Source organism: Pseudomonas weihenstephanensis (assembly GCF_016812185.1).
GTDB classification, from domain to species: domain Bacteria; phylum Pseudomonadota; class Gammaproteobacteria; order Pseudomonadales; family Pseudomonadaceae; genus Aquipseudomonas; species Aquipseudomonas weihenstephanensis.
In genome coordinates this window covers 1-57,671 of the sequence record NZ_JAAEBV010000005.1, presented here as the reverse complement: position 1 = coordinate 57,671, position 57,671 = coordinate 1, and the positions used below count along the sequence as shown (strand labels likewise).

Here is a 57,671-nt window from a genome sequence, read left to right as displayed (position 1 = left end):
GGCGGCAAACACGGCGACCTCCTTGACCCCGGCGGCTACGGCGTCTTCAAAACCGCGCATGTTGGGCGCCAGTGCGCCATACACCACGCCGGGTTTGCGCTGGATATGGGCAAAGACCTCGGCCGAACCCGCCATTTGCGGCACCCATTTGGGCGAGACAAAACTGCCGACCTCGATGTAATCGAGCCCTGCATCAGTCAGCGCGTCAACCAACTGCACCTTGTCGGCCACGCTGATGGGCTGGGCTTCGTTTTGTAGGCCGTCACGCGGACCGACTTCTATCAGGCGCACATGGGTAGGAAGTGTCATGGGGTCACCGGTTTGTGTAGGAGCGAGCGTGCTCGCGAAGGGCAGATGTCAGGCCGTCTGACTTTTGATGGTGTGCTCCAGCGCCTGCGTGCAACGTTCTTCCGCCGTGTCCAGCTCCAACTGCATCTGCTGAATATCCAGCAATTGTTGCTCCAGTTGTTCACGGCGCTCGGCGATTTTGGCCAACATGCTGGTCAGCTGCTTTTGATTGCCGCTGGTCGGGTCGTACAGCTCAATCAACTCGCGGCATTCGGCCAACGAAAAGCCAATGCGCTTGCCGCGCAGAATCAATTTAAGGCTGACTTTGTCACGCGCTGAATACACCCGCTCCTGGCCCCGGCGCTCAGGCGCGAGCAGCCCTTGTTCTTCATAAAAACGAATGGCACGGGTGGTGATGTCCAGTTCGCGGGCAAGGTCGGAAATACTGTATGTCTGGCTGCTCATGGGCGCGCTCTGGAGAAATCGTGTGATTAAGCTAATGGTTGGTTGACGTTTACGTCAAGCAAGCTCGCCGCCAGCACTTTCTTTTCCTGAGCCACTTGCTGCTGACACACCTCAATCAACAATTCGCGCATCCAGCGGTTGGCCGGGTCTTGCTCGGTGCTTTCGTGCCAATACAAATGGGTTTCCACGTTGGGCATCTCGTTGAGTGGCAACGCCACAAAATGCAACGCATTGCGCCGTGCGAACCGCTCGGGCACGGTCATGACCATGTCGGTGTGATGCAACACATTGGAGGCCATCAAGTAATGCTGCGAGCGCAGGGTGATTTTGCGTTGCAGGCCCATTTTGCCCAGCGCCAGATCGACCTGGCCCAACCCGTTACGGCGCGTAGAAATATGAATGTGGGTCAGCGCCAAATACGCGTCCAGGCTGAGGCTGGCTTGACTGGCCAACGGATGCCCGGCGCGCATGGCGCACACATAGCGGTCCTCCATCAACTTGACGTGACGCACTTGCGGGTCAGTGTTGAGCGGCGCGTCGATGGCAAAGTCCAGACGTCCTGCCGCCAGGTCGCTGGTGGTCTCACGTCGATGAGCTAAAAAGCTTTCAATGACCACCGACGGAGCCTGCTTGCGCAAGCGCTGGAACAGCGGTGGCAAAACCACGGCTTCTGTCAGGTCGGTCATGCTGATGCGAAAGGTTTTGTTGGCTTGTAAGGGGTTGAAGGTGCGGCTTTCCTGCACTGATACGCGCAATAACGCCAACGCGCTGCGCACAGGGCTGATGATGTTTTGTGCCATGGGCGTGGGCACCATCCCTTGGGCGGTGCGCACAAACAGCGGGTCGTTGAAGCTCTCGCGCAGACGGGCCAATGCATTGGACACCGCAGGCTGAGTGATGCCGATTATCTGCCCGGCGCGGGTCAGGTTGGCCTCGGTGTAGATCGCATCGAAGACGACAAACAGATTGAGATCGACCTTGTTCAAGTTCATGCGGGGCAACTCTTGTTATTGAGGGGGCTGGCAGCACTGAATCATATATTGCTTATGAATGGTAATACACGCTGTCAATAGGCCGGGTAAATGATGGGGCGCTGAATTAGCATCGGGTGATACTTCCCATATTCCCGGTAAAGGCAGCCAGTCATGGATTTCGCTTATTCCCCTAAAGTTCAGGCTCTTCGTGAGCGTGTTACGGCGTTTATGGACGCTTATGTGTACCCGGCAGAGGCGATTTTCGATCAACAGGTGGCTGAAGGTGATCGGTGGCAGCCAACCGCCATCATGGAAACCTTGAAGCTCAAAGCCAAAGCCGAGGGGCTGTGGAACCTGTTTTTGCCGGATTCAGAACAGGGCGCGGGGCTGACCAACCTTGAGTACGCGCCGCTGGCCGAAATCATGGGGCGTTCCATGCTCGGCTCCGAGCCGTTCAATTGCTCGGCGCCCGACACCGGCAACATGGAGGTGCTGGTGCGCTATGCCAATGCGCAACAGAAACAACAGTGGCTGGAGCCTTTACTGCGCGGTGAGATTCGTTCGGCGTTCGCCATGACCGAGCCGGAGGTGGCGTCGTCGGATGCCACCAATATGCAGGCGAGTGCCGTGCGTGAGGGCGACGAGTGGGTGATTAACGGGCGCAAGTGGTGGACCTCCGGCGTCTGCGACCCGCGTTGCAAAATCATGATTTTCATGGGGCTGAGTAACCCGCACAACCCGCGCCATCAGCAGCACTCCATGATCCTGGTGCCGGTCGACACACCGGGGGTAAAAATCGTACGTCCCTTGCCAGTGTTCGGCTACGACGATGCGCCTCACGGTCATGGCGAAGTGCTGTTCGACAACGTGCGGGTGCCTTACGAAAACGTGCTGCTGGGTGAAGGCCGCGGGTTTGAAATTGCCCAAGGGCGGCTTGGACCTGGGCGGATTCACCACTGCATGCGTTCAATCGGCATGGCCGAGCGAGCGCTCGAGTTAATGTGCCAGCGTTCGCTGGCGCGTAGCGCCTTTGGCAAACCCCTGGCCCGCTTGGGCGGCAATATCGACAAGATCGCCAATTCGCGCATGGAGATCGACATGGCGCGCCTGCTGACCTTGAAAGCGGCGTACATGATGGACACCGTGGGCAACAAAGTGGCCAAAAGCGAGATTGCGCAAATCAAGGTCGTGGCACCGAACGTGGCGTTGAAAGTGATTGACCGGGCGATCCAGTTGCATGGCGGGGCGGGGGTCAGTGCGGATTTCCCGCTGGCGTATATGTATGCCATGCAGCGCACGCTGCGCCTGGCCGACGGCCCGGATGAAGTACACCGCGCGGCCGTGGGCAAGTGTGAGCTGGACAAGTACGCCCCGTTATCGAAGTAACGGCTAGGAGGCTGGTGCTAATACACCCACACCTCAACGCGACGATTCTTCAGGCGGCCTTCATCTTCGGTGTTGGTCGCGACGGGCATTTGTGCGCCATAACCGCGTATTTCGCGCAGGATCACGCCGTTTTTCACCAGCTCACGGCGCACCGCCATTGCCCGCAGTTTTGACAGCAATTGCGCACGCTCGGGGTTGTCCTTGGCATCGCCAAAGCCTACCAGCGTCACCTGCTTGGTGAGTTTTGCGTGACGTTGCAGATAGTCCACAACACGCAGTAAGTCTTGACGCGCCTTGTTGTCCAGCGACGCACTGCCTTCCTCAAAACGGAAGTTGACTGACAAACGCTGTGCCTGTTGGGTCAGCGCCTGATAGTCCTGCGGCATGTGTGGGCCGGGCAGCACGCTGTCGGCCACCACGCTTTGCGCCACAAAACCGTTTTGCGCGACGATGGCTTGGCCCTGAGCACTTTGGGTGAAGGTAATCAGCGCTTTAGCCCAAGGATTATTCGCGGCAGGTGGCAGGTAAAAGTACAAGCGTCGCGACAGCGGGTAATCTTCGCTGGCGATCAGGCTGTTAAGCGGCAGCATCGGCTGCGAAGCCCCATCGACAATGGCGACAGCCCTGGCTTCGCGGATGTAGGGCAAACCGATGAAACCAATGGCTTGCGGGTCCTGGCTGACAGCATCGGACAACTGCTCGCTGGACTCGAAGCGCTTGGCGGCTGCGCTCAACCGTAGCCCCGCGCGGCTGAGCACCAATTCCTTGAAGGTCTCCCACGTGCCTGACTGATCGTCCCGCGCATATAAATGAATGCTCCCGCCGACGCCGCCTAACGCTTCCCACGTCTGTATGTTGCCGCTGAAGACCTGCGCCAGTTGTTCGGTGTTCAAGGTCGTGAGCGGGTTGCGCGGGTGCACGATGATGGCCAAACCGTCGATGGCAATCACCTGTTCAGCCTCTGGGCTTTTCAGGTCGCCGAGGCGTTCGAGTTCCACCAGTTCGTGGTCCTTGATCGGGCGCGAAGAGGCCACCACATCGGCGTGCTCGTCGTTTAACGCGGTAAATCCGGTGCCTGAGCCGTGGGCGGCAACGTCCACCCGCACGGGTTGGCCTTGGGCATCAGTGCCCATCAGCGTGTGCTCGTTGGGAGTGGGGGCTGGCACGCTATGAATGTCGCGCACGCCGTGCGCAGCGAGCATGGCAGCCACCAGCGCCGGGCCCAGATTGGCACCTATGGTGTTGGAGCCTTGAATCCTCAAGTCAGCCACTGGTGCGGCGAGGGCCAGGCCCGTCACGGCGCACAGCATGATCCATGACATAAAACGCAGCATCAGCGGCGACCTTCCTGGGGCCATAAACGTGCCAGCAATTTAAGTCAGAAAGATTGCAGTGCGATGACAGCCCGCCTGAACCCGGCGCGTCGTATCTGACGCTGTGGGTTGAAGGGGTTTACGACGACTTTGCCGCCGATCACAGCCTCGCCTTACTCGTCAGTTCCTACGGGTTATGCGCCAACGTTTTGTAGGCACTGACGAGGCACGAGGCTGCGAGCGGTTCAGCTCAGTTCCAGCCAGATCGGTGCGTGGTCCGAGGGTTTTTCCATGGCGCGCAGGTCGTAGTCGACGCCCGCGTCTTTGATGCGTGGCACCAGGCCCTTAGAGGCCAGAATCACGTCGATGCGCAAACCGCGTTTGGGTTCGTCTTCAAAGCCGCGGCTGCGGTAGTCAAACCAGCTGAAACGGTCTGTCACGTCCGGGTTGAGGTAGCGAAAGCTGTCGACCAGCCCCCAGCCCTTGAGGCGTTCCATCCACTCGCGCTCCTCAGGCAAGAAGCTGCACTTGCCGGTTTTCAGCCAGCGCTTGGCGTTAACCTCGCCGATGCCGATGTCGCAATCTTGCGGTGAGATGTTGATGTCGCCCATCACCACCAGCGGCTGTTCGTTGCTGAATTGGCTTTCGAGCAACTGCTGCAAGTCACGGTAGAACCGCTGCTTGGCAGGGAACTTGGTCGGGTGATCGCGGCTTTCACCTTGTGGGAAATAACCATTCATGACAGTCACTGCCTGGCCATTTTCATCCGCGAATTCGCCCCAGATAAAACGCCGCTGAGCGTCGTCTTCATCGCTCGCAAAGCCTTTATGGATGCTCAGGGGCGCCTGACGCGACAGCAGGGCAACGCCGTAATGGCCTTTCTGGCCGTGGAAATGCACGTGATAACCCAGGGCTTCAATGTCGGCGAAGGGGAACTGCTCATCGCTGACTTTGGTTTCTTGCAGGCCGATCACGTCGGGCTGGTGTTTTTCAATCAGCGCTGCCAGCTGATGGGGCCGAGCGCGCAGGCCGTTGATGTTGAATGACACAATTTTCATGGGCGGGCAGTCCAGAGCAAAACTGCGATGCTAGCGGACTGGCGCGCAAGCGGCCAGCGTGCAGTAGGGCAAATGCGCTGCTAACGTAGGTTGCATGTAGCCATGATTGAACTGTTGTGGCTCTCGGGGGCTCGTACTCACTAGAAGCGCCGCCATCCAAGCGCCGCCAGGGAGATTGAACGTCATGACGCAAACGTCGAATGCCATAGGCGAGATTCAACTGCTCGATGGGGGGTATTCACGCGAAGCGCGTTCGTTGCTGTATCAGGCTTATCGGCATGAGCCGACGTTTCGCTATCTGTTCGATGCTGATCGCAGGGGCTATGAGCAGCGGGTGCGGGCAACCGTTCGCGAGTTGGTCAAACAGCATTTTTTGCAGGATCGGCCAGGGCTTGGGCTGCTGGTCAATGATCGGCTGGTCGGCATTGCCCTGATCGCACCGCCGCTGCGGCGTCTGGACATCACCGAAAGCTGGGCCTGGCAATTGCGCATGGTGCTGAGCACAGGGCTGCGCTGTACCCGGCGTTATCTGGAATACCATCAGGCGGTGTTGGCGTGCGTGCCGGGTGATGCGGTGCATATGCTGCCGTTGTTGGGGATTCACCCGGAGTTTCAAGGCCAGCATTATGGCGAGCAGTTGCTTGAGGCGGTGCACAACTGGTGTGCCGAGGATGAGCACTCCGAAGGCGTGGTGCTCGACACCGGCAATCCGCGTTACCTGGCGTTTTACAAAAAACAGGGTTACGTCGAGATTGGCGAAGTGGCCGTCGGGCCGGTGCGCGAGCACGTGTTTTTTCACGCCAACCCGCAGGTGTTACATACAGCAACGGCTTAAGGGCGAACTTCTCACCTTAGGCAGGCTCTATGACGTTCCTTGCCCGTGTTAGCATCCGCGCCTATGACGTTTCCAGGAAGATTTACCAGTGGTGTGGTCCTGCTGCTCAGCAGCTTTGCAGCCTTTGCGCAAAGCGAGCTGGTGGTTAAGGTCAAACCCGCCAATAGCGCCCTCAAGGCCAACGTGGAAGGCTATATAGGCAGCCTCGGCGATCGTGACGAGGCGGCCTTGTTGCGCTTCAAACGCGGTGCGCAAGAGCAAGCCCTCAAAGCCTCCCAAGCCTTGGGTTATTACAACCCCACCATTGACAGCGAAGTTAAACCCGGTGATCCGCCGCGTTTGGTGTTGAGCATTGATCCCGGCGAGCCGGTGCATCTGCGTAACGTCAACGTGCGCGTCGAAGGTGAGGCCGCTTCGCTCAAGGCCTTTCAGATCCCCGCCAGTGACGACCTCAAACCGGGGGCGGTGCTCAATCAGGGCGATTACGAAAGCGCCAAGCAAATGATCCAGAACCGGGCGCTGCGTTACGGTTTTTTCAATGGCCAATTTATCAAGCACGAACTGCTGGTCGACCCCAAGGGCGGCTACGCCGATATCAATCTGGTTTACCGCAGCGGGCCGCGTTTTTTGCTCGGCAAGGTCAGTTTTGGTGGCGACACGCCGTTTGATGAGGTGCTGTTGCAACGCATGGTGCCTTTCAAGCCGGATACGCCCTATGACTCGCAGCTGGTGAACGAGCTTAATCAAAACCTGCAATCGAGCGGTTATTTTGAAGTGGTGCGCGTTGATGCCGCGCCCAGCACGGCAGTGGGGCAAGTGATTCCAGTCGACGTTGAGCTGCACACTCGCAAGCCACGCACCATGACGCTGGGCCTGGGTTACTCGACCGATACCGGGCCGCGCGGCAAGGCCAGCTGGATGCGCCACTGGGACAACGCCCGTGGCGACAGTTACGGTTTTGAGTCCGAAATTTCCCAGCCCAAGCAAAACGTCGGCGCCTGGTATGACATCCCGCTTGATCCGCCGCTCACCGACAAACTGCGTTTTGCAGCCGGTTATCAGTACGAAGAAATCGCCAATACCGACACCTTGAGCAAGTTGCTGACAGTCGGCCCGGAGTGGCACAGCAAACTGGACAACGGCTGGACGCGCATTGTCTCGCTCAAGTGGCAGCACGAAGAATACCGTTTGGGCGATGACTCGGGCCTGAGCACCTTATTAATGCCCGGTGTCAGCTATTCGGTACTGCGCAGCGATAACCGCATTGATCCTACCCACGGCTACAGCGTGTCGCTGGATGCGCAAGTGGCCAAGGAAGGGCTGATGTCGGACACCAACTTGTTGCACGGCAATGCGCAATTTAAAGCGCTGACTACGTTGTGGGACAAACACCGCTTTTTGGGCCGGGTTCAGTTTGGCGGCAGCGCCACCAACGGTTACAAGTCGATCCCGCCGTCCCTGCGTTTCTTTGCCGGTGGCGACCAAAGCGTGCGCGGCTATGACTATCAGAGCCTGTCGCCGAAGAACTCTGATGGCGACCGTATCGGTGGCCGCTACATGGTGGCGGGCAGCGTCGAGTATCAATATCAGTTCGCCGAAAAATGGCGCTGGGCGACCTTTGTCGACAAAGGCAACGCGTTCAACAGTCTCGACTTCCCCAGTTTAAAAACCGGGGTGGGCATGGGTATTCGCTGGATTTCGCCGGTTGGCCCGATCCGTCTCGATCTGGCTCATGCGCTGGATGACGATGGCGGCGTTCGTTTGCACTTTTCCATGGGGCCAGAACTGTGATTCGTGGTGTGAAAATAGCGGGTCTGGTGTTGCTGGCCTTGTTGCTGACAGTGCTGCTGGCGCTGGGCCTCGTGCTGGGTACACAAGCGGGCAGCCGCTGGGTGCTGGGCCAGGTGCCGGGTTTACAGATCGACAACTTTGCCGGTCGTTTGGGTGGCCAGTGGAGTGCCGATCATCTGTTGTGGGAGCAAGGCAGCAGCCGTGTGGAAGTGGAGCGGCCGATTTTTGCCTGGTCGCCCGCGTGCCTGACGCGCCTGACCTTGTGTGTCGATCAATTGCAGGCAGAGCGCGTGAGCCTGCAATTTCCGCCCGGCGAAGACAGCAGCAGCGGGCCGGTCAGCCTGCCGGAGCTGAAACTGCCGCTGTCCATCGAGGTCGGCGTGATCAAGGTCGGCAACGTGTTGTTCAACGGTATCGAGCAGCTCAAGGGCTTGCAGATGGCGGCGCAGTGGACGCCCAAGGGCTTGCAGATCGACTCGGTGCACGTAGACCGCGAGGATTTGAGCGTCGAGTTGTCTGGCCTGTTGCAACCCAATGGCGATTGGCCTTTGACCTTGCAGGGCGCTATCAACCTGCCATCTCCCGATAAAGACAAACCCTGGGCGCTGGCGCTGAAGGTCGACGGTGATGTGCGTACTTCACTGAACCTGACCGCCGATAGCACGGGGTATCTCAACGCACAGTTAAAGGGCCAATTGCAGCCACTGGCCGAGAACTTGCCCGCGCAGATCAGCCTCACGTCTGAGGCGTTCAAAGCCAGCCCGCAGTTGCCCGATACCCTGCAAGTCAACCAGCTCGTATTGAGCGCCAAAGGTGATCTCAAGGCCGGTTATGTGCTGAACGGCAGCGCCAGCCTGCCTGCTGAAAAAGCCCCGGTCAGTCTGGTGCTCAAAGGCCGGGTGGATGCCAAGGGGGCGCAAATCTCGGCGCTGGATTTAACCGTTAGCCCCGAGCAACGTTTGAAACTGTCCGGGCAAGTGGATTGGCAAGAAGGCTTGAAGGCCGACGCCACTATCGACTGGCTTAAGTTTCCGTGGCACACCCTGTACCCGCTGATTGCCAAGCCCGATGTAGACCTGCGCACTTTCAAGGGCGAAGTGTCTTACACCGATGGCAACTATTTGGGCCATTTCAAAGCCGATCTGGATGGCCCGGCCGGGGCGTTCAGTCTGGCCAGCCCGTTCAGTGGTGATCTGGGCAAAATATTTTTGCCGCAACTGCAACTGGTCGCCGGGCAAGGCAAGGCGCAGGGCCACGTCAACGTGCAGTTCGCCGAGGGCGTGGCGTGGGACACCGCACTGGACTTGAGCGCCATCAACCCGGCGTATTGGGTCGCCGAGCTGCCGGGTAACCTGGGTGGCCCGTTGCGCAGCACCGGCTCGTTCAAAAATGAGCGCCTTGAACTCAATGCCGATCTTGATTTAAAAGGCCGTTTGCGCGGCTTGCCCGCCGTCTTGCAAGCCAAGGCTCAAGGCGCTGGCGAAGATTTCACCCTGAGCGCTCTGGACATTCGCCTGGGCGATAACCGCATCAACGGCAGTGCCAGTGTGCAGCAGCAACTCAAGGCGCAACTGGATCTGAACTTGCCGCGTTTGGGTCAGCTGTGGCCGGATCTGCGCGGTCAGCTCAAAGGTCGGGTTGATGTAGGCGGTACGCTCAAGGCACCGCAAGGCAAGGTGGCACTTACAGGTCAGCAATTGGCCTTTGCCGACAATCACCTGCAAAACCTGACGCTAGATGCCTCGCTGGATCGCAATCAAAACGGGCGAATTGACCTCAAAGGCAGTGGGATTCAGACCGGCGACACACAACTGGGCGTACTGACAGCCAATGGCAGCGGTGACCTCAAGCGCCAACAACTGAAACTGGCGTTGCAAGGGCCGATGCTGCAACTGGGGCTGGCGCTGGAGGGGGGGCTGGACAAAGACAACTGGCGCGGGCGTTTGCTCAGCGGGGGCGTCAAGGCGGGCGGCCAGAGCTGGGTGCTGCAAAACCCGGCGCGTCTGGAGCGGCTGGCCGATGGCCGTATCACCTTGGGCGCGCAGTGCTGGATGTCCGGGCCTGCCAGTTTGTGCGCGGAAGATCAGCGCTTGATGCCCGACCCAAAATTGCGTTTGCACCTGAAGCAATTCCCCCTCGACAGCCTGGCGCAGTGGTTGCCCAACGACTTTCAGTGGCAAGGCCAACTCAACGCCGACGTGCTGATGGACGTGCCGGCCAGCGGTCCTAAAGGTCAGGTGGTGGTGGACGCCAGCGGCGGCACCTTGCGTATCAAAGACAAAGGTCAGTGGCTGGCCTTCCCGTACCAGACCTTCAAGTTGACCAGTCACCTGACGCCCAGCCGGGTCGACACACAGTTTGAATTCAATGGCGGCAAGCTCGGGCAATTGATGCTCAACGCACGCATCAATCCGTTGCCCACAAGCAAACCGGTGAGCGGCGAGTTCCGCCTCTCGGGGCTGGATGTGTCGGTGATCCGTCCGTTTGTGCCGATGGTGGAAAAGCTCACCGGGCAGTTGAATGGTGCGGGGAGCATTTCGGGCGGTTTGCTCGCGCCCTCGATCAACGGCAAGGTGGCGCTGACTGGCGGTGAAATCTCCGGCCCGCAGTTACCGACCAACTTTGAAAACCTGCAACTGACGGCCAACATCGTCGGCGAAACCGCGCAACTCAACGGCGGCTGGACCAGCGGCCCGCAAGGGCAGGGCAGCATCAGTGGTGACGTGGCATGGGGCAAGACGGTGGCCGTCAACGTGCTGGTCAAGGGCAATCATTTGCCGGTGACGGTGGAGCCGTACGCCAAGCTGGACGTGGCGCCCGATCTGAACATCACGCTGAACGCAAACAACACTCTGTTGATTGCCGGTACGGTCAACGTGCCAAAAGGTGAAATCACTGTTCGCGAACTGCCGCCGTCCACGGTCAAGGTTTCGGATGACACCGTGATCGTCGGTCAGCAGGTGGCTGAGGGCGAAGTGCCGATGGTGGTCGACATGGACATCAACGTGGTGGTGGGGCAAGAACGGCTGACGTTCTCCGGGTTTGGTCTGAACGCCGATTTGGCGGGCCAGGTGCATATTGGCAATAACCTCGATACACGCGGCGAACTGCGCCTGAACAATGGCCGTTACCGTGCGTATGGCCAGCGCCTGACCATTCGCCGTGCGCGGCTATTGTTTGCCGGGCCGATTGCCCAGCCGTATCTGGACATTGAAGCGATTCGCCAGACAGATGATGTGATCGCGGGCATCCGCCTGAGCGGTAGCGCTGAACAGCCGACCACGCAAATCTTCTCGGAACCGGCGATGAGCCAAGAGCAAGCGTTGTCTTACTTGATCCTGGGGCGTCCGTTGTCGGGCACCGGGGAAGACAACAACATGCTGGCCCAGGCAGCCTTGGGGCTGGGGTTGATGGGCAGTGCAGGCATTACCTCTGGCCTCGCTAACCATTTGGGTATCAAGGACTTTGAACTGGACACGGAGGGCAGCGGCGACAACACCGCCGTGGTTGCCAGCGGCAAGATCAACGAACGTTTGAGTGTGCGGTATGGCGTGGGCGTGTTTGAACCAGCGAGCACCATTGCGTTGCGCTACAAACTGAGCAAGCGGGTGTACGTGGAAGTGGCCAGCGGCTTTGCCAGCTCGCTGGATATCTTCTATAAACGCGATTTTTAAAACGCCAGACTCAGCGACGCCGCCGATCACAGCCTCGCTTGACGCGTCAGTTCCTGCAGGTTGGTAGGAACTGGCCCAGCCAGCGCGAATGTGAAGCCCGCAAGAATGATGCGTCACTGTCTGGATGACCCCACTCATCCATGCCAGCCAAGCGAGGGGATATGGACCGATTCAACGCGATGCGCGTCTTTACCCGTATCGTCGAGCTGGGCGGTTTTGCCAAAGCCGCCGACAGCCTGCAAATGCCCCGTGCTTCAGTGACGGTGCTGATCAAACAACTGGAAGCGCACTTGGGCGTGCAACTGTTGCATCGCACCACGCGTCAGGTCAGCCCGACGCTGGACGGCGCCGCGTATTACCAGCGTTGCGTCAGCGTGTTGTCAGACCTTGAAGAGGCCGAAGGGGTGTTCAGCGCAAGCCAACCCAACGGCACGCTGCGGGTCGAGATGCCCGCAGCGGTGGGGCGTCTGGTGGTGCTGCCTGCGCTGCCTGAGTTCACCCAGCGTTATCCGCAGATAGCGCTGGAAATCGGGCTTAACGACCGCCCGGTGGATTTGATTCGTGAAGGTGTGGACTGCGCGATTCGCGCCGGTTTGACCGTGGATGATTCGCTGGTGGCCCGGCCCTTGGTGCTGATGGACCAAGTGACTGTCGCCAGTCCCGACTATTTGCGTGCTCGCGGTATACCGCACACGGTGGCCGATTTGAGTGGGCATCTGATGGTGGAGTATTTCTCTGGCGTGTCGGGAAAACGTTACGGGCTGGAGTTTCAGCAAGGGCCAGACGTGCAGTTGATCAACTTGGCCAAACAGGTGTCGGTTAACAGTGCTGAAGGGTATTTGGCAGCGTGTGTGGCCGGTTATGGTTTGGTGCAGGCGCCGCATTATCATGTGGCCCAATGGGTGCGTGAGGGGCGCTTGCAAGAAGTGCTCAGTGAATGCTTGCCGCCGCCTTTGGCGCTGACCGCGTTATACCCGCCACATCGCCAGTTATCCCCACGGGTGCGCGTCTTTGTTGACTGGTTGGTGGCTGTGTGTGCTCGACCGGGTAGCGGATTTTGTCGCCAGATGACGAGCTAAAACCCATGTGCGGTTGTAACATGGCCCACCGTTGAGGGTGGGCTTACCCGTAGACCCTACGCATGTGCACCTTTTGGCTTTGATTCAAGTCCCATTTTTTCAGGAACAGGCAATGACTCCTTCGCAGCGCTTGAAATACTCGATTTTGATCTCCCTGGTTGTACTGGGGATCATGTTTGGTCTTTCGTACATGCAGAACGCCGGCATGATCTCCGAGAAGATGTTTCAGTACGTCGCCATCGGCGTGGCAGTGATTGTGGTAGTCATCAACGGCGTCATGCGCCGCAAAACCAAAATCTAAGCGTCGATCTGCCCCGTCAAAACAGCTTCGGCCTGCGGATGCAGGCTGTAGCTCTTGTCGCTGTTGAGCACCACCACCCCCTCGCTGCACAGGCGCTTGAGCACTTCGCGCACACTGAGAAAAGACAGCGGGATATCCAGCGCTTGTAAATGGCTGTGCATGCCGCGCACCCCGAGTCGACGATCATTGCCGGCGGCGGTTAACAGCGCGTCGATGACCTTGAGCCGCACCAGGCTGGTGCGCAGCCCAAAACATTTAAGTAAATGACGAATACGTTCATTGCCGTGTAACTGCACCTGTGCCTCCAGCAACCCGTTGTCGGGCTGAAAAGCTGATTTGCGTTGTTGATGACCGTCCGCTGGCATTTGCGAGTTGTGCATGCAAATAACTCCTTATCAGAGCCTGATCAGGAAAATAAAAACGGCTCTTAAGGTACTAGACGAATGAGCCGCCGAAATCATGAACATTTGGATGTAGAAAATTTGTCGTCAAATACGTTTGATTGGACCCAAGCCGCTTTGTAGTCAGGTTTTTAACGGCGATTAATTTTTTTTAATGTGCTTCGTCTTTAGTGCAGGCACATGCCCGGTGGCGGCGCCCCCATGGTGCGCAACGGGCATTTATATTGAACGAGCAGGAGTGCGCGTGATTATTTTCAGGTCATTGAGCAAAGCGTGTGTTGCAGGGCTGTGTCTTGGGCTGAGTGTTTCTGCTCTGGCTCAGACCCCGGCCAAAGACGTGAGTGCCGACATTCGCCGCACCACCTTTGGTGTACCGCATATTCAGGCCGCCGATGAGCGTGGCCTGGGATATGGCATTGGTTATGCCTATGCCCAGGACAACCTGTGTTTACTGGCCAATGAGGTGGTCACGGTGAACGGTGAGCGCTCTAAATACTTCGGGCCTGACGCGTTGACCCTGGAGGAGCGCGACAACCTGTCCAGCGACATTTTTTTCAAGTGGCTCAATACCCCGCAGGCGGTCGATGCCTTTTGGCTGGCGCAAACGCCGCAGGTGCGAGATTTGATTGAGGGGTATGTGGCCGGTTACAACCGCCAGCTCAGCGAGCGCAACGGTCTGCCTGCGCAATGTGACAATCCCTCGGTGCGGCCCCTCACGACTCGGGATCTGGTCAAGTTGACCCGTCGCCTGTTGGTCGAGGGGGGCGTGGGTCAGTTTGCGCAAGCGCTGGTGGGCGCAACGCCGCCACGCGCCACGGCGCAATGGGCTCAGCACAGCAAGAGCTTTGCAGTGGCTGAGCAACGCATGCAGCGTTTTGCGCTGGAGCGTGGCAGCAACGCAGTGGCTATCGGCAGTGAGCGTTCCAAGACCGGGCGGGCGATGTTGCTGGCCAATCCGCATTTTCCGTGGGTAGGCGGCATGCGCTTTTATGAGATGCAATTGACCATCCCCGGCAAGCTTGACGTGATGGGCGCCGCGCTGCCCGGTCTGCCGTTGATCAACATCGGTTTCAACCAGCACGTGGCCTGGACCCACACGGTCGACACTTCAAAGCACTTCACCCTGTACCGGCTAGCCCTCGACCCGCATGACCCGACCCGTTATCTGCTGGACGGCAATTCTTACCCGCTGCAAGAGCACACCGTCAGCGTTGAGGTCAAGCAGGCCGATGGCAGCCTCAAGCCTCAGTCGCGGGTTATTTACAGTTCAGTGTTCGGGCCGATTGTGCAATGGCCGGGCAAGCTGGACTGGGACGATAACGTGGCCTTTAGCCTGCGTGATGCGAACCTCGGCAACGATCGCGTATTGCAGCAGTGGTACGCGATGAATCAGGCGGACAGCGTCGCTGCCTTGCAAGCGTCGGTGAACAAGATTCAAGGCATCCCGTGGGTCAACACCCTGGCCGTGGATGACAAAGGGCAGGCGCTGTACATGAACCTGTCCGTGGTGCCGTATGTCGACCAGGCCAAATTGGCCGCGTGCAGCGACCCACGGGTGGGGCTGGAGATGATCGTGCTCGATGGTAGTCGCAGTGCCTGTGCGTGGACGGTTGACGCCAGCGCGGCACAACAAGGCATTTATCCGGCGAGCCAGTTACCGCAACTGCGTCGCAAAGACTACGTGCAGCATTCCAACGACTCCGCCTGGATGGCCAACCCTCTGGCACCGTTGAGCGGTTTTTCGCCGCTGATCAGTCAAGAGGGCCAGCCACTGGGGCCGCGAGCACGCTTTGCTCTTCAGCGGTTAAGCCAGCCCGGTGCCCTCGGTGTATCGGACTTGCAAGGCATGGTGATGGACAACCGGGTGTACCTGGCCGGGCAAGTCATGCCGGACATCCTTGAGGTGTGTGAAGGTGAGCGTGAGGCCACGCCGGCAGCGGTGTGCGCCAGCCTCAAGGCATGGGATCAGCAGGCGAATCTGGACAGCGGCATGGGGCTGGTGCATTTCCAGCACCTTATGGCGCAGTTGTTTGAAGTGCCTGACGTGTGGCGCGTGTCGTTCAACCCCGCAGACCCGCAACATACACCGCGAGGTTTGAACATCGATCATCCGGCGGTACGTCAGGCGGTGCATGACGCGCTCAAAGCGTCGGCGGCGCAGGTGGCGCAAGCAGGGTTGAGTGCCGACACGACGTGGGGTGAGATTCAGGGCGTCAACAGTGGCGGCCAGCGTACGCCGATTCACGGTGGCCCTGCGGTACTGGGTGTCTACAACGCCATGCAAAGCGTGCCGGGTGAAGGCGGACAGCAAGAGGTCGTCAGCGGCACCAGCTACCTGCAAACGGTCACGTTTGACGAGCAGGGGCCACAGGCGCAAGGGATGCTGGCGTTTTCGATTTCCAGCGACCCGGCGTCAAAACATGTGCGGGATCAAACCCGGGCGTTCTCGAAGAAACAATGGCAAACGCTGCCCTTCACTGAGGCGCAGATCAAGGCCGACCCTAACTATGAGCTGACGCACATTCGTCAATAAATACTCTGCACACGCCCGACGCAGGCTGCCGCAGCCTGTGTCAACGGCGCGGGGGAACGGTGTTCAATCAGCCCCGCGGCAGGGCGTTGAGCACGGGGTTACCGTCCTGATTCACGCTCAGGTACACCGGCAACACTTTGGGCAGGGAGGTCACGAGGTTGTTGATTTCTTGGGTGTTGAATACGCCACCGATGCGCAATTGGCGGGTGGCAGAATCTGCCAGTACCAACGGCGTGCCCAGGTAACGGTTGATCATGGGCAAGGCGTCAGCCAGTGTCAGGTTATCGAGCACCAATTTGCCATTGCGCCACGCCAGATCCGGTGCGTTGGCATAGGTCTGGCTGATTTGCGGGGTATAGTCGCCAGCCTTGTATCGCGCTTGCATGCCCGGTTCCAGGCGCAAGCCGTCACCGCTAAGTTGTTTGTTGCTGGTGACCAGCACTGAGCCTTCCAGCAGCGTGACTTTGACCTGATCTTCGTACATCCACACATTGAACTGGGTGCCGGTCACGCGCACCCGGCCTTCAGCAGCCTGCACCATGAACGGGTGTGAGACATCGTGACTCACCTTGAAAAAGGCTTCGCCTTTGCTCAGGGTGACGCGACGTTGGTCTTTGTAGTTGGCATACGTGAGTTGTGTGCCCAGGTTCAGCTCCACCTGGCTGCCGTCTGGCAGGGTCACGGTTTGCAATTGGGCATCGGCCTGATGGCGCTCATAGGCATTGGGCACCCAGCCCAGTTCCCAGCCGCTGTACGCTGCCACAGGCACCGCGAGCAGGGTGATGGCCGCTGCCGTGGCGTATTTTTGCCAGGTGCTGCGCCGCGCCACGTGGGGCAGTTGCACCACGTGTGCCCCTATAGGCTCGGGGCGTGGCAGGTGCTCGCTGACATCCCAGATGTCGAGCATGGCCTCATATTCAAACGCATGCAGTGGGTCAGCGTTCAGCCACACAGCGAAAGCTTCACGTTCCCGGTCAGTGCAATCAGGCTCATGCAAACGCATACACCACTGGGCAGCCGCTTCAGTGATGGCATCGTATTGGGCTTCGGTGAGGCGTGTTTCGCTCATTGGCTCTTCCTGGTTTTGTGCATTCTAACCCTGTGCTAGAGCGAACGAGAACATGAGGTATGTCAAAAGCATGTCATTTACCCATCATGGAGGTTTTTTTCTCTGCTACGTTTACTGCGGCAACCTACGTAACAGACGCAACATCAATTAATGGAGTTAAGACAATGTTGAAGAAAACCTTTGCTGCTGCAATCACTGCTGCTGTTGTGTTGAGCGCTGGCGCTGCGATGGCTGCTACACCCGATGCGAACTGGGCGTTCTCCAAAGAAGCGGTTGAAGTCCTCAAAACCAAGAATGGCTACGTCACCATTAAAAAAATTGAACTGGAGAATCCGGCTACCGGTATCTGGAAAGCGGAAGGCGTGAAGAAAATCAATGGAGTGGAAGTCGAAGTCGAAACCACGTTTGATCACACGGGCAAAGTGATTTCCGAGAAGAAAGACTGATTCTCGCTACCTGAATCGCTTGCGAGCGCTTTTCGCCCGGTCTTGCCATTGCAGGGCCGGGCATCACTTGGTCACCACGGCTGCATAAAAAAGCCCGCGTTCAACGCAGGCTTGGTGTGCAGCATTATCGTTGTTGACTAGCTCAGCCGTTGGAACAGCCGTTACCCATGACCCGGTACTCAAGAATGTGACGCTGACCCTGGTGGTCTTCATAGATCATGTGCGCCGGCACCACTTCACATACATCGGCAGTCGGGGTCACGCTGATCACGTGGGCCACGTCCAGGTCAGTGGCGTAAGTGTACTGTTCAACCACCGGTTGGGCCTGTGCAACTTGAACGTCGTCAGCGGCGGCCACTGTCGCAATACCCATCAAAGCAAGTGCGATAAAACCTTTCATTTTTTTCAGACCTTAAAACAATCACGTATCACTGACTTCCATTGCCATGCTGGCGGGAGAAGTTGTTGCGCCTTTTAAGACGTGTGGCGCAACACGAAGTACCGTGCCCTGTTTCAATGTTTCAGCGAGGGATGAACATAGGATACCGAATCAATACATTGATTAAAGTCAAAAGAATGCCAAGAAGTATTGTTGGAATGGTAACAATGCTGTTTTTATTTTGTGCAAAAGAAAGCCCCCTCGTAAGAGGGGGCTTGGGGTCGCATCCGTGCGTGCAACCTTGGGCACGGCCTGTGTTTAGTGAGTGCTGCAACCGTCACCCATGACCTGGTATTCGACGGTGTGGCGTTGGCCTTGATGGTCTTCATAGGTCATTTGCGCCGGTACCACTTCGCACACTTTCGGGATGCTGGACATACTGATGACATTGGCAATGTCCAGCGTTGTTCCGTAGGAATAGTGTTCAACTGTCGGTTGCGAAGTGGGGGTTGTTTCACCGGCCAGGGCGGTGGTCGCTATGCCGGCCAGTAATAAAGCGATCAGATGTTTCATGTGAGTGGCCTCTAAAGTAATCAAATAGGAACAGTGACTGACTTCATGTGCCGTGCAGGCGGGTAGAAGTTACGCGCCCGAATAAGTAGTCAATGAGTGCGTACGAAGTTCCGTGTTTAAGTTTCAAGTGCGGTTCAGTGCATGTCGCCAAGTTTACGCCGTTTGAATGATTGAAAAAGACTTGATGGCAAAACGCTCTGTTACCGCTTGAGTAACAATGTAGTGACGTCGATCAGCGTTTCAAGGGCCTCGGCCTGATGCCGTGCTGGCATACTGGCCCGTCAGATTCAGGAGCCGGTCATCGTATGAATGTTGAATCCCCCATCACTGCCTGGGAACGGGCCATTGCACAGCACGGATTTGTCCAGGACCCTGCTCAGTGGCGTGCGGTGCAAGCGTTGCAGCATTGTCACGAACAACTAAGCCAAGGCATTGAGCCGGTCAGGGGCGTGTATTTATGGGGACCGGTGGGGCGCGGTAAAACCTGGCTGATGGATCAGTTCTACCAGAGTGTGTCGGTGCCAGCGCGACGCCAGCACTTTCACCATTTCATGCAATGGGTGCATCAGCGACTGTTTCAGCTCATTGGCACTCAGGACCCGCTCAAGGCACTGGCGCAAGGTTTGGCCCAAGAGGTGCGAGTGCTGTGTTTTGACGAGTTGTTTGTCAATGACATTGGTGACGCGATCATCCTGGGGCGCCTGTTTCAGGTGATGTTTGAGGAAGGTGTGGTGTTGGTGTGCACCTCCAATCAGCCACCGGAGCAGCTGTATGGCGAGGGTTTCAATCGCGACCGGTTTGCGCCGGCGATTACCGCGATTGTCAAACATATGGCCGTGGTGTCGGTAGACGGTGCTCAGGATCACCGATTGCATCCGGGGATTGCCGAGCAGCGTTATTGGCTGACGGCAGCGGGGCAACCGAGCGTGATGGGGCCGCTGTTCCAGCGTCTGACCCAAGGGCAGGTGGTGTCTGAGCAACCGATTGCTGTGGGGCATCGGGTATTGAAAACCCTGTCTGCCAGCGACACCGTGCTGTGGTGTACGTTTCACGAACTGTGCGAGCAGCCCCTGGCCGCCACTGAATTTATGCAGATGTGTGACCGGTACAGCGTCATCTTGCTCAGCGAGGTGCCATGCCTGAGTGCCGAACAGCGTGAAGGTAAAATCGCGCGGGGTACGGAAGATGGGGCGGTAAAAGTTGAGGCGGGCGACCGTGAACTGCCGCAACTGTCCAAATATGACGACAGCGTGCGGCGTTTCATTGCGCTGATCGATGAGTGTTACGACCGCAAGGTGGCGGTGTGCATTGAGGCGCAGGTGCCCATGGACCAGTTGTACACGCAGGGCTATCTGGCCTTTGCGTTCCGCCGTACCTTGAGTCGCTTGCAAGAGATGCAGTTGCAGAGGTTTGGCGTGCAGTAGGTGTTCTGTGTAGGTGCTGGCGAGGCACGAGGCTGCGACCGGGCGCTAAGCGGTCGTGAAGGTGATCATGGCGGCGTATCTGAAACACCGTGATCGTATGGCCTTACGACGGCGCTGGCGCCGATCACAGCCTCGCATTACTCGTCAGTGACTACCGGTCTGTTTAATCCCATGCAGGCGCAACGCTTTGCGGATCGGTCAGGCGATGCCCGCGGTCCAGGGCTGCAATCTGCTGCATGTCTTGCTCAGTCAAGCGCAGTTCGCACGCCTTGAGGTTGCTTTCAAGGTTTGCCCGCTGGGTAGAGGACGGAATCACCGAGTAGCCCAGTTGCATGGCCCACGCCAGTGTGACCTGTGCTGGCGTTGCGTTGTGACGCTTGGCAATGGCATTGATGACCGGATCTTTGAGCACTTCGCCGTAGGCCAAAGTCATGTACGAGGTGATATGAATGCCCTGGCTTTTGGCAAACTCGGCCACCTTGCGGTTTTGCAGGTACGGGTGCAACTCAATCTGGTTGGTGGCAATGTTTTCGGCACCCACCGCGCCAATGGCTTCTTTCATCAGCGCGATGGTGAAGTTGGACACACCGATTGCTTGGGTCAGGCCCTGTTGCTTGGCTTCCAGCAACGCCCCCATAAACTCGGCAACGGGCACTGCGTTGTTGGGCGATGGCCAGTGAATCAAGGTCAGGTCCAAATGGTCCGTGCGCAGTTTTTTCAGGCTTTCCTTGAGGCTGAGGATCAACGCGTCCTTGCTGAAGTGGCTGACCCAAATCTTGCTGGTGATGTACAGCTGATCACGGGCCACGCCGCTCTCGGCAATGGCCTGGCCCACGTCGGCTTCGTTCTCATAAATCTGTGCGGTATCCACGGCGCGGTAACCCAGTTCAAGGGCGTTTTTTACCGAGTCGATCACCACTTGGCCTTTTAGTCGAAATGTACCGAGGCCGAATGCTGGAACTGTCATGGATAACTCCTTGGGTGTCGTAAGAATGAGGCTGAGTATCCTCGGCCTGATACGTGGGAAAAACCCGGCATCAGACAAAGCACTCTTGACCACAGGTCATGAATCACTGAGTTCAGCGGGAGGGGAGAGTTCCTGAAATCTGGCTGTGGCTGCGGGGCTAAATTTGAGCGCGCAACAAACGTTCTAGCTTGGATACGCCTGCATTCAGGCTGGGACAGGTAGGACAATGACGATTTCTCGACGAGGGTTCATCGCGGGTTTAGCGATCACCGGCGCAGTGGCGCCAGCAGCGTTCTATGGGCATCGCGAGTTGACGCGGGTGGATGACCCGATCACGCCCGGCGAGGCGACGGTCGACCTGGCGGACACCGCCGGGCAGCAACTGGCGGATCAACTGCGGGGTGTGTGGACAATCCGTTTCGATGGCCGCGACGCAGGGCTTGAAGGCTTGCCTGCGGATGACCTGCAAGTGTGGCTGGATATTGCACCGCGTGGCCGTGGGGTGCGTGGCTTTCTGGACACCGCGCAGGTCTTGCACAGCGCGCAGACGCCGCGTTACCGCATCTTGGGTGATCTGGTCGAACCCGACGCCAAGCGGATGCATTGGCGTCTTACGCGCAGTGACGCGCCTCAGGGCCAGCCGGATTACGAATTCAGTTTCAGTCTTGATGAAGTGTGGGGCCTGTATGGCAACGCGGGCAGTGGCACGTTGAGTGGTCGGGTGCAGCGCCTGGATCGTGCGCTGGCATGGCCCGAGCTGGATAACCGTTTTGTCGCCGTCAAGCATACGTTTCCCGAAGCGCGTGAGCGCAATGGCCTGAATCCTGCGTTGTTGGCCTGGCTGGTGTCGCCCGAGCACCGCCTGTTTCACCAGCTCTGGCATGCTTCGCGCGATACCTGGCATGAACTGACGGAGGACAAGCGCAATGCCCTGCGCGGTATCGGCTGGCAACCCGGTCAGCGTGACAAGGAGCGGGACGCCCGGGGGCCGCGTAAAGACCGCAACGGTTCGGGGGTGGACTTCTTTTTTATGCACCGGCACATGCTGCGCACGGCGCGTTCCATGCAAGACCTGCCTTCGTGGCTGGCCTTTCCGTTGCCGCAACCAGAGCTTGTACGCGACCGGGCGGGTTTCGCCCGTTATTTTGATAACCATGACGGCAGTGCCTTGCCGCCGACCTGGCTGGCGGAAGGTGACGCGGTCTATACCCAATGGCTGAGTGATATCAAACAGCCCGAAACCTTTCACAGCAACTTCGAGGTGTGGGAATCGCGCTATCGCGACCCGCGTTACCTGTCGACATTGACCCTGGGCCAGTTTGGGTCAGAGGTGGAGTTGGGTTTGCACGACTGGCTGCACATGCGCTGGGCCTCGGTGCCACGCGATCCATCCAATGGCGCCCCGGTGCCTTTTGCGCGAGATCCGGCCGATTTTTCGGCGCGTTGGTATGTGCCTGAAAACGACTTTCTTGGCGACCCGTTTTCGTCGCATGTGAACCCGGTGTTCTGGAGTTTCCACGGCTGGATCGATGACCGCCTTGAAGACTGGTTTGCTGCTCACCAGCGCTTTCATCCCGGCGAGTTGACGCGTCAGGAGGTCAACGGCGTGCCCTGGTTTGCACCGGGGCGCTGGGTGGAAGTGGAGGATCCCTGGCTTGGGCCAATAACACATGGGTGCAGCACGACACCGGGGCTGGCGATGGGCAAAACGGTTGAAATGGACCCCGAAACCATGAAGCTGGCATTGCGTATTACCTTTGGCGATGAAAAGACCCTTGGCAATTTGTTGCGCAAAGTCCCGCGACGTCCTTGGTATGCGCGGCATTTGTCGGTCAAGGCGTAAGCGGTCTGACGGGGCCTATGTGTTGTTGTCGCGGCCTACCTGAGTGCGTGTCGATGTGGGCGGCGTGCGCTGAACGTCAGCAGAGAAAAACTACAGGCACTCAGGGTTAAACAAAGAGACCCCTATGTCGTTACATGGACGTTGGCCGATCAAATAAAAGTCGCCCTTGTAAACGCTCAGGCAGGGTGGCGAGAGATAAGCACCTATTGTCTTGCTGTAATACGGCGAAGTGCCTGCACTGTGTACCGCTTCAGTGACATAGCGCTTACTGACGTGCTTTTGCAAACCGTAAATAAGCAAACCGTTCCACACATTAAGCGCAGGAGAGCCAAAGGTGCCGGGTAACGAAGATTTGTAAGTTCTTTGCCACGTATTGTCACTGAATTCAAATATGTGCAATAAACCGTCCAGTCCTTCGATCGCGGCAGTGGGCTTGTCATTAAAGAGGCACAGAGCAGGACTTCCTGTTATTCGGAGGGTGGGACTCTGGATATTCTTTCCCCATGTGAAGTTTTCAAAGACTTTGTGAAAAAACTGCCCCTCTACTGTCCCTTGCAGTGCCAAATACAATGCTTGTTCATGGCTGACAACCGCGGGGGCATCGGCGGTTAAAAGATGGGGCACCAAAATAGTGGGTGACCATTGCAGGCCGGAATAGGCGAGGTAACGTATGCGCTGATCAGTGCCGGTGTAAAAACAGAACAAGTGATTGTCATAGACCGTCACTGCGGGTCGAAAGCGGCCAACCGCAGCGACGGTCAACTCATGCCTACTCTCTACCACGAGTTTGCTGTGCGCATTCTTGATCATCACCAAGTAACCCAGGCTTAAGACGTCGGGTTGTTTCTCTTTGATAAAGAAGACGTACAGTTTGTCGTGGAACTCAACCGTTGCAACGCCACTGGCAATCTGGGTGCCTTCAATTGGAAGAATCAGTTCCCAGGGCTCGCAGGGTATGTCCTCAACGGAAGTGCCTGTCTGCTTGTCATGAGGGACCGTTTGACCGGTGTGATGCGTTTGAGTGCTCATTTAAATCTCCATGCTGCATATTTTTAGGCGGGCGGTGTGTTGAGATGGAGTAAAAATACAACGCTGCATACGCAATGAAGATGTACATATTTATAAGGGTTCTGAAAGTAAGCATCGTCGGTCTGTATTCAATCGCGCCAACGGAAACGGGGGTGTTAAATCACATCGCTTGCCAACCGCCGCCTAGCGCTTTGTACAGTGCGATGCTGGCCTGCAACCGGGCCATGCGCAGTTGCACCTGTTGGTCCTGGGCCTGATACAGCGTGTTTTGTGTTTGCAGAACGGTCAGCAGCATTTCAGCCCCTGCCTTGTAGCGATTTTCGGCAATGTCGAAGGCTTGCTGTGCCTGTTTCAGCTCTTCGTCTTGCCACTGACGCTGCTGGTCCAGACCGTTGGCGCTGTTGAGGGCTTTTTCAACGTCGGCGAAGGCGTTGATGATGCTTGCCCGGTAGGTTTGCAGCAGCTCCTGTTGGCGAGCACTGGCTTTGTCGCGCTCGGCACTCAGGCGCCCGTTGTTGAAGAGGGGGGCGGTCAGCCCTGCCGTCAGGTTGTAAAACGGGCTGCGCAGCACATCGCTCAAACGGTCGGCACCCGAGCCGAGGCTGGCTCCCAGTGTCAAGCCCGGCAACATGGCGGCGCGGGCCACAATGACATCCGCGTGGGCGGCCGCCAGTTTGGCTTCGGCGCTGGCGATATCCGGGCGCCGGGTTAGCAGTTCACTGGGTAACCCGCTGCCGATGCTCGGCCAGTGCAGTTGGGCGAACGCGGTGTCGCCGAGAGTGAGTTGTTGCACAGGCTTACCCATTAGCACCGCGAGGGTGATGCGGGCCTCTTGCGCCTGTTGCTCAATGAGCGGCAGTTGGCGTTGCTGGCGGGCGACCAAGCTTTTTTGCTGGGCCAGCTCCAGCGCTGTCGCGGAGCCAGCGTCATAGCGCGTTTGCACCACGCCAAGCACACGTTGTGCATTGCTCAGGTTAAATCGGGCAATGCGCGACTGCTCGTCGAGCGCCAGGGTTTGCACGTAACTGTTGGCAACGCCGCTGAGCAAGGTCAGCTCAACCGTCGCGCGATCAAATTCGGAGGCTTGGAGTGCCTGTAGCGCGCTGTCACGCGCAGCCGCTTTGCCTCCCCAAAAATCGACTTCATAGCTGGCAGTCAAGCGGGCGTCAAAGTAATCGACGGCCTTTTTGTTGTCCGTGGCGTCCAGTTGGCTGTAGCCCTTGCCCCGTAACAGTTTTTCGCGATTGCCGCTGCCGCCCAGTTTTATTTCGGGCAGCAAGGGGGCCCCGGCGATCACGGCGCTGGCTTGAGCTTGTCGTACCCGTGCGACGGCGCCCGCCAGGTCATAACTGCCCACCTGAGCCTGGGCAATCAGGCGATCCAGTTCGGGGCTGCCAAATTGTTGCCACCATTGTTGCTGGGTCAGCGGGTTGGCGAGCGTGTGGGCTGACTGCCAGGTGGCGGGTAAAAGGACGTCGTGATCGTCGTGGGGGGGATTTTGGCTGCAAGCACCCAGCAACAGGCAGGCGGACAACAGGCTCAAAGACGGCTTCATCAATCGTTTATTCACTGGTAAGGGCCGTGACCGGGTCGAGCCGGGCAGCTTTGCGGGCCGGCATAAAGCCGAAAATGACGCCAGTCACCAGTGCGCAACCGAAGGCGCCCAGGACGGCTACCAACGAAAACGCCACGGCAACGTCGCACAGGTAAAGTACGGCGCCCACGATGAATGCCAGGCCGATGCCCGCTGCACCGCCCACGACCGATAGCATCAGGGCTTCAGTGAGGAATTGACGCAGAATGTCGCGCTGGCGCGCGCCAGTGGCCATGCGAATACCGATTTCACGGGTACGTTCGCGTACCGTCATGAGCATGATGTTCATCACCCCGATACCGCCCACCAACAATGAGATGGCGGCAATTGAGCCGAGCATCAGCGAGAGGGTGTTGCGGGTTTTGGCTTCGGCCTGGATCATCGCGGCGTTGTTGGTGATTTCGAAATCGCGTGTGCCGTGGTGCAGTTTGAGCATCAGTTGCTCAATGGCTTTTTCGGTTTGATTCACCTTGCTGGCATCGGCCGCGGCAATCACCACGTATTCCGGGTTATGGGTGCCAAACAGGCGCACGCTCGCCGAGGAGTAGGGCACCACGATGCGCGTGTCACTGTCGGAGTCGCCGGAGCTGGCGCCTTTCTCGGCCAGCACGCCGACTACGCGAAAGGGCACGTTCTCCAGCAGGATGTACTGGCCAATCGGGTTGGGTACGTTTTTGAGCACTTTCTCGCGCACTTTTTTACCGATCACCGCGACAGCGGCGGCAGCGTCTTCATCGGCCTGGGAGAAGAAACTGCCTTGCACCACGGGCCAGTTGAAGATCGCCGAGAAGTCGATGCCGTTACCGCCGGTGTACAGGGTGTGGTCTTCGTTGCCGAAGCGCACGCCGATCTCGGCGCCATTGATCGGCATGATCATTTTCACTTGCGGCAGGGTCGACAGCGCCGCCACGTCGCTGAGGGTGACAATGCCCAGCGGCGCTCTGGGGCGGGGCGACATGCCGCTGAGGTAAATGATGTTGGAGCCAAAGGCGCCCATTTCGGCCATCACCTGGCGTTTGCTGCCTTCGCCCACGGCCAGCATCACCACTACCGAGGCCACGCCAATGACAATACCGAGCAAGGTCAGGGCGGTGCGAAAGCGATTGATCCACATCACCCGCCAGGCCGCGTGTACGGCGTCTACCAGCTCGCCTTTCCAGGCGCCCCTGGCCTCGCTGCCTTCGCTCAGGCGTTGGCGAAAATCGATGGCCTGTAACGCTTTGGGGTTGTCGCTGGATGCTGGTGCGTCGTTGGCAGTGTCACTGATGACCTCGCCGTCGCGCACTTCGATGATGCGCTTGGCCCGTGCCGCCACCTCGCGGTCGTGGGTAATCAGGATCACCACATGGCCCTGGCTGGCCAGTTCATCGAGCAACGTCATGACTTCGGCGCCGCTGTGGCTGTCCAGGGCGCCGGTGGGTTCGTCGGCCAGGATGATGTGCCCGCCGTTCATCAAGGCGCGCGCAATGGACACGCGTTGTTGTTGGCCGCCAGACAGTTGGTGTGGGCGATTGGCCGTGCGCTCGGCCAGGCCCAGTCGGTCGAGCAGGGCGGCCGCGCGCGCGTGCCGCTCGGCGGCGGGCATACCGGCATAAATGGCCGGCATTTCGACGTTTTCCTGGGCTGAGGCCGACGGGATCAGGTGGTAGCCCTGAAACACAAAACCAAAGGCTTCGCGGCGCAGCCAGGCCAGTTCGTCGCAGTCCAGCCGGGCCACGTCTTCACCGGCAAACAGATAGCGTCCGGACGTGGGTCGGTCGAGGCAGCCGAGGATGTTCATCAGCGTCGATTTGCCCGAACCCGAGGCGCCGACGATGGCCACGAACTCGCCCGCGTGAATCGACAGGCTGACACCTTTGAGTACGTGGACTTCGGGGGTGTCGATGCCGCCGTAGACCTTGCGGATGTCGTGCAGGTCAATCAGGGGAGTGGCCATTTAGCCTCCCTTGCCGGTGGCTGGGCCGATCAGCAGGTGATCACCTTCGTTCAGCCCTTCGAGGATTTGCACGCGCAGGCGATCACTGATACCGGTGCGAATGTCGCGGGGTTCGACTTTGCCGTTTTTGGCGACAATGTGCGCCGTCTGACGATCGCTGTCGGTACTGCCTTGCAGGGCCACAATAGGTGCCAGCAGTACGTCTTTGGCCTGATCGGCCACGAAGAAGACCTGGGTGGTCATCTCGGGCATCAGCGCCTGATCGGTGTTGTCGACGTCTAGCAATACGGTGTACAGCACCACGCGCGCGCTGCCGCTCTTGCCTGAGCTGGCGGGGCTGCCGCCGCCCTGGCTGGCCTCGTTTAGCGGCTTGGGGGGCACCGGCAGAATTTGTCGCACGGTGCTGTTCCAGCGCCGGTTGCCACCACTCAAGGTGGTGAAGTAAGCCTGCATGCCGGGTTTGACGTGGCCGATGTCGGCTTCCGAGACCTCGGCCCAGACTGTCATCGGAGACAGTTTGGCAATGCGCAAAATCAACGGTGTTTGTTGTTGCGCGTTGAGGGTTTGGCCTTCGCGAGCGTCAATCGCCACCACGGTGCCGGCCATCGGCGCAAAAATGCGCGTGTAACCCAGCTCCGCTTCATCGCTGCGCAAGCTGGCCTGTGCCTGGCGAATCTGGGCCTGGAACATCTGGGTGCGGGCCTGAGTGGTGCGGACCTCGGCCTGTGCGCTTTGCACGTCTTCCTCGCGGGTGGCGCCGCCTTGGACCAGGTGTTGCTGGCGCCGGTATTTCTGTTCGGCCAGGTCGTGCAGGGCGCGCTGTTCTTGCAGTTGGGCCTTGAGGTTTTCAATGGCGAACCGGCTGGCATCGAGCTTGGCCGTCTGCGTGGAGGGGTCTATCTCGACCAGCAATTGGCCTTCTTTGACCTCGTTACCGACCTCGACATGGATCTTGTGAATTTGCCCCGAAGCCTGTGCCCCCACATCGACATATTGGCGCGGTTGTAATGTGCCGAGGGCCGTGACGCTGTTTTCGATGTCGCCACGGGTGACGGGGACGGTGTCATACGCGTCCCGACTGGGCGTGAGAAAAGGCCACGCAACGAGCGCGGCAACCAGCAGTAACGAGAGAGTAATCAGCAGTGCGCGGAGGGTCTGTCGGGGGCGTTTCATGCAGGGTTCCGGCCAATGAGATTCGGCCCGTCGTCATGTCATTGAGCCGAAATGCCCAACAGCTAACGCTGTCGGCGAGGCGACAGACACGGGGAGCTGTTGAGTAAACGAACGCTCAGGCGCGCAATTTAAGGCTGTGCAGGGCGGGCTGTTACTGAATATTTCCTGAGAGTTTGAACGGTCGGGCTTTAAATCTATATGAGAATTACTATAAATTACGTCTGCAAAAGTGCCATCATCATGCCGCTATGTCATACGGCCATGTTCTGCGCTCATGGAAAGTTACCGCGCCCCGCTGCGGTCAGGAGTCATGTTGGAAAACTACTATCGTGAATTGGTGAGCTTTTTGAGTGCCCGCATGGGCAATGCTCAGGCCGCTGAAGATGTGGTGCATGACGCGTATGTGCGGGTGCTGGAACGTTCCAGTGATGAGCCGATTGAGCAGCCGCGGGCGTTCTTGTACCGCACGGCGCTCAATCTGGTGATCGACGGTCATCGGCGCAATACCTTGCGTCAGGTTGAACCGTTGGAGGTGCTGGACACCGATGAGCGGTTTTTCTGCCCCTCTCCTCAAGCCACCATGGACCACGGTCAGCGCCTGGAGATGGTGCAGCGTGCGTTGAGCGAGTTACCTGAAGCCTGCCGTGACAGTTTTTTGTTGCGCAAGCTTGAGGGCCTGTCTCACCCCGAGATTGCCGAACGCCTCGGTGTGTCACGCAGTGTGGTGGAGAAGCACATCGTGAATGCCATGAAGCATTGCCGGTTTCGTATTCGGCAGTGGGATAACGCCTAAATTTTATTTCTGTAGCCTCGTTCCTACTCAACAGACGACCTGCTGTTCTGCCACAGAGCAATCAGGTCATGGGCTTTTTCTTCCCTCTGTTGAGGGGTAATCCAGAGGACACTGGAAATGACACAGGCAATCGCTTCGGCCGTCGTTCATGATCTGATCGGCATCGGTTTCGGGCCTTCCAATCTGGCCTTGGCCATCGCCCTGGAAGAGCGCGGACAGGTGCAAGGCCCGCTGGACGTGCTGTTTCTGGACAAACAGGCCGACTACCGTTGGCACGGCAACACGCTGGTGACCCAGAGCGAACTGCAAATCTCGTTCCTCAAAGACCTGGTGACGTTGCGCAATCCGACCAGCCCGTATTCTTTCGTCAATTACCTCAAGGCGCACGGGCGTCTGGTGGACTTCATCAACCTGGGTACTTTTTACCCGTGCCGCATGGAGTTCAACGATTACCTGCGCTGGGTGGCGTCGCACTTCGAAGCGCAAAGCCGTTACGGCGAAGAAGTGCTGGCCATCGAGCCGGTATTGCATCAGCAACAGGTTGAAGCGCTGCGCGTGATCTCGCGCGATGCTCAGGGCCAACAACACGTGCGCACGACCCGCTCGGTGGTGGTGAGTGCAGGCGGCACACCGCGAATTCCAGAGGCCTTCAACGCGCTCAAAGATGACAGCCGGGTATTCCACCACTCGCAGTACCTGGAACGTATGGCCAAACAGCCGTGTGTGAACGGTAAGCCAATGCGCATCGCGATCATTGGCGGCGGTCAGAGTGCCGCCGAAGCCTTCATTGACTTGAATGACAGCTTTCCGTCGGCGCAAGTGGACTTGATCCTGCGCGGCTCGGCGCTCAAACCGGCCGATGACAGTCCCTTCGTCAACGAAGTGTTTTCGCCGGAGTTCACTGACCTGGTGTACCAGCAAAACACCGCCGAGCGCGAACGGCTGATCAATGAGTACCAGAGCACCAACTATTCAGTGGTCGACATTGACCTGATCGAACGTATTTACGGGATTTTCTATCGTCAGAAAGTCTCGGGCATTGCCCGTCACGCGTTCCGCAGCCTGACCAGCATTGAAAGCGCGGTGGTTGACGCGCAGGGCATCAAGCTGGCGCTGCGCAACACCGCCAGCGGTGAGCTTAGCGAGCAGCATTACGATGCGGTGATTCTGGCCACAGGCTATGAGCGCCAGATGCATCGTCATTTGCTGGCACCTTTGGCCGAGTACTTGGGCGACTTTGAAGTGGGCCGCGATTACCGCATCGCCACCGACGCGCGCTGCAAGGCGGGCATCTATATGCAGGGCTTTTGCCAGGCCAGCCACGGCCTGAGCGACACGTTGCTGTCGGTGCTGCCGATCCGTGCCGAGGAAATTTGCGGGTCGCTGTACACCCACGATAAACACCGCACCAAGGGCCCCATCAACGCGGAGCAATTGCTGGCCACCGCCGTCTAAGGCTGAACCTGTCGCGAACCCACAATGGCCGCGTGTTGGCCTGCGACCCACGGCATCCCCAAAGCGCTTGCTTGATATTCAGGTAAGCGCTTTTTGGTTTCTGAACCCTTCCTGAAGAACCTTCTGATTCATCAAACGTAAGCCTTCCTACGGTTTACTCTCTAAAACGTCGGGCGTAAGCTGCCGGCGTTTTCATCAATAGCGGAGTCCCTCAGTGGGTACCAGTTCGAGTGACAGTAGTCGGCCGGTGTTAAAGACCGGCATCACCTCGGCAAGCTAACGCGCAGATTCCCCTGCCGTTTCTTGCTGATCAGCGAGAAACGGAGTCTTGATCGGGTCAGTGGTGACCTGAACCTCGAAACCTTCTCTTCGACACTGAAACCTGTGTGATCACAGCCTCTACGGCCGCGGATCGCATCAGGGCGCAGGTTCATGCCCCGCCTTTATGGCGCACGGCTTGCGCTCGTCTGTACCTGCTGCGCAACACCGCTGACACCACGTGTTAGGGGAATCACCATGGGCAACATTTTCAGACTCATCCACCGTCGTCATCATCGGCCTGCCTTACCGGGCTGCGTACGACTGCCTCACTAAAAATCACAGGCATTTGGCCTGTATCCGGGTTGTAACACCATGAATGACGGTTCGAGATTAAGGCCGTCTGGGTAAGCCCCCGCTGGGGGTGAGCGCAGGCGGCGCAGGAGTAGCACCATGAAACTCACCCTGAAAGAATTCTTCGCAGGTTTTCTGCGCACGCGTCACATCGGGCGGCACTTTCGTCGTCTGGCCGTTCTGGATGGCCTGAGCCATACCACGGTCAGCCGCGAAGTTCCCGCGACATTGGCGCAAACCCTGGTCGCTGCGGCCAACAGCGACAGCGCGGTACTGATCGACACGCTGGGCACCCACACCGATGGCCTGAGTGAAGTTGAAGCGCAAGCGCTGCGTCAGCAGCATGGGCTTAACGAGGTCGAGCGCGAACAGCCCCTGAGCCGCTGGGTGCACCTGTGGCACTGCTACAAAAACCCCTTCAACTTGCTGTTGACCTTGCTGGCGGCCGTGTCGTTGGCCACCGATGACATTCAGGCCGCGGTGGTGATTGGCACCATGGTGGTGTTGTCCACCGTGCTGCGATTTTGGCAGGAAGCCAAGTCGAATAAAGCAGCAGATGCGCTTAAGGCGATGGTCAGCAACACGGCCACGGTGATGCGTCGCGATTTCAGTGCCGATGCCGCGCCAATGTTTGGCAAGTTCTATGGCGCGTCGCTGAACATCAAAGGCGCGCAGCGCATCGAGCTGGCGATCAAGCAATTGGTGCCGGGTGATCTGATTGTGCTGTCTGCCGGTGACATGATTCCTGCCGATTGCCGGGTACTCAGCGCCAAGGACCTGTTTGTCAGCCAGGCAGCAATGACGGGCGAATCGATGCCCGTGGAAAAATTTGCGCACCAGACTGACCGCGACACCCGCAACCCGCTGGAGCTGGACAATATTGTGTTCATGGGCACCAACGTGGTGTCCGGGGCAGCCACGGCAGTGGTACTCACCACGGGTAACAACACCTACTTCGGGGCCTTGGCGCAACGAGTCGGGGCGACCGACCGCGGGCCGACTTCGTTCCAGACCGGGGTTAACAAAGTCAGCTGGTTGCTGATCCGTTTTATGTTTGTGATGGCGCCGCTGGTGCTGTTCATCAATGGTTTTACCAAGGGCGACTGGACAGAAGCACTGCTGTTCGCGCTGTCGGTGGCAGTGGGCTTGACCCCCGAAATGCTGCCTATGATCGTGACCTCGACCCTGGCCAAAGGCGCCGTATTTTTGTCGCGTAAAAAAGTCATCGTCAAACGGCTGGACGCGATCCAGAACTTTGGCGCGATGGATGTGCTGTGCACCGATAAAACCGGCACGCTGACCCAGGATAAAATCTTCCTTGCCCGGCACGTGGATGTGTGGGGGCAAGAGTCTGACGACGTGCTGGAAATGGCTTACCTCAATAGCTACTACCAGACCGGGTTGAAAAACCTGCTGGACGTGGCCGTGCTGGAGCACGTTGAGGTTCACCGTGAATTGAACGTGGGCACGGCGTTCAACAAGGTTGACGAAATTCCTTTCGACTTCACGCGCCGCAGGATGTCAGTGGTGGTGGCCGAGCAAGACCAGCCTCACGTATTGATTTGCAAAGGCGCTGTCGAAGAAGTGTTGTCGGTGTGCAACAGCGTGCGTCATGGCGAGTCTGAAGAGGCGCTGACGGATGAACTGTTGGCGCGGATTCGTAGCGTTACCGCGGCATTCAACGAAGAAGGCTTGCGCGTTGTGGGTGTCGCGGCGCGTTCCATGGCGCCAGGCCGTGACACTTACAGCCTGGCGGATGAACAGCAACTGACGCTGATCGGTTACGTGGCGTTTCTTGATCCGCCCAAAGAAAGCACGGCGCCCGCACTCAAGGCGTTGGCTGAGCACGGGATCGCGGTCAAAGTGCTGACGGGTGATAACGAGTTGGTAACGGCGAAAATTTGCCGCGAAGTGGGCCTGGATCAGCAGGGGCTGCTGATGGGCAATGACATTGAACGCATGAGCGATGCTGAGCTGGCGGTGGCAGTGGAAACCACCAATGTGTTCGCCAAGCTCACACCCACCCACAAAGAACGCATCGTGCGCTTGCTCAAAGCCAATGGCCATGTGGTTGGCTTCATGGGCGACGGGATCAACGATGCGCCCGCCTTGCGCACAGCGGACATTGGTATTTCGGTGGACAGTGCAGTGGACATCGCCAAGGAAGCGGCGGACATCATCTTGCTGGAAAAAAGCCTAATGGTGCTGGAGGAGGGCGTACTTGAAGGGCGTCGTACCTTCGCCAATATGCTCAAGTACATCAAGATGACCGCCAGTTCCAACTTCGGCAACGTGTTCTCGGTGTTGGTGGCCAGTGCGTTTATTCCGTTTTTGCCAATGCTGCCGATGCACCTGCTGGTGCAAAACCTGCTCTACGATGTGTCGCAGATCGCCATCCCGTTCGATAACGTCGATGAAGACATGCTGAAAAAACCACAGCGCTGGCAGCCTGCTGAAGTGGGGCGCTTCATGTTGTTCTTTGGCCCGATCAGCTCGATTTTCGATATTTTGACGTTTGGCCTGATGTGGTACGTGTTCCAGGCCAATACGCCTGAGCATCAAACCCTGTTCCAGTCCGGGTGGTTCGTGGTCGGCCTGCTGACGCAAACCCTGATTGTGCACATGATCCGTACGCCTAAAATTCCCTTCCTGCAAAGCCGCGCGGCGATGCCATTGATGGTGATGACGGGCGTGATCATGGCAGTAGGTATTTTTCTGCCGATGGGGCCATTGGCCAGCTACTTTAAACTGGAGGCGTTGCCACCGCTGTACTTCGTGTTTTTGCCGATGATCTTGCTGGCGTACATGGCCCTGACCCAAGCGGTGAAGGGGTTCTACATTCGTAAGTTTGGCTGGCAGTAAAGCAGGCGTGTGGCGTCGTTGGCGCCACCGCGTCAGCGACTGCGCATAGCGATCGAGTCAAGGATGAAATCATGCAAGCACTCAACAATATCAACCTCACCTCGCTGGTGGACACGCTGGTCAGCCTCAGTGCTGCCTTTATCCTTGGCGGCTTGATCGGTTTCGAGCGCCAGTATCGCCAACGTACCGCCGGGTTACGCACCAATGTGCTGGTGGCGGTGGGCGCGGCGATTTTTGTCGACATGGCCAACCGGCTGGGCGGCGCTGAAGGTGCGGTGCGGGTGGTGGCGTATGTGGTCTCAGGTATAGGTTTTTTAGGGGCCGGGGTGATCATGCGCGAAGAAGGCAATGTGCGCGGTCTCAACACGGCAGCCACGTTATGGGCGTCAGCGGCCGTTGGCGCCTGTGCAGGTGCAGACCTGATTCTGGAGGCGTTGCTGGGTACGTTATTCGTGTTGGCGGCCAACACCTTGCTGCGTCCCATCGTCAACAATATTAACCGTCAGCCACTGGACGTGATTTCGTCCGAAGTGACCTACATGGTGTACGTGATTGCGCGACGTCATCAGCAAAAGGCCGTGCTGGCCTTGCTCGAAGCAGAGTTGGAGCGCAGCAATTACCCGGCCCGGGATTTGGATGTGCATGCCTTTGGTCAGGATGAAGTCGAAATTGAAGGCACGCTGGTTGCAACCTCTGTGGACGGGGATGAGCTGGATGCGTTGATTGCCCGGATCTCGACCTCAACGTTGGTGGTTCAAGCTTTTTGGAGCCCGAGTACCACGGAATAATGCCGGTGTCGGCGTGGCCAGCTTAAGAAATACCCTACAAGCGTAGTCGAAATCACCCTTCATGCTCCTAGTGCTTAATTGGCGATTATCCTCGGCTGAATTTCACGCGGCCTTCAGAGGGGAGTTTTATTTGTTTCGGATATTTGAAAGAAATTTGTGGGAAATTTCCTATACTTCACTCGAGTGTCAATAAATCTGTCTTTTTGGGTTTCTGAAAAATCGTATCTATTCAAAACGGTGTTTAGCACGAAGTTTGCACCGGCGTTGATGCAATGGACTGAGGTACCTATGTATAAAGTTTTGATTGTCGATGATCATCCTTTGATCCGCTCTGTGATGAAGCTCGAGCTGGCAGCACAAAACTATGAGGTGGTAGGAGACGTCGGCACGGGCAGCGAAGCCATTCAATTTATTCGCAATCACCCGGTTGACCTCGTGATTCTGGACATTGGCCTGCCTGGCATTGATGGGCTGGATGTCCTTAATCGAATAAAAACCTACAAGCCCGAAGTTCGGGTTCTGGTGCTGACTTCTTACCAGGATTCGCATTTCTCGGCGCAATGTATGCGTGCCGGTGCCAATGGTTTTATTAACAAAACCAAGGGGATGGACGACGTTTTGCGGGGTGTCAAAGTCGTGATGGGGGGTTATAGCTTTTTTCCGAGTGTGGCGAGCAGTTCTGTTCGTAACAGTGATGGGAGTTTGAGTGAGCAGGTGTTGATTGAAGGTTTGTCCCCGCGTGAGCTCACTATTTTGCTGCATCTGGCGCAGGGGGTAAGTAATAAAAAGATTGCCGAAGACATGTCTTTGAGCAGTAAAACCATCAGTACGTATAAGACCCGCTTGAAGGTAAAGCTAAAGATTGATTCTGTGGTGCACTTGGCCGAGTTTGCCAAGCGTAACGGCCTGCTCTAAATGAAGGTATTTGTACGCCAATGTGTGATGGGGCTGTGCTTGATGAGCGTGTGCTGGTCAAGCGTCGCGGCGCAGGCATCGGTTCAGACCCTGCAATTGCTAGGCCGCTCCAACGTTGAAGATTACAGCGTGGTGCTTGAACCAGCGGACAAACAATGGCTGAGCCAAAAAGGTACGTTGCGCTTAGGCGTCTCTGCGCCCGATTACGCCCCCTTCGATGTAACGGCGGACGGGCAGTATTTTGAAGGTTTGACGGCGGACTATGCCGAGCTTGTTTCGGAGTTACTGAACGTTAGCGTCGAGGTCAAACGCTATCCTTCAAGGCCCGTGGCCATGGCGGCGCTCAAACAGGGCGAAGTGGATTTACTGGGCAGCGCCAACGACTTTGAAACGCAGGACCCAGCGCTGAAGTTAACCCGGGCCTACGCCGAAGACTCCCCGACGCTGGTTACCCGCACCAGTAACCGCAACAACTTGCCCTTTGACCTGGCGGGCAAGCGTGTGGCGTTACTGGATCACTATTTGCCGCCAGACAAAGTCAGGGCGTTTTACCCCCGAGCCACGTTGCAACTGTATCCCTCCACCCTGACGGCGATCGGTGCCGTGGCGTTTGGCCAAGCCGATGTGTATTTGGGTGATTTCATCAGCGCCAATTACCTGATCAACAAAAACTACTTGAACAATGTGCAGGTGGCGGATTTTTCACGTCTGGAGGTCACGCCCTTTTCCTTTGCTTTACGGCGCACCGACACTCGGTTACTGCGTGTGGTGAATGCGGCGATGGCGGCGATTCCTGCCAGTGAACGCATGACCATCCTGCGCCGCTGGAGTTCGGAAGGGCCCCAAATAACCAGCCATTGGCGGCTCAACCTCAGCGACAGTGAGCAGCATTGGCTCAACCAACATCCGCGCATTAAAGTGGCGATCAACGATCAATACCTGCCGCTGTCGTTCATTGATGAGCAAGGCGCATTTAAAGGCATCAGTGCCGATGTGCTGGCCCATATCAGCGCCCGAACCGGACTTGTATTCGAGGCGGTCAAAGCCCAGTCAGTCGAGGATCTGGCAGTGCTGGTGGCCAGTGGTAAAGCTGACATGATGGGGGCCTTTACACCCAGCGTCTCGCGTGAAAACCAATTGCGTTTCACCCGACCCTATCTCACCACCCCCTTTGTGTTGGTAACACCATTGAAAACGCAAAGCCCTGTTACGCTGGACCAGATGGCGGGTCAGCGGGTGGTGTTGGTGCGGGGTAATGTGCTGCGCGACTATGTGCAGCAACACTACCCGCAGGTTCAACTGCTGGAGGCCGAAAACGCATGGGATGCCATGAGTTGGGTGGCCCAGGGCAAGGCGGATGCGGCAATTAATGCGTTGGTCAGTGCCCGCTACATGATCTCGCTCCATTTCAGTGATCAATTGCATATCACCAGCACCGTGGGGACACAGCCGGGGCAGATTGGTTTTGCAACCTCGCACAACGCCCCACAATTAAGCGCCATTCTGGATAAAGCTCTGCTCAGCATCACCCCTGAGGAAATGGGCACTTTGACCAATCGCTGGCGAACCGCCACGCAAGCGGGCAACAGTTACTGGTTGCGTAACCGTGCCGCGATTGTGCAAGGCTTTGCGATTGCAGCGGCTTTGCTGTTGGTGGCGCTGGTGTGGATCGCTTATTTGCGCCGTGCGATCAGTAAACGCCAGCAGCTGTTAGACCAACTACAGGCAGCCAAGCAACGTGCAGACGAAGCCAATCGGGCTAAAACCACGTTTCTGGCCACGATGAGTCATGAAATTCGCACCCCCATGAATGCCGTGATCGGCATGCTTGAGCTGGCGATGAAAAAAGCCGACCAAGGGATACTGGACCGTTTTGCTATTGAGGTGGCATCAGGTTCGGCCCGTGAACTGCTGGAGCTAATCGGCGATATTCTGGACATCGCACGCATCGAGTCCGGGCATCTTTCATTAAGCCCCGAACGCGCCAACTTGCAGGCACTGGTTGAATCGGTAGTGCGTATGTTTGATGGGCTGGCGCGGCAAAAACACCTGAGTTTGGTGAGTACATTGACCTTTGAGGTGCCTGACTCAGATGTGCTGATTGATCCTTTGCGCTTTAAACAGATTATTTCCAATTTAGTGGGCAATGCGATCAAGTTTACTGATCGGGGTGAAGTACGCATTGAGTTGCACGTGGGTGCAGGTCACGCGCCCACTCATCGTTCGGTGCGCGTGCGTGTGCAGGACACCGGCATGGGGATTTCACAGGAGGATCAGGCGCGTTTGTTCAGCCCGTTTATTCAGGCCAGCAATAACACCCAATCGGCACGCAGTGGCTCTGGCCTGGGGTTGGTCATTTGTCGAACGCTCTGCGAGATGATGGGAGGCACCTTGCGGCTGGACAGCGTGGAGGGTGTGGGTACACAGGTTGAGATGGCAGTGCAGGTGCCTGTTCTTGAGCCTGAGAGCATCAAAGTGGCGCCAGAACCTGAGGCTGAGCAACAACACAGCGCGCTAAACGTACTGGTGGTGGACGACTACCCCGCGAACCGCATGCTGCTGGTACAGCAAATGAGCTATCTGGGGCACAGCGTAGTGGATGTTGAAAATGGTGCGCTTGGACTTCAAGCCTGGCACGCCAGGTCTTTTGATGTGGTGATCACCGATTGCAATATGCCGGTTATGAATGGCTACGAATTAACGCGCTCGATACGCGAGCAAGAGCGCTTGCTCGGCTCAGAACCCTGCCTGATTCTTGGCTTTACGGCTAACGCTCAACCCGAAGAAGTTGATCGCTGCCTGGCTGCCGGGATGGACAGCTGCCTGTTTAAACCCATCAGTCTCAAGGACCTGGATGATTGCCTGGCTGGAGTGGTACCAGCCGGGCCGATTTATGAGCCTGTACAGGGGGCTAAAGAGCTGGATCTGAGTTATCTCAAGCAGATGAGCCAAGGTGATGAAAGCCTGGTTAGAAAAATGCTGGACGAACTGGCCATTAGTAATCGCAAGGATATTGGGCGTCTGCTGGCTTTTTTTGTCAGCGATGATCGTCAAGGCCTCATGGAACTGGCACATGGGATCAAAGGCGGCGCCATGCTCATTGATGCCCAGGTGTTGGTTGAATCTTGTGAACAATTGGAAGTTGCGTGTGCATCGACCCCGGCGTTAGCGCTGACCGACTATGTCAATAAACTCCACCAGAGTATGGAGCGCCTTGAGGCGTTGCTTGAAGCCTACGCCGACAGCGATGAATTGCGGGCCTGAGGCGGTGAGCGGCCTCTTGAAATCCATACGTTTGTACTTATCTAGCTGTGGCGTGTGGCTGTCCACAGAGGTGGATTGTTTGAATTTTCGATGAAACATAATTTGAAGACGGTTCAACGCAAATGCCGACTAAATCATTACGAATCTTGATCGCCGATGCCGAGCGAACAGAGGCTTTAAAGATAGAGAAGGCGCTTAACGGCTTGGGCTATTACCGCATTGCACCCTTGGAGCGTGTTGAAGCGTTATTGGGGTTGTGCGATGCAGAGGTGGATGCTTTTGACGTATTGCTCATCAGTCAAGACTTGGCAAATGCAGCGGGGTTGGATCAGGCGCAGTTGCGCACAGACCACTCACAGTTCAGGCATGTGCACATCTACACCCATGCGGCCCTGCTGGCAGGTGAGATCGAGACGCTGATGAAGTCCGTCGATGTATCTGCTCAGGCACCTGATTGAGACTTGAATACGCGCCCTGGGCCACGTTAATGTCCGGGGCTGTTATCAGCAGTCTCAATGAGGAGAAGTGGTATGTCGGACATCGTTGTGGTGCAGGCAGACTATTCAAACCCCGTTCATGCACAGGCCCTCAGGGATGTGCTGAATCATTACGCCAAGGATCCTATGGGTGGCGGTGAAGCACTCTCGGCGCAGGTGCTGGACGCTTTGCCGGCTGAACTGGCCAAGCGTGCGCATGCCTTTAGCGTGCTCGCGTTTGTCGATGATGTGGCGGCAGGGTTGGTCAACTGTTTTGAAGGGTTTTCTACGTTTGCTGGCAAGCCATTGGTTAACGTTCACGACGTGTCGGTGGTGGATACGTTTCGGGGTTTGGGCTTGAGCCACAAAATGTTGGAAAAGGTTGAAGACATCGCCCGTGAGCGCGGTTGCTGCAAAATCACCCTTGAAGTGCTAGAAGGCAACCCGGTGGCGCAGGGTGCCTATCGCAAGTTTGGTTTCAGTGATGGCCAGCTGGACCCGGCCTACGGACACATGCTGTTCTGGAATAAATACCTGTAAGGCACGTCGTGGTGGCAGCGGTTACAGGTGATAAATGCAGTTCTTGTAGGCATTGACGAGTAACGCGCGGCTACGCGCGGCGACAGCGTCGTAACGCCTTCAACCTGGGTGTGCCAGACACTGCGCGGTGATCGGGTTTACGACCGCTTCGCGGCCGATCGCAGCCTCGTGCCTCGGCAGCGACTACAGGTGATAAATGCAGTTTTTGTAGGCGTTGACGAGTAACGCGAGGCTACGCGCGGCGACAGCGTGGTCGTAAAGCCTTCAACCTGGGTGTGCCAGACACGGCGCGGTGATCGGGTTTACGGCCGCTTCGCGGACGATCGCAGCCTCGTGCCTCGGCAGCGACTACAGGTGATAAATGCAGTTCTTGTAGGCGTTGACGAGTAACGCGAGGCTACGCGCGGCGACAGCGTCGTCGTAACGCCTTCAACCGGGGTGTGCCAGACACGGCGCGGTGATTGGTTTTACGACCGCTTCGCGGCCGATCGCAGCCTCGTCCCTCGGCAGCGACTACAGGAGCTTCCATTCAAGGCCCAGGCTGACGGTGCGTGGATCTCCCCAGAACACGCCGTTATAGAAACCAACGTTGTCGTAGTATTTCTGATCCAGCAGGTTTTTAACGTTCAACGTAGCCGATACATGGGGGTCGAATTCGTAGCGGGCCATCAGGTCGACGAGGGTGTAGGACTTCTGAGTAATATTTTCCTTCACGGTGATGTGTTCGCCATCGGCGTCTTTTTCGCCTGTCGGGCGCCAGGCACCGCGGAATATGTCGCTCTGCCAGTTCACGGCGGCGCCCACGGTCATGGCCTTCCAGTTGCCTGGCAGGCGATAGCTGCTGGCAAGCTTGACCATGTTCAAGGGTGATGTGCTGTTCATGCGGTTGCCGTCACCGTCCCGTGAGTGGGTGTAGGTGTAACCCGCCATCATGTTCCAGTCGCGCATGATTTCACCGGCCAGCTCTACTTCAAAGCCATTGACCTTGTTGCCTTTGCCAGCGGATTTGTAATATTCCTCACCGTTAGGGCCTCGGGGTACGGAGTCGTCGATGACGGGCACGTTGTCTTGTTTGCTCCAAAACACGGCACTGGAGAGGTTCAGGCGCTCATCCATAAAGCTGCCTTTAATGCCCACTTCATAGTTACTGCCGACCACCGGTTCCAGGTAGGTCTTGTTGACCGTTTTCTCGTCAGAGGGATTGAAAATATCGGTGTAGCTCACGTAAGTCGTGAAGTGTTCGGTGAAGTCATACAGCAGCCCCGCATAAGGGGTGAGCATGTCGTTGTGTTGCTGGGTAACCTTAGTGGCTTGAGTCAGTTGGTAGGTATTTTCGTCATATTCCTTGCTGCTGTTCGAGCTTTTCCAACTGCCATAGCGTGTTCCCAGTACGGCATGCCAGTCATCCGTCAGGTTAAAGCGCGTGGCCAGGTAACCCGCTTTTTGCTTGATGATGTCTCGGCTGCCCTCACGCCCGGTGTCGATGTCATTGAACTTGGGCACGCTGCCCAAATCGCTCCAGTCAGGGATCACCCCATAGTTATCGGGATTACGCTCGATTAACCAGGGTGAGGTGTTGTCGTTTTTGGCTTGCCCATAACCGAGCATCAGATCGTGGTCGCGCCCGAACAGCGGGTATGTACCTGAGACATTGATGTCGACGGCCGTCATGTATTCGTCGCCGGTCATATGCTTGCTGTTGGCGAGCATTCCGCTGCGGTCAGCGTTGGGGAAGCCCGCACTGGCGTTGTACACAGAACCGTCTGAATCGCTGGTGCGATAGGTGTAGGCCGCTTTAAGTCGCCAGTCATAGAACAACCGCTGGTCGAGGGTGGCAAACGCGGTTTTATCCTTCATGGGCCATGAGCTCCACGGAGCAACCCAGTTGGTGGAGCGGCCCAGATGGGCTTTTTCGCCTGTGCCCGTCCAATACGGAAGCGTACCCCATGTGGTGCCTTTTACTTGCTTGTCTTGATAGTCATAACCCACGGCGACGGTGGTGTCGTCTGTCAGGTCGGCTTCCAGAATTCCGTAAGCCACTTCGCGCTTGAGGGCGTAGTTGTCGCGAAAAGATTTGCTGTCGCGGTAAGCCAAAACGGTACGCCCGCGCAAGCGACCGTCAAATGCCAGCGGGCCACCCACATCCACGAAGCTGTAATAGTCGTCGTAACTGCCGCCGCTAACGCCGACCTTGGCTTCAAGTTCGTGGGTGGGGCGTTTGCGGATCATGTTGATGGTGCCCGAAGGATCGCCAGCGCCGGTAGTCAGGCCGGTGGCGCCACGGATGACTTCGATGCGGTCGTAGATGATGGTGTCGGCGTCAGATTTCATGAAGCTGAAGGTGTTGAGCATTCCGTCAATCTGGAAGTTACGGAGGGTGTAACCGCGCGATGAATAGCTGACCCGGTCCGAGTCGTTGTGCTGCACCACCACGCCGGTGGTGTGGCGCATGGCTTCGGTCAGGGTATTGAGGTTGAAATCGTCCATTTCCTGGCGGGTGACCACCGAAATAGACTGAGGTGTTTCGCGAATACTCAGGTTGAGTTTGGTCGCAGTACTTGTTGAGCCGGTGGTGTAGGCGCCGGTGTTCTCAGTCGTTGCGCCCAGTCCTTGGGCCGTGATGCGGGTGCTGTCGAGCTCCAGTGAACGGGCGCTTTTTTGGCTTTCATCCTTGATCTCGGTGTCTGCCCACAGGTGCGGGCTGAGTGTACTGCTGAGCAGGCCGAGGGTTAACGTCATCGAACGGGTAGTGGGCGCGTACATCGCTGCCGGCTCCTTGTCATTGTTGTGAAGTTGCTTAGTGCTTCAAACGAATGGCAAGGCTGGGAATTACATAATCGAGAACGATTCTTGTTTCTGGGTGTTTCTTTGGGGAACTTAAAAGCGGCGGAGCGGTGGGCACTCCGCCGTTTAATTAGTGCTTGGCGATTTCGCTGGGCGTTGGATGCTTGGGTTTTAGCAAGCTGAAATCGATCAACGCTTTTTGCGGTCGAGAGTAGGGGTCGCCAATCAACTGAGGTCGGGCGACGAATTGATCACTCACCACGCTCTTTTTGTCGTCCAGCTCATTGGCCGTGAGCCCGGCCAAATCGGTCCAGGTGTGGATGAACTGTGAGCTGCTGTAGGGGCGGCTCAAGTCGCTGGCAAAATTCCAGGCATGTGTTTCACGCCATTTTGGCGAGGCCCATACCATGAACGGGATGGTGTACATCGGCGCTGTCGGTTTGGCTTCATTGCGGCCCAGTGTGTCATGACCCACTGAGTCAAAGACGTCTTCGCCATGGTCTGACAGGTACAGCAAGAAACCATTAGGGTCGGTCTTGGCGAAGTCTTTGATCAGGCTCGACACCACAAAATCGTTGTACAGCACGGCATTGTCGTAGCTGTTGTAGGTCGGCACCTGATCGTCGCTCAAGCCGCTTGGCACGCCGGTACGGTCGGTGAACGTGTCGAACGTAGGCGGGTAGCGGTACTGGTAGCTCATGTGCGTACCGAGCAGGTGAATCACGATCAACTTGCGCGGTGCACTGTCGGCCAGGATCTTGGAGAACGGCGCCAGCACGTCGCCATCGTATTGGCGGGCGTTCTGGTTACGGTTGTTGTTGAGGTAGACCTGTTCGTCGGCTTGTTCGGAGAACGTGGTGAGCATGGTGTTGCGCTTGGTCATGGTCTGTTGATTGGTCACCCAGAAGGTTTTATACCCCGCCTGTTTCATCACGCTCACCAGCGAAGGCGTACTCAGGTAGAGGTCCGGGTTCTCTTCGTCAGCAAAGGTCAGCACTTGTTGCAGCGCTTCGATGGTGTAGGGGCGCGGGGTCACCACGTTGTCGAAAATGGCCAGTTGGTCGCGTAATTTGTCGAGATTGGGTGTCGTCTCGCGTTGATAACCATAGAGGCTCATGCGCTGGCGGTTGGTTGATTCACCGATGACGAGCACCAATGTGGTCGGTTTGCCGGCTTCATTGTCTTTGAGGTGCGTCAGTGGCGGGATCTTGCTGGCGCTGGCGAGCATGCCTTGCATGTTGTCCAGTTGCTCCAGGTAGCGGCGATAAGCCACCACCATCTGCCACGGCACCGCCGGCTCCACGCGGCTTTCGAAGCTTTCCATCGCTGCGGCCATGGTGTCGTGCTTGAGGGTTTGTTTGATCAGCGGGTATCCGATGACGGCCACCAGGATGCCGACGGCTGCGGCCCATGCCTGAACGCGGGGCAAGTACACCGGTCGCAGGCGGCTCCACAGGAATACGGCAATGGCGGTGTGGGCCAAAAAGGCCAGCACCATCCACCAGGCAAAATATTGGGTCAGGTATTCGCCCGCTTCGGAGATGTTCGACTCGAACATGATGAAGATGACGCTCTGGGAAAACTCCTGCTGATAGATGAAGAAGTAGCCGAGGCTGGCCATGGAACAAGCCCACAACACTACGCCGATAATCGCTGCCAATGCGCGGGTGCGGGCGGGGAAGAGCAGCATCGGCGCCAACCAGATGGCGCTCATCACAAAGGCTTGTCGAAACCCGGAGAAGCCCGAGGTGCCTGTGAGCTGGATCAGTAACTGCGTGATGCCGGAAAAGTACCAGAAAAACAGGAACAGCCAACCCAGACCTGCCCAATCGAAACCTTTTGCAGAGGTGTTACTGCGTTTGAACATCCCCATACCGCGCTCCAGCTGATAACCACTTGGATGGTTGGCACTGCAATGCGCGGCCAACGCGTCAGTGCTGCTTCAAGGCTGAGCAGCAACAAAGTGTTTAAGTATCAACAAGGGTATGTGAAAACTTTGTTGCGGGGGGGAGCGGCGAGCCAGGCTCGCCGTGGCGGGCCTGTGTCAGGCGATGCGCGGGGTGTTGTGGGAAACAGAAAGCGGGGATTGAACGAGGGCCAACTGTTGACGCAACTGTTCGACCTGTTGCAGCAACTGTGCGTGTTCGTCCTTGAGTTGACGCAACTCATCACGACGGATCGTGACATAGAGGGTTTGTGCAGGGCGCGCGGACAGTACTGTGTTCATGGTTCACCTCGTAGCGGACATCGTTCAATCGAGTACCCGAACGGCCCGCTGCGGGTCGTGGGTCACTGCCGGGGCCGATTGTGATTTCTTTTGCCTGCCAAGTGAACTTTTATATTTTTTGCGGTCTGCGTGCCTTCATCCGTCGCCAGAACGTATTGAATAGGGAATCTGACACCCTGCTTGTGCGAAACTATGCGCCATGCGCTAGGACTAATCCTCAGCGAGGCACTTGAAGCATCGCTGCACTAGAGTGTTGTAACCCTTTTTTATTTTGTCGTTTGGAGCATCAGTACATGCAGTTGGGAATTATTGGATTGGGCCGTATGGGCGGTAACATCGCGCGGCGTCTGATGCTCAATGGGCATACCACCGTGGTGTTTGACCGCAATACCGACTTCGTCAGCGCGCTGCAAAAGGACGGCGCCACGGGCGTTTCCGACCTTAAAGCGCTGGTCGACGGCCTGTCCAAACCTCGTGCGGTGTGGGTGATGCTGCCTTCCGGTGCACCGACCGAAGACACCATTGAAATCTTGAGCCAACTGCTCGACGGCGATGACATCATCATCGACGGGGGTAACACCTTCTATAAAGACGACATCCGTCGCGCCAAGTCGCTGTCGGAAAAAGGCATTCGTTATGTCGATGTCGGCACCTCGGGTGGGGTGTGGGGGCTGGAACGCGGCTACTGCATGATGATCGGTGGTGACACTGAGGTGGTTAAGCACCTGGACCCGCTGTTCGCTACATTGGCGCCAGGCATGGGCGATATCCCGCGCACCAAAGACCGTACTTCTGACGATGATCGCGCCGAGCGTGGCTACATTCACGCCGGTCCTGCCGGTTCTGGGCACTTCGTGAAAATGGTGCACAACGGCATTGAGTACGGGTTGATGCAAGCCTACGCCGAAGGCTTCAACGTGATGAAGATGAAGGCTTCTGAAAACCTGCCTGAAGACCAGCGCTTTGACCTCAACCTGGGTGATATTGCCGAAGTGTGGCGTCGCGGCAGCGTGGTGTCCTCCTGGTTGCTCGATCTGACAGCCGATGCACTGGCAACCGACGAACAGCTGGACGGTTACTCGGGCGCGGTGGCGGACAGCGGCGAAGGTCGCTGGACGATTGAAGCGGCCATGGAGCAGTCGACGCCGGTGCCGGTATTGTCGAGCGCCTTGTTTGCCCGTTACAGCTCGCGCCAACAAAGCCTGTATGGCGACAAAATGTTGTCGGCCATGCGCTTTGGTTTCGGCGGCCACGTGGAGACAGCTAAGAAATGACCGACCTGTCCAGCAAATCCACCGCCAAACCAGCACCGCCCACCACGCTGTTTCTGTTTGGTGCCCACGGTGATCTGGTCAAGCGCTTGCTGATGCCCGCGCTTTATAACTTGAGCCGTGACGGTTTGCTGGACGATGGCTTGCGTATTGTGGGGGTTGACCACAATGCGATCAGCGATGAGGGTTTTGCCAAGAAGCTGGAGGACTTCATTCGCACCGAAGCCGCCGGCAAAGTGGATCATCCTGAGGGTCATGGCTTAAACGCCGAGTTGTGGGCCTCGCTGGCCAAAAACATCAGTTACGTGCAAGGCGACTTTCTGGAGGACAGCACCTATGCGGCGCTGGAACAGAAAATCATCGCCAGTGGCACGGGCAATGCGGTGTTTTACCTGGCCACTGCGCCGCGCTTTTTCAGCGAAGTGGTGCAGCGTCTGGGGGCCAGCGGGCTGCTCAATGAAACCCCGGAAGCTTTTCGCCGGGTGGTGATTGAAAAACCTTTTGGCTCTGACCTGCAAACAGCCCAGGCGTTGAACGCTTGCCTGTTGAGTGTCATGAGCGAAAAGCAGATCTACCGGATTGACCACTATCTGGGCAAAGAAACCGTCCAGAACATTTTGGTCAGCCGCTTTTCCAATGGGCTTTTTGAAGCTTTCTGGAACAATCATTACATTGACCATGTGCAAATCACTGCGGCCGAAACCGTGGGGGTAGAGACACGTGGCAGTTTTTACGAACACACTGGCGCATTGCGCGACATGTTGCCCAATCACTTATTCCAGCTATTGGCGATGGTGGCGATGGAGCCGCCCGCCGCTTTCGGCGCGGATGCCGTGCGCGGGGAGAAGGCCAAAGTGATCGGTGCCATTCGCCCTTGGTCAGTTGAAGATGCACGCAAAAACTCGGTGCGGGGGCAATACACCCAAGGCGAGTCGGGTGGCAAGACGGTACCGGGTTACCGCGAAGAGAACAACGTGGCGCCCGACAGCACGACCGAAACCTATGTTGCACTCAAGGTGATGATCGACAACTGGCGTTGGGTGGGTGTGCCGTTCTATTTGCGCACCGGCAAACGCATGAGTGCGCGTGATACCGAAATTGCCATCTGCTTCAAACCTGCGCCGTATGCGCAGTTCCGTGACACGGACGTTGAGCGTTTGCAGCCCAACTACCTGCGTATTCAGATCCAGCCCAATGAAGGCATGTGGTTTGACTTGCAGGCCAAACGTCCGGGACCGGGCCTGAAAATGGCCAATATCGAATTGGGTTTTGCGTACAAGGATTTCTTCGAAATGCAGCCTTCCACGGGCTATGAAACCTTGATTTATGACTGCCTGACCGGCGATCAAACGCTGTTTCAGCGAGCGGACAATATTGAAAACGGCTGGCGAGGTGTTCAGCCTTTTCTCGATGCCTGGCGTGAGCATGCTGAGGTTCAATCCTACAAGGCGGGCGAAGATGGCCCTGAAGCGGCCAAAAACCTGCTGGCTCGCGATGGCCGTGTATGGCTGAACATAGGATGAGCAACGTGAAGCACGAGTCGATTCAATTGGTGCTGTGTGACATGGATGGCACCTTGTTGTTGCCTGATCACAGCATCAGTGCGGCAACTGTCAGAGCGGTCAAACAGTTGCAAGACGCAGGCGTCCATTTCACCCTCGCCACGGGCCGACCGCCGCGAGCGATGCGTGAGCAGATCGCGCAGTTGGGTATTAAATTGCCGACTGCTGCATTCAATGGCGGGGTGCTGGTTGACGCGCAGGGCCAATACTTGCTGTCACATCATGTGCCGATTGCGGCCGTGCGGCACACGCTGGATTTGCTGTCTGACTATCCGGTAGACGTTTGGGTATTTGCCAGTGATCAGTGGTATTTGAAAAGCACCGAGGGCCCGATGGTTGCTCATGAGCAAAGCGCATTGGGTTACGCGCCGGTGGTGGTTGACAGTTTTGAGCCTCATCTGCACCGGGTCGACAAAATCGTGGGCGCCAGTCGCGACGCTGAATTGTTGATCGAACTTGAACAACAACTGCATGGCTTGCTTGAAGGCGAGGCACTGGCCAGCCGCTCGCAGGCCTTTTATCTGGACGTCACAGCGCTCAAGGCGAACAAAGGTGAAGCCTTGGTCGCGCTGGCGCACATGCTGAATGTGCCACTGGCATGCACTATGGCCCTTGGCGATGGCGGTAATGACCCGGCGATGTTTGCCAAGGCAGGGCTCTCGGTTGCTATGGGGCAGGCCGATGAGTCGATTCGCAAGCAGGCCGACCACGTGACTGGCAGTAATGTTGAAGACGGTGTAGCGCAAGCGATTGAGCGTTTTATTCTGACCATTGGGCCTCAATAGCAGGTCATTTTGTCCGGTTTTTGGCGTTATCGCGGCCTGCTTCGTGCCTGTTCAGCTTGTTATAGTCCTCGGCTTATTCGACCGGCAACGGCACCCTCCAAAGGATTCAGGTTATGTCCGAGTACCAGGCTTTTAAGGTTGACTTAGCGGGCAGCATTGCCCATGTGCAGATCAATCGGCCGGAAAAAGTCAATGCGATGAATGCCGCGTTCTGGACGGAAATCATCGAGATTTTCCAATGGATTGATGAAACCGACGCCGTGCGCGTGGTGGTAATCAGTGGCGCGGGTAAGCATTTTTCGGCGGGCATCGACCTGATGTTATTGGCCTCGGTCGCCAATGAGATGGGCAAGGATGTGGGGCGCAATGCGCGCCTTCTGCGGCGTAAAATTCTGCAAATGCAAGCCTCGTTCACGGCTGTCGATCAATGTCGCAAGCCAGTATTGGCCGCCATTCAAGGCTATTGCCTGGGCGGTGCGATTGACCTGATCGCTGCGTGCGACATGCGTTACGCCGCTGAGGACGCACAATTTTCGATCAAGGAAATTGACATGGGCATGGCGGCGGACGTAGGCACCTTGCAGCGCCTGCCACGCATCATTGGTGATGGCATGCTGCGCGAAATGGCCTACACCGGGCGTATGGTGGATGCCGAAGAGGCGCGTGCCATTGGGTTGGTTAACCGCGTCTATTCTGATCACGCGGCGTTGCTCGATGGTGTGATGCGTATCGCCGAGGACATCGCGGGCAAGTCGCCGATTGCCATTGGCGGTACCAAACAAATGATTGGTTACATGCGCGATCACCGCGTGGACGACGGCCTGGAGTATGTCGCCACCTGGAACGCTGCGATGCTGCAATCCACGGACATGCGCGTGGCCATGACGGCGCACATGACCAAGCAAAAGCCAGAATTCCTCGACTGACGCCTGCGCGGCGTCTGCGTTTAACCCTGACAAGGACCTTGTATGACACCGCGTTGGACCACGGCAGTACTGGACACAAATCTTTCGGGCGGTTGGGCTGTAGCACGTAGCCCGGAAGGTTTTCTGGTGGACGATAATGGCCCGCTGTTCGCGCGTGAATGGCTCAAGTCACAAGATTTACCCGTCCTGGCAGAGCACGGCATTGGTCATTTGGATGGCGAGCCGGTGTATCTGCTGGAACTTGAGAGTTCGGTCGAGCTTGAGCGTTGTCATTGGCAGGGCTTGCGCACGTTCATGCTGGAAGGTGATCACACGCTCTATAAAGTGTTGGGGTATGCCGCGCAAATTGGCACTTGGGCGCGTGAGCATCGTTTTTGCGGCAATTGCGGGCAGGCGATGACGCAGGTGCCCAGAGAGCGTGCCATGCACTGCGCGCTTTGCGAGTTACGCAGTTATCCGCGAATTTCTCCGAGCATGATTGTGTTGATCACTCGGGGCGATGAGGTTTTGCTGGCGCGTTCGCCGCGTTTTGTGCCCGGCGTTTACAGTACCTTGGCGGGGTTTGCCGAGCCGGGTGAGTCTGCCGAAGACTGCTTGATCCGCGAGGTGCGTGAAGAGGTGCAGCTTGAAGTGAAGATCATTGAGTACGTGGGCAGTCAGTGCTGGCCGTTTCCTCATTCAATGATGCTCGGTTTTCATGCGCAATATGCCAGCGGCGATATCGTGCCGCAGGCCGATGAGATCGAAGATGCGCAGTGGTTCAATGTGCATGATTTGCCACCCTTGCCGGCTTCGCGCTCCATTGCGCGTTATCTCATCGACCTGTATGTGGCTCGCCGCTTAGGCTTGCCCGAACCAGTGCTGCCAGGCTAGGCGCACGGTCAGTCCAAGTACCACGGTAATGAACACGGGGCGAATGAACTTGGCCCCGCCGCTGATCGCACTGCGGGCGCCAAAGAAGGCGCCGACCATCACGGCAAAGCCCATGGTCAAGCCGATGACCCAGTCCACATGGCCCGAGAAGATAAACACCGACAGCGCTGCAATGTTGCTGACGAAGTTCATGCTGCGCGCCACGCCGCTGGCCTTCACCAGGTCGATGGGGTACAGCAGCATGCTGCTGACGGTCCAGAAGGCGCCCGTACCCGGCCCGGCGACGCCGTCGTAAAACCCCAGGCTGAAACCTTGAGGTAACTGCCATTTCTTTTTGATCGGAGCATCGTTGTCGATCGGGGTTTTGGGTGTGCCGCCAAATAACAGATACACGCCGCACGCAAATACGATCACCGGCAGCATTTTGTTCAGCCATTCGGCAGGCATGTAGTGGGCCACGATGGCGCCAATCAATGCGCCTGCCAAGGTGCCGAATATGGCCAGTTTCCATTCGCGTGGATGGAACAGCTTTCGCCGATAAAAAGTGAAGCTGGCAGTGGCTGCGCCAAAGGTCGAACTGAGTTTGTTGGTGCCCAGCACCAGGTGTGGCGGCAAGCCCGCCGTGAGCAATGCAGGGGTGGTGAGCAGGCCGCCACCGCCAGCAATGGCGTCGATGAAACCGGCAACAAAGGCAACGGCAGCCAGAATGGCGAGGGTGGTCAAATCTACGCTGAGTTCAAAAGGCATGGGATCGACTTAATTCGGCGGGACGTACAGCGCAGGTGCGCCACAAGGGCGTCATCTTACCCATAACCCGGTAGGGCGGCGACAAGCACTTTACGGCTGTGCAACGTATGCCTCATTCGATATTTGAGATGTTGGGGTGTGACGCAGGTTGATTCAAAATCCTGCTGGCGGGTACTGGCCCGGCAAGTAGCGCGGATTACAGCGTATAGAGCGCTGAGGGTCGGATACGATCTTCAGCAGTTGTCACAGAGCAACTGCTGAAGATTTCAGACGGCGGTGCCGGTTTCGAGGCGACGGGTAGTCACTGTCAGTGCGCCCAGCTTGATCAGGCGCGTACGGGTGACATTGCGACTCAGGCCTAACAGTTTTGCAGTGTGCACCTGGTTGTGATGACAGAACTCATAAGCGGCGCGGAGCAAGGCATCTTCAACCGTTTCATGCAGCCCATTATTGTGTTCTTCGAACAGGGTGCGAAAGGCGCGTTGCAGTAAATCGTTGGCTGTGTCTTGAGGGGCATGCGCGGTGGTTGTTTTGCGCGTTGCGCGGGGTTGTGGCAAACGCAGGTCCTCGACTGTGATGGTTTGATTGCGGCACAGTAGCAAGCTGTGGTGGATGACGTTTTCCAGTTCGCGGATGTTGCCTGGCCACGGGTGGTGCTTAAGGGTGTTTTCTGCGCACCCGCTGAGGGCGGTTGGGCCATGGGGTAATCGTTGTCGATAGGTGTGCAGGAAATGTCGCGCCAACGGCAGAATGTCCCCCACACGCTCGCGCAAGGGGCGCAGTGCAAGGCTGACGACGTTCAGGCGGTAGTACAGATCTTCACGAAAATGTCCCGCTTCAATGGCGTGTTCCAGATTGACATTGGTGGCCGCCAGGACGCGCACGTTGATGGGCGTACTTTTACGTGAGCCAAGGCGCACTACCTCTTGCTCCTGGAGTACGCGCAACAGTTTCACCTGGATGGGCAGCGGCAGATCGCCGATTTCGTCCAGAAATAACGTCCCGCCATCCGCTTCTTCAAACCAGCCGGCTTTTGCGCTGAGCGCACCGGTAAACGCGCCTTTTTCATGGCCAAACAACTCGGACTCTACTAAGGACTCGGAAAACGCGCCGCAATTAACCGCGATAAAGGGTTGTTGATGGCGAGCGCTGAGTTGATGGATATGGCGTGCGACTAACTCCTTACCGGTCCCCGTTTCACCCATGATCAACACGCTGGCATTACTGGGTGCAATTTGCTGGAGGTGGGCCAATAGCGCCTTGGACGTGGGGTCTTCGAACACCTGAGCAGTGGCTCGGATGGAAGTCGCCAGGGAGGGGGTCGCAGGTAACGTCAAAAGCTGCATTGTCAGCTCCTTCTAACGAGGGCTCTGCCCACAAAAGGTAAGCCGAAGGCGACTTTATAAGGGGGTTTTTATATTCCGTAAACTAACCTAATTCCATATTTATATATCCTTATTGCATATAAGACTTGCGCTTCCCCGTGTTTCTGGCGCTTTATAAGGCCATAGTCGCTCAGTGCATAAATTTGGGAAGGCTCCTACGGCCTTTCCTATTGGCACCTCTTTTTTCACTGGGCTCGATAGGGTAGTTTGAGCGATCCCTTTCAGCGTGGCCTTAATCTTCTGCTATCACGCATTGCCTGATGCCGGAACTTGTTTTGTGGGTTTGCACGATGGACAAACGACCTCTTTATTTCGATTACGCTGCCACCACACCTGTGGATCCTCGTGTCATTCAGGTGATGGTTGATTGCCTGGGGTTTGAGGGTAATTTTGGTAACCCGGCCTCCGGCTCACACGCTTACGGTCAGCAGGCCCGCTCTGCTGTTGAGTTGGCCAGGGAGCAAGTGGCGCAACTTATAAATGCCAAGGCAGAACATATTGTCTGGACCTCAGGTGCCACCGAGTCCAACAACCTGGCACTTAAAGGTGTCGCCCTTGGGAGTGGTCAATCACGCGGGCACATCATTACCAGCCAGATCGAGCACAAGGCAGTTCTGGATACGGCGCGTTTTTTGCAGCAGTCAGGCTTTGAAGTCACGTATCTGGCTCCCGATGCAGATGGCCTTATCAGTGCCGATAAAGTCCGGTCTGCACTCCGTGCAGACACGCTGCTGGTGTCGTTGATGCTGGTAAACAATGAGTTGGGCACCGTTAATGACATACCTGCCATTGGCCAATATGTGCGTGAACACGGTGCGCTGTTCCATGTGGATGCTGCTCAAGGGGCGGGGAAACTCGCTATCGATGTCGCTCAGTGGGCAGTCGATTTAATGTCCTTTTCAGGTCATAAAATTTACGGTCCCAAGGGGATTGGCGCGTTGTATGTCGGGCCAAGGGCGCAAGACCGGTTGCAGGCCCAGATGCATGGCGGCGGGCATGAGTTCGGTCTGCGCTCAGGCACGTTGGCGACTCACCAGATTGCGGGCATGGGGCATGCGTTTGCTGTGGCGAAACAGTCTTTGAGTGATGAGCTGGCCCATGTATCAAGTTTGCGTGAGCGCCTGTTGGGCCATCTGGCGGGCATTGCCGGGCTGCAATGTAATGGCAGTCAGAAAAGCCGGGTACCTCATACCTTAAGTCTTACGTTCAGTGAGGGGCACTTCAGCAGCGCAGCGTTGAGTGCAGCCGTCGCCTATTCCGCGACCTCAGCCTGTAATTCGGCCAGTAATGCGCCGTCCCATGTGCTGCTGGCATTAGGTCTGGATGCTGAAAAGGCGCGCAGAACCATCCGTTTAAGTTTCGGACGTTTTACGTCGAATCAGGATGTTGATGCATTGGCCAAAGCGATACAGGTCGCCACAACGGTACCGGCTCCTTTTTGGGCGGTTGCTCAACCTTAGACGCTGATACAACATGAGCGAATCATAATAATGACCCGTGACCAGCAGGAGAAAGGATGAGTACTCAGTCGTTGAATCAGGGGGGAGTGGTACAGCGTTTGGCGCGTGCCCGAGCGGTGATGAGCCAGAACGGTATATATGCGTTGCTGGTGCCGTCAGCCGACCCCCATCTATCGGAGTACTTGCCGGAGTATTGGCAGGGGCGGCAATGGTTGTCAGGTTTTCACGGGTCCGTCGGCACCTTGATTATTACGCCGACGTTTGCAGGTGTGTGGGCTGATAGCCGTTATTGGGAGCAGGCGTCCAAAGAGCTGGCTGGCAGCACTATTGAGCTGGTCAAGCTGGTGCCGGGTCAGCCAGGGCCGCTGGAGTGGTTGGCGGAGCAGACCCCTAAGGGCGAGACCGTATCCGTTGACGGCGCTGTCTTTGCGCTGGCATCCGCCCGAACATTGGAAAGTCGGCTTAAAGAGCGCGGTGCGTTTTTACGCACGGATATCGACCTGCTGAACCTGGTTTGGGAGGGGCGTCCATCCTTGCCCGTCAAGCCTTTGTACGAGCACTTGGCGCCTCAGGCAACGGTTGGCCGGGTTGAAAAGCTGGCTCAACTGCGCGAAACACTCACGCAGCGCAAAGCCAATGCGCATTTCATTGCCACTCTCGACGATATCGCATGGTTATTTAATCTGCGGGGAGCGGATGTACCCTTCAACCCGGTTTTCGTTTCATTTGCGTTGATTCAAGAGAGGCAAGCGACGTTGTTCGTGGACCTGACGAAAGTCAGTTCTGAGCTGCGGGACTCTTTATTGAAGGAGGGTGTGACACTTCGTGATTACAACGAAATCGCGTCGGCGTTGCTCGCGCTACCTGAGTCGACCCGTTTGCTGGTGGATCCTGCACGTGTAACGTGCGGGCTGCTCGGCAATCTTAAAGCGGGCGTAAAGCTGATTGAAGGTTTGAATCCGACCACGTTGGCTAAATCACAAAAGAGCCTTGATGACGCTTTTTATATCCGTCAGGCGATGGAGCAGGACGGTGCTGCGCTTTGTGAGTTCTTTGCCTGGCTGGAATCCGCTTGGGGGCGTGAACGTATTACCGAACTGACCATCGATGAGCGCCTAACGGCTGCGCGAGCTAGCCGCCCCGATTTTGTTTCGCTGAGTTTCAATACCATCGCAGCTTTCAATGCGAATGGGGCAATGCCTCATTACCATGCCACCGAGCAGGCGCATGCGCTGATTGAGGGCGATGGCCTCTTGCTGGTTGACTCCGGTGGACAGTATTTGGGGGGGACAACTGACATCACGCGCATGGTGCCGGTGGGTAAGGTCAGCGATGAGCAAAAGCGGGATTGCACGCGCGTGCTTAAAGGTGTGATTGCTCTCTCTAAAGCTCATTTCCCTCGAGGCATTTTGTCTCCATTGCTGGACTCGATTGCTCGGGCACCACTCTGGGCTGACGGGGTCGATTACGGGCACGGAACGGGGCATGGCGTGGGTTACTTTCTAAATGTGCACGAAGGGCCGCAGGTCATTGCTTATCAGGCCGCCCCCGCGCCGCAGACAGCTATGCAGCCAGGGATGATTACTTCGATTGAGCCTGGCACCTATAAGCCTGGCCGCTGGGGAGTCCGGATTGAAAACCTGGTACTTAACAGGGAGGCGGGGAGTTCGGAGTTCGGAACATTCTTGAAGTTTGAAACGCTGACGATGTGTCCTATTGATACACGCTGTCTGGAGCCATCGTTACTCACACGCGACGAGGTTGAGTGGCTGGATGCTTATCATGCAGAGGTGCGTGAGCGTCTTGGTCCGTTGCTTGACGGGTATGCACTCGAATGGCTGAAAGCACGAACTGAACCTGTTGGCGCAACAGGGTAGGGAGAGGGGGCCACGCAGTCGACTTGAGCGGTTGCGTGGCTGAGAGTGTCGACAATGATTATTTACAGAGGACGATCATGCTACGGCTCGTGTAGCCGGCAGGGTTCAAACCAAATGGGTAATCCCCGGGCTCTTCGGCAGAATCACCTGACTTGGCGATCGTGCGATACCCTTTGTCCCCGCAGGACCTTGCTGCTTCTGCATAACATTTGTCCCACGACGAAGACAGTCCGGAGCAGTTGATGTGTAAACCTCGTTTACCATGTTTTACAGAGGTTTCAGAGGTTGCTGCGCAGCCTGCTAAAGCCAGTGCTGCTAAAGCTATCAAAAAGCGTTTCATTCCTGTCCTTAAGCGTTAGCGTCGGATTTGCGGGATGTGGGTACCAAACTGCCGTTGGCTGTGGCTATTTATAGATATCCCTATCCGGAATTGCCCCCCCCCCTGTGACTTTCACCGGGAGTAAACATCTCCTAAATGAGAGTCAATTACTAGAGCTTGTATCAATTGTGATGCTAGTCGGCCTTGGCTGAAGGCGTTATATGGCCGCGCATTGTTAATGTAGCGCCCACTGAAGCCATGATGATGCACAAGATGGCCATCCATTGTGCAAGCGACAGCACCTCATTGAGGAACAGCAACCCCGAAAGGGCGCCAAAGGCCGGTTCGATGCTCATGAGCGTACCGAACGTACGGGTTGGCATGCGAGTGAGAGCAATCATCTCCAGCGTGTAGGGCAGGGCGGTAGATAACACGGCAACGCCAATGGCTAGCGGGATCAGGCTGGGGGTTAGGAGTGTTGCGCCGGCATGAACAATGCCAATAGGTGCAATGAACAACGCAGCAATCATTACGCCTAGGGCGGCGGTCTGGACGCCGTTGTCCGCGCCTGCTTTCTGTCCGAATAGAATGTACAGCGCCCAACAAACGCCGGCACCAAGAGCATATCCTGCGCCCACCAAATCAATCCCTTCGCTGCTGCCCCCGGTAGGGATAAGTAGCAATAGTCCGGTGATGGCCAGGCCGATCCAGACAAAGTCGATTGCTCTTCGCGACGCGTAAATGGCAACTGCTAGAGGGCCGGTGAATTCAAGCGCGACCGCAATTCCTAGTGGAACGCTGCGCAGTGACATATAGAAGAGAAAATTCATCCCTCCCAACGCAATGCCGTAAATGACCACGGTGCGTAGGGACTTTGCGGACAGCTTGGCCCTCCAGGGGCGCAATATAAGCAGCATGATCACGCTGGCAAATATGAGGCGCAGCGTGGTTGTCCCTTGGGCGCCCACAATGGGAAACATACTCTTGGCGAGGGACGCACCGGATTGTATGGATGCCATTGCAATAAGAAGTAACCCGACAGGGAATAGAGTCGTAGCAAGGCTAGAAGATTGCTTTGTCATTTCTGAGTGAGCCTGGGTGCGTAGAGAGGGCGGTAGCCGAGTATCATGCTGAACTACCAATGGGTGTGCAATATAGTGCGCAGACTCTATGGGGTCGATGCGTTAAAACGTACGTATTTCGTCCTGACTATTACTAG

46 protein-coding genes (1 of these 46 running past the window's edge) are annotated in these 57,671 nt (G+C 57.2%); 25 read left to right on the top strand and 21 right to left on the bottom strand.

All coding sequences use genetic code 11. From position 1 onward, the window contains the following. The 3 genes in view from GYN01_RS16335 to GYN01_RS16325 are tightly spaced (at most 48 nt apart) and all read right to left on the bottom strand, a layout consistent with a single transcriptional unit that may run on beyond the window. Nucleotides 1-309 carry the 5' end (the start) of a hydroxymethylglutaryl-CoA lyase gene (locus tag GYN01_RS16335; RefSeq protein ID WP_203307462.1) on the bottom strand. It extends 588 nt beyond the left edge of the window, so the window shows 309 of its 897 coding nt (coding positions 1-309); it begins with the start codon at nucleotides 307-309; its stop codon lies off the left edge, out of view. A 48-nt stretch (nucleotides 310-357) separates the two neighbouring features. Next, entirely contained in the window at nucleotides 358-753 is a 396-nt protein-coding gene (locus GYN01_RS16330; protein WP_048363630.1) for a MerR family transcriptional regulator, read from the bottom strand. A gap of 26 nt (nucleotides 754-779) precedes the next feature. Continuing rightward, nucleotides 780-1,745 (bottom strand): LysR family transcriptional regulator, encoded by a 966-nt coding sequence (locus GYN01_RS16325; protein ID WP_048399711.1) that lies wholly within the window; start codon nucleotides 1,743-1,745, stop codon nucleotides 780-782. 153 nt (nucleotides 1,746-1,898) lie between these two features. Between GYN01_RS16325 and GYN01_RS16320 the strand changes: the two genes are divergently transcribed. Beyond that, the gene (locus tag GYN01_RS16320; RefSeq protein ID WP_048363632.1) at nucleotides 1,899-3,113 is read left to right on the top strand and encodes an acyl-CoA dehydrogenase; all 1,215 of its coding nucleotides are present in this window, start codon (nucleotides 1,899-1,901) and stop codon (nucleotides 3,111-3,113) included. 17 nt (nucleotides 3,114-3,130) lie between these two features. Here the strand turns inward: GYN01_RS16320 and GYN01_RS16315 are convergent, their stop codons facing one another. Together GYN01_RS16315 and xthA are read right to left on the bottom strand one after the other, a co-directional pair. Next, on the bottom strand, nucleotides 3,131-4,447 hold the full coding sequence (locus tag GYN01_RS16315) for a substrate-binding domain-containing protein (protein WP_203307461.1): 1,317 nt from the start codon (nucleotides 4,445-4,447) through the stop codon (nucleotides 3,131-3,133). A gap of 224 nt (nucleotides 4,448-4,671) precedes the next feature. Then, nucleotides 4,672-5,484: an exodeoxyribonuclease III gene (gene xthA / locus GYN01_RS16310; RefSeq protein ID WP_048399706.1), complete on the bottom strand. Its 813-nt coding sequence runs from the start codon at nucleotides 5,482-5,484 to the stop codon at nucleotides 4,672-4,674. 184 nt (nucleotides 5,485-5,668) lie between these two features. On the opposite strand from xthA, the gene GYN01_RS16305 reads away from it, so the two are divergent. The 5 genes from GYN01_RS16305 (at nucleotide 5,669) to GYN01_RS16285 (ending at nucleotide 13,164) form a co-directional block, all read left to right on the top strand. After that, nucleotides 5,669-6,319, top strand: coding sequence for a GNAT family N-acetyltransferase (locus GYN01_RS16305; RefSeq protein ID WP_048399703.1), 651 nt, complete (start codon nucleotides 5,669-5,671; stop codon nucleotides 6,317-6,319). Nucleotides 6,320-6,382: 63 nt separating this feature from the next. Continuing rightward, on the top strand, nucleotides 6,383-8,110 hold the full coding sequence (locus tag GYN01_RS16300) for an autotransporter assembly complex protein TamA (RefSeq protein WP_203307460.1): 1,728 nt from the start codon (nucleotides 6,383-6,385) through the stop codon (nucleotides 8,108-8,110). Next, complete coding sequence (locus GYN01_RS16295; RefSeq protein ID WP_203307459.1) at nucleotides 8,107-11,784, top strand: translocation/assembly module TamB domain-containing protein; 3,678 nt, start codon at nucleotides 8,107-8,109, stop codon at nucleotides 11,782-11,784. Before GYN01_RS16300 ends, GYN01_RS16295 begins: the two co-directional genes overlap by 4 nt. 161 nt (nucleotides 11,785-11,945) lie before the next feature. Then, the gene (locus tag GYN01_RS16290) at nucleotides 11,946-12,863 is read left to right on the top strand and encodes a LysR family transcriptional regulator (RefSeq protein ID WP_203307458.1); all 918 of its coding nucleotides are present in this window, start codon (nucleotides 11,946-11,948) and stop codon (nucleotides 12,861-12,863) included. A 112-nt stretch (nucleotides 12,864-12,975) separates the two neighbouring features. Further along, nucleotides 12,976-13,164 (top strand): hypothetical protein, encoded by a 189-nt coding sequence (locus GYN01_RS16285; protein WP_048363639.1) that lies wholly within the window; start codon nucleotides 12,976-12,978, stop codon nucleotides 13,162-13,164. Here the strand turns inward: GYN01_RS16285 and GYN01_RS16280 are convergent. Then, a complete protein-coding gene (locus tag GYN01_RS16280) occupies nucleotides 13,161-13,544 on the bottom strand; it encodes a hypothetical protein (RefSeq protein ID WP_048363640.1) in 384 nt (127 codons plus the stop codon). The genes GYN01_RS16285 and GYN01_RS16280 overlap by 4 nt on opposite strands. Before the next feature lie 265 nt (nucleotides 13,545-13,809). Between GYN01_RS16280 and pvdQ the strand changes: the two genes are divergently transcribed. After that, complete coding sequence (gene pvdQ, locus GYN01_RS16275; protein WP_048399695.1) at nucleotides 13,810-16,098, top strand: bifunctional acylase PvdQ; 2,289 nt, start codon at nucleotides 13,810-13,812, stop codon at nucleotides 16,096-16,098. Nucleotides 16,099-16,165: 67 nt separating this feature from the next. On the opposite strand, the gene GYN01_RS16270 is transcribed toward pvdQ, so the two are convergent. After that, nucleotides 16,166-17,167 carry a FecR family protein gene (locus tag GYN01_RS16270; protein WP_203307457.1) on the bottom strand — a complete coding sequence of 334 codons (1,002 nt, stop codon included), beginning with the start codon at nucleotides 17,165-17,167 and terminating at the stop codon, nucleotides 16,166-16,168. 164 nt (nucleotides 17,168-17,331) lie between these two features. Between GYN01_RS16270 and GYN01_RS16265 the strand changes: the two genes are divergently transcribed. Next, nucleotides 17,332-17,613, top strand: a complete 282-nt coding sequence (locus tag GYN01_RS16265) for a PepSY domain-containing protein (RefSeq protein WP_048399691.1) — start codon at nucleotides 17,332-17,334, stop codon at nucleotides 17,611-17,613. Between the two features lie 142 nt (nucleotides 17,614-17,755). On the opposite strand, the gene GYN01_RS16260 is transcribed toward GYN01_RS16265, so the two are convergent. Next, nucleotides 17,756-18,013, bottom strand: a complete 258-nt coding sequence (locus GYN01_RS16260) for a DUF2790 domain-containing protein (protein WP_048399689.1) — start codon at nucleotides 18,011-18,013, stop codon at nucleotides 17,756-17,758. A 297-nt stretch (nucleotides 18,014-18,310) separates the two neighbouring features. Continuing rightward, nucleotides 18,311-18,565, bottom strand: coding sequence for a DUF2790 domain-containing protein (locus tag GYN01_RS16255; RefSeq protein ID WP_048363645.1), 255 nt, complete (start codon nucleotides 18,563-18,565; stop codon nucleotides 18,311-18,313). A gap of 305 nt (nucleotides 18,566-18,870) precedes the next feature. Between GYN01_RS16255 and zapE the strand changes: the two genes are divergently transcribed. Further along, complete coding sequence (gene zapE / locus GYN01_RS16250) at nucleotides 18,871-19,989, top strand: cell division protein ZapE (RefSeq protein WP_048399686.1); 1,119 nt, start codon at nucleotides 18,871-18,873, stop codon at nucleotides 19,987-19,989. 163 nt (nucleotides 19,990-20,152) lie between these two features. Here the strand turns inward: zapE and dkgB are convergent, their stop codons facing one another. Beyond that, nucleotides 20,153-20,956 (bottom strand): 2,5-didehydrogluconate reductase DkgB, encoded by an 804-nt coding sequence (gene dkgB / locus GYN01_RS16245; RefSeq protein ID WP_048399684.1) that lies wholly within the window; start codon nucleotides 20,954-20,956, stop codon nucleotides 20,153-20,155. Nucleotides 20,957-21,182: 226 nt separating this feature from the next. On the opposite strand from dkgB, the gene pvdP reads away from it, so the two are divergent. Then, nucleotides 21,183-22,799: a pyoverdine maturation tyrosinase PvdP gene (pvdP, locus tag GYN01_RS16240; protein ID WP_048399682.1), complete on the top strand. Its 1,617-nt coding sequence runs from the start codon at nucleotides 21,183-21,185 to the stop codon at nucleotides 22,797-22,799. A 90-nt stretch (nucleotides 22,800-22,889) separates the two neighbouring features. Here the strand turns inward: pvdP and GYN01_RS16235 are convergent, their stop codons facing one another. The 4 genes from GYN01_RS16235 to GYN01_RS16220 all read right to left on the bottom strand — a co-directional run bounded on the left by GYN01_RS16235 (nucleotide 22,890) and on the right by GYN01_RS16220 (nucleotide 28,531). Then, nucleotides 22,890-23,828: a hypothetical protein gene (locus tag GYN01_RS16235; protein WP_048399680.1), complete on the bottom strand. Its 939-nt coding sequence runs from the start codon at nucleotides 23,826-23,828 to the stop codon at nucleotides 22,890-22,892. Nucleotides 23,829-23,988: 160 nt separating this feature from the next. Continuing rightward, a complete protein-coding gene (locus GYN01_RS16230; RefSeq protein ID WP_203307456.1) occupies nucleotides 23,989-25,383 on the bottom strand; it encodes an efflux transporter outer membrane subunit in 1,395 nt (464 codons plus the stop codon). Nucleotides 25,384-25,390: 7 nt separating this feature from the next. Continuing rightward, a complete protein-coding gene (locus tag GYN01_RS16225; protein WP_203307455.1) occupies nucleotides 25,391-27,358 on the bottom strand; it encodes a MacB family efflux pump subunit in 1,968 nt (655 codons plus the stop codon). Continuing rightward, nucleotides 27,359-28,531, bottom strand: coding sequence for an efflux RND transporter periplasmic adaptor subunit (locus GYN01_RS16220; RefSeq protein WP_048399674.1), 1,173 nt, complete (start codon nucleotides 28,529-28,531; stop codon nucleotides 27,359-27,361). It lies immediately after the preceding gene. Between the two features lie 310 nt (nucleotides 28,532-28,841). Here GYN01_RS16220 and GYN01_RS16215 point away from each other — a divergent pair, with 310 nt between their 5' ends. The 8 genes from GYN01_RS16215 to GYN01_RS16180 all read left to right on the top strand — a co-directional run bounded on the left by GYN01_RS16215 (nucleotide 28,842) and on the right by GYN01_RS16180 (nucleotide 40,236). Then, nucleotides 28,842-29,324 carry a sigma-70 family RNA polymerase sigma factor gene (locus GYN01_RS16215; protein ID WP_173426968.1) on the top strand — a complete coding sequence of 161 codons (483 nt, stop codon included), beginning with the start codon at nucleotides 28,842-28,844 and terminating at the stop codon, nucleotides 29,322-29,324. Between the two features lie 117 nt (nucleotides 29,325-29,441). Then, a complete protein-coding gene (locus GYN01_RS16210) occupies nucleotides 29,442-30,779 on the top strand; it encodes a lysine N(6)-hydroxylase/L-ornithine N(5)-oxygenase family protein (RefSeq protein WP_203307454.1) in 1,338 nt (445 codons plus the stop codon). A gap of 711 nt (nucleotides 30,780-31,490) precedes the next feature. Next, the gene (mgtA, locus tag GYN01_RS16205) at nucleotides 31,491-34,253 is read left to right on the top strand and encodes a magnesium-translocating P-type ATPase (RefSeq protein WP_048399671.1); all 2,763 of its coding nucleotides are present in this window, start codon (nucleotides 31,491-31,493) and stop codon (nucleotides 34,251-34,253) included. Nucleotides 34,254-34,324: 71 nt separating this feature from the next. Then, a complete protein-coding gene (locus GYN01_RS16200; protein WP_048363655.1) occupies nucleotides 34,325-35,041 on the top strand; it encodes an MgtC/SapB family protein in 717 nt (238 codons plus the stop codon). Nucleotides 35,042-35,329: 288 nt separating this feature from the next. Next, the gene (locus tag GYN01_RS16195) at nucleotides 35,330-35,956 is read left to right on the top strand and encodes a response regulator transcription factor (RefSeq protein WP_048399669.1); all 627 of its coding nucleotides are present in this window, start codon (nucleotides 35,330-35,332) and stop codon (nucleotides 35,954-35,956) included. After that, nucleotides 35,957-39,220 (top strand): transporter substrate-binding domain-containing protein, encoded by a 3,264-nt coding sequence (locus GYN01_RS16190; RefSeq protein WP_203307453.1) that lies wholly within the window; start codon nucleotides 35,957-35,959, stop codon nucleotides 39,218-39,220. Between the two features lie 122 nt (nucleotides 39,221-39,342). Beyond that, the gene (locus GYN01_RS16185; RefSeq protein ID WP_048363658.1) at nucleotides 39,343-39,678 is read left to right on the top strand and encodes an ANTAR domain-containing protein; all 336 of its coding nucleotides are present in this window, start codon (nucleotides 39,343-39,345) and stop codon (nucleotides 39,676-39,678) included. A 72-nt stretch (nucleotides 39,679-39,750) separates the two neighbouring features. Beyond that, the gene (locus tag GYN01_RS16180) at nucleotides 39,751-40,236 is read left to right on the top strand and encodes a GNAT family N-acetyltransferase (RefSeq protein ID WP_048363659.1); all 486 of its coding nucleotides are present in this window, start codon (nucleotides 39,751-39,753) and stop codon (nucleotides 40,234-40,236) included. Nucleotides 40,237-40,749: 513 nt separating this feature from the next. On the opposite strand, the gene GYN01_RS16175 is transcribed toward GYN01_RS16180, so the two are convergent. The 3 genes from GYN01_RS16175 to GYN01_RS16165 form a co-directional block, all read right to left on the bottom strand. Then, a complete protein-coding gene (locus GYN01_RS16175) occupies nucleotides 40,750-42,999 on the bottom strand; it encodes a TonB-dependent siderophore receptor (protein WP_203307452.1) in 2,250 nt (749 codons plus the stop codon). A gap of 151 nt (nucleotides 43,000-43,150) precedes the next feature. Beyond that, nucleotides 43,151-44,893, bottom strand: a complete 1,743-nt coding sequence (locus GYN01_RS16170) for a phosphoethanolamine transferase CptA (protein ID WP_048363661.1) — start codon at nucleotides 44,891-44,893, stop codon at nucleotides 43,151-43,153. A 171-nt stretch (nucleotides 44,894-45,064) separates the two neighbouring features. Then, nucleotides 45,065-45,247 (bottom strand): DUF6026 family protein, encoded by a 183-nt coding sequence (locus GYN01_RS16165; protein WP_048363662.1) that lies wholly within the window; start codon nucleotides 45,245-45,247, stop codon nucleotides 45,065-45,067. 293 nt (nucleotides 45,248-45,540) lie between these two features. Here GYN01_RS16165 and gnd point away from each other — a divergent pair, with 293 nt between their 5' ends. The 5 genes from gnd to nudC all read left to right on the top strand — a co-directional run bounded on the left by gnd (nucleotide 45,541) and on the right by nudC (nucleotide 50,664). After that, nucleotides 45,541-46,521 (top strand): phosphogluconate dehydrogenase (NAD(+)-dependent, decarboxylating), encoded by a 981-nt coding sequence (gene gnd / locus GYN01_RS16160; RefSeq protein ID WP_048399665.1) that lies wholly within the window; start codon nucleotides 45,541-45,543, stop codon nucleotides 46,519-46,521. Then, nucleotides 46,518-48,041: a glucose-6-phosphate dehydrogenase gene (gene zwf / locus GYN01_RS16155; protein ID WP_048363664.1), complete on the top strand. Its 1,524-nt coding sequence runs from the start codon at nucleotides 46,518-46,520 to the stop codon at nucleotides 48,039-48,041. The genes gnd and zwf overlap by 4 nt, the downstream gene beginning before the upstream one ends. Beyond that, nucleotides 48,038-48,865 carry an HAD family hydrolase gene (locus tag GYN01_RS16150; protein ID WP_203307451.1) on the top strand — a complete coding sequence of 276 codons (828 nt, stop codon included), beginning with the start codon at nucleotides 48,038-48,040 and terminating at the stop codon, nucleotides 48,863-48,865. Before zwf ends, GYN01_RS16150 begins: the two co-directional genes overlap by 4 nt. Nucleotides 48,866-48,978: 113 nt before the next feature. Continuing rightward, nucleotides 48,979-49,791 (top strand): crotonase/enoyl-CoA hydratase family protein, encoded by an 813-nt coding sequence (locus GYN01_RS16145; RefSeq protein ID WP_203307450.1) that lies wholly within the window; start codon nucleotides 48,979-48,981, stop codon nucleotides 49,789-49,791. Between the two features lie 42 nt (nucleotides 49,792-49,833). Further along, nucleotides 49,834-50,664: an NAD(+) diphosphatase gene (gene nudC, locus GYN01_RS16140; protein ID WP_203307449.1), complete on the top strand. Its 831-nt coding sequence runs from the start codon at nucleotides 49,834-49,836 to the stop codon at nucleotides 50,662-50,664. Here nudC and GYN01_RS16135 read toward each other — a convergent pair. After that, nucleotides 50,632-51,411 carry a TSUP family transporter gene (locus GYN01_RS16135; RefSeq protein WP_048399658.1) on the bottom strand — a complete coding sequence of 260 codons (780 nt, stop codon included), beginning with the start codon at nucleotides 51,409-51,411 and terminating at the stop codon, nucleotides 50,632-50,634. The two genes, nudC and GYN01_RS16135, sit on opposite strands and share 33 nt — an antisense overlap. Nucleotides 51,412-51,677: 266 nt before the next feature. Further along, nucleotides 51,678-52,757: a sigma-54 interaction domain-containing protein gene (locus GYN01_RS16130; RefSeq protein ID WP_048399656.1), complete on the bottom strand. Its 1,080-nt coding sequence runs from the start codon at nucleotides 52,755-52,757 to the stop codon at nucleotides 51,678-51,680. A 329-nt stretch (nucleotides 52,758-53,086) separates the two neighbouring features. Between GYN01_RS16130 and GYN01_RS16125 the strand changes: the two genes are divergently transcribed. Then, complete coding sequence (locus tag GYN01_RS16125) at nucleotides 53,087-54,256, top strand: aminotransferase class V-fold PLP-dependent enzyme (RefSeq protein ID WP_048363670.1); 1,170 nt, start codon at nucleotides 53,087-53,089, stop codon at nucleotides 54,254-54,256. A gap of 56 nt (nucleotides 54,257-54,312) precedes the next feature. Beyond that, nucleotides 54,313-56,133, top strand: coding sequence for an aminopeptidase P family protein (locus GYN01_RS16120; protein WP_048363671.1), 1,821 nt, complete (start codon nucleotides 54,313-54,315; stop codon nucleotides 56,131-56,133). Between the two features lie 58 nt (nucleotides 56,134-56,191). Here the strand turns inward: GYN01_RS16120 and GYN01_RS16115 are convergent, their stop codons facing one another. Then, a complete protein-coding gene (locus GYN01_RS16115; RefSeq protein ID WP_082149332.1) occupies nucleotides 56,192-56,473 on the bottom strand; it encodes a hypothetical protein in 282 nt (93 codons plus the stop codon). A 173-nt stretch (nucleotides 56,474-56,646) separates the two neighbouring features. Then, nucleotides 56,647-57,534, bottom strand: coding sequence for a threonine/homoserine exporter RhtA (rhtA, locus tag GYN01_RS16110; protein ID WP_048363672.1), 888 nt, complete (start codon nucleotides 57,532-57,534; stop codon nucleotides 56,647-56,649). Nucleotides 57,535-57,671 lie beyond the last annotated feature (137 nt).

Coding starts and splice junctions, on each gene's coding strand:
- GYN01_RS16265 (WP_048399691.1), top strand. CDS start 17,332: ATGTTGAAGAAAACCTTTGCTGCTGCAATCACTGCTGCTGTTGTGTTG.
- pvdP (WP_048399682.1), top strand. CDS start 21,183: ATGACGATTTCTCGACGAGGGTTCATCGCGGGTTTAGCGATCACCGGC.
- GYN01_RS16280 (WP_048363640.1), bottom strand. CDS start 13,544: ATGCACAACTCGCAAATGCCAGCGGACGGTCATCAACAACGCAAATCA.
- GYN01_RS16165 (WP_048363662.1), bottom strand. CDS start 45,247: ATGAACACAGTACTGTCCGCGCGCCCTGCACAAACCCTCTATGTCACG.
- GYN01_RS16320 (WP_048363632.1), top strand. CDS start 1,899: ATGGATTTCGCTTATTCCCCTAAAGTTCAGGCTCTTCGTGAGCGTGTT.
- GYN01_RS16260 (WP_048399689.1), bottom strand. CDS start 18,013: ATGAAAGGTTTTATCGCACTTGCTTTGATGGGTATTGCGACAGTGGCC.
- GYN01_RS16210 (WP_203307454.1), top strand. CDS start 29,442: ATGACACAGGCAATCGCTTCGGCCGTCGTTCATGATCTGATCGGCATC.
- zapE (WP_048399686.1), top strand. CDS start 18,871: ATGAATGTTGAATCCCCCATCACTGCCTGGGAACGGGCCATTGCACAG.
- GYN01_RS16170 (WP_048363661.1), bottom strand. CDS start 44,893: ATGGGGATGTTCAAACGCAGTAACACCTCTGCAAAAGGTTTCGATTGG.
- gnd (WP_048399665.1), top strand. CDS start 45,541: ATGCAGTTGGGAATTATTGGATTGGGCCGTATGGGCGGTAACATCGCG.
- GYN01_RS16195 (WP_048399669.1), top strand. CDS start 35,330: ATGTATAAAGTTTTGATTGTCGATGATCATCCTTTGATCCGCTCTGTG.
- xthA (WP_048399706.1), bottom strand. CDS start 5,484: ATGAAAATTGTGTCATTCAACATCAACGGCCTGCGCGCTCGGCCCCAT.
- GYN01_RS16225 (WP_203307455.1), bottom strand. CDS start 27,358: ATGGCCACTCCCCTGATTGACCTGCACGACATCCGCAAGGTCTACGGC.
- GYN01_RS16255 (WP_048363645.1), bottom strand. CDS start 18,565: ATGAAACATCTGATCGCTTTATTACTGGCCGGCATAGCGACCACCGCC.
- GYN01_RS16235 (WP_048399680.1), bottom strand. CDS start 23,828: ATGAGCACTCAAACGCATCACACCGGTCAAACGGTCCCTCATGACAAG.
- GYN01_RS16150 (WP_203307451.1), top strand. CDS start 48,038: ATGAGCAACGTGAAGCACGAGTCGATTCAATTGGTGCTGTGTGACATG.
- GYN01_RS16130 (WP_048399656.1), bottom strand. CDS start 52,757: ATGCAGCTTTTGACGTTACCTGCGACCCCCTCCCTGGCGACTTCCATC.
- GYN01_RS16330 (WP_048363630.1), bottom strand. CDS start 753: ATGAGCAGCCAGACATACAGTATTTCCGACCTTGCCCGCGAACTGGAC.
- nudC (WP_203307449.1), top strand. CDS start 49,834: ATGACACCGCGTTGGACCACGGCAGTACTGGACACAAATCTTTCGGGC.
- zwf (WP_048363664.1), top strand. CDS start 46,518: ATGACCGACCTGTCCAGCAAATCCACCGCCAAACCAGCACCGCCCACC.
- GYN01_RS16215 (WP_173426968.1), top strand. CDS start 28,842: ATGTTGGAAAACTACTATCGTGAATTGGTGAGCTTTTTGAGTGCCCGC.
- GYN01_RS16115 (WP_082149332.1), bottom strand. CDS start 56,473: ATGAAACGCTTTTTGATAGCTTTAGCAGCACTGGCTTTAGCAGGCTGC.
- GYN01_RS16200 (WP_048363655.1), top strand. CDS start 34,325: ATGCAAGCACTCAACAATATCAACCTCACCTCGCTGGTGGACACGCTG.
- GYN01_RS16125 (WP_048363670.1), top strand. CDS start 53,087: ATGGACAAACGACCTCTTTATTTCGATTACGCTGCCACCACACCTGTG.
- rhtA (WP_048363672.1), bottom strand. CDS start 57,534: ATGACAAAGCAATCTTCTAGCCTTGCTACGACTCTATTCCCTGTCGGG.
- GYN01_RS16290 (WP_203307458.1), top strand. CDS start 11,946: ATGGACCGATTCAACGCGATGCGCGTCTTTACCCGTATCGTCGAGCTG.
- GYN01_RS16230 (WP_203307456.1), bottom strand. CDS start 25,383: ATGAAGCCGTCTTTGAGCCTGTTGTCCGCCTGCCTGTTGCTGGGTGCT.
- GYN01_RS16220 (WP_048399674.1), bottom strand. CDS start 28,531: ATGAAACGCCCCCGACAGACCCTCCGCGCACTGCTGATTACTCTCTCG.
- GYN01_RS16270 (WP_203307457.1), bottom strand. CDS start 17,167: ATGAGCGAAACACGCCTCACCGAAGCCCAATACGATGCCATCACTGAA.
- GYN01_RS16120 (WP_048363671.1), top strand. CDS start 54,313: ATGAGTACTCAGTCGTTGAATCAGGGGGGAGTGGTACAGCGTTTGGCG.
- GYN01_RS16325 (WP_048399711.1), bottom strand. CDS start 1,745: ATGAACTTGAACAAGGTCGATCTCAATCTGTTTGTCGTCTTCGATGCG.
- GYN01_RS16175 (WP_203307452.1), bottom strand. CDS start 42,999: ATGTACGCGCCCACTACCCGTTCGATGACGTTAACCCTCGGCCTGCTC.
- GYN01_RS16305 (WP_048399703.1), top strand. CDS start 5,669: ATGACGCAAACGTCGAATGCCATAGGCGAGATTCAACTGCTCGATGGG.
- GYN01_RS16285 (WP_048363639.1), top strand. CDS start 12,976: ATGACTCCTTCGCAGCGCTTGAAATACTCGATTTTGATCTCCCTGGTT.
- GYN01_RS16135 (WP_048399658.1), bottom strand. CDS start 51,411: ATGCCTTTTGAACTCAGCGTAGATTTGACCACCCTCGCCATTCTGGCT.
- mgtA (WP_048399671.1), top strand. CDS start 31,491: ATGAAACTCACCCTGAAAGAATTCTTCGCAGGTTTTCTGCGCACGCGT.
- GYN01_RS16180 (WP_048363659.1), top strand. CDS start 39,751: ATGTCGGACATCGTTGTGGTGCAGGCAGACTATTCAAACCCCGTTCAT.
- GYN01_RS16190 (WP_203307453.1), top strand. CDS start 35,957: ATGAAGGTATTTGTACGCCAATGTGTGATGGGGCTGTGCTTGATGAGC.
- GYN01_RS16315 (WP_203307461.1), bottom strand. CDS start 4,447: ATGCTGCGTTTTATGTCATGGATCATGCTGTGCGCCGTGACGGGCCTG.
- GYN01_RS16185 (WP_048363658.1), top strand. CDS start 39,343: ATGCCGACTAAATCATTACGAATCTTGATCGCCGATGCCGAGCGAACA.
- dkgB (WP_048399684.1), bottom strand. CDS start 20,956: ATGACAGTTCCAGCATTCGGCCTCGGTACATTTCGACTAAAAGGCCAA.
- GYN01_RS16145 (WP_203307450.1), top strand. CDS start 48,979: ATGTCCGAGTACCAGGCTTTTAAGGTTGACTTAGCGGGCAGCATTGCC.
- GYN01_RS16300 (WP_203307460.1), top strand. CDS start 6,383: ATGACGTTTCCAGGAAGATTTACCAGTGGTGTGGTCCTGCTGCTCAGC.